The 56,770-nt window shown below is 70.5% G+C and carries 48 protein-coding genes and 2 tRNA genes (2 of these 50 cut by a window edge); 28 read left to right on the plus strand and 22 right to left on the minus strand.

The genetic code is table 11. The features are described 5' to 3' along the window. Both HND91_RS06525 and HND91_RS06530 read left to right on the plus strand, forming a co-directional pair. A protein-coding gene (locus HND91_RS06525; protein WP_181705748.1) for a glycosyltransferase family 2 protein crosses the window boundary here: on the plus strand, positions 1–736 show its 3' portion. It extends 302 nt beyond the left edge of the window; the window shows 736 of its 1,038 coding nt (coding positions 303–1,038); the start codon falls outside the window, past its left edge; it ends in the stop codon at positions 734–736. An 87-nt stretch (positions 737–823) separates the two neighbouring features. Next, a complete protein-coding gene (locus HND91_RS06530) occupies positions 824–1,816 on the plus strand; it encodes a glycosyltransferase family A protein (protein WP_181705749.1) in 993 nt (330 codons plus the stop codon). 96 nt (positions 1,817–1,912) lie between these two features. On the opposite strand, the gene HND91_RS06535 is transcribed toward HND91_RS06530, so the two are convergent. The 4 genes from HND91_RS06535 to HND91_RS06550 all read right to left on the minus strand — a co-directional run bounded on the left by HND91_RS06535 (position 1,913) and on the right by HND91_RS06550 (position 6,346). Continuing rightward, positions 1,913–3,082: a glycosyltransferase family 4 protein gene (locus tag HND91_RS06535; RefSeq protein ID WP_181705750.1), complete on the minus strand. Its 1,170-nt coding sequence runs from the start codon at positions 3,080–3,082 to the stop codon at positions 1,913–1,915. A gap of 8 nt (positions 3,083–3,090) precedes the next feature. After that, positions 3,091–3,861 (minus strand): family 16 glycosylhydrolase, encoded by a 771-nt coding sequence (locus HND91_RS06540; protein ID WP_181705751.1) that lies wholly within the window; start codon positions 3,859–3,861, stop codon positions 3,091–3,093. Between the two features lie 255 nt (positions 3,862–4,116). Beyond that, positions 4,117–5,505, minus strand: a complete 1,389-nt coding sequence (locus HND91_RS06545) for an O-antigen ligase family protein (protein ID WP_181705752.1) — start codon at positions 5,503–5,505, stop codon at positions 4,117–4,119. A 7-nt stretch (positions 5,506–5,512) separates the two neighbouring features. Then, entirely contained in the window at positions 5,513–6,346 is an 834-nt protein-coding gene (locus HND91_RS06550; protein WP_181705753.1) for a family 16 glycosylhydrolase, read from the minus strand. Positions 6,347–6,771: 425 nt separating this feature from the next. Here HND91_RS06550 and HND91_RS06555 point away from each other — a divergent pair, with 425 nt between their 5' ends. From HND91_RS06555 to HND91_RS06575, 5 genes are all read left to right on the plus strand, one after another. Further along, positions 6,772–7,767 (plus strand): glycosyltransferase family 2 protein, encoded by a 996-nt coding sequence (locus HND91_RS06555; RefSeq protein ID WP_181705754.1) that lies wholly within the window; start codon positions 6,772–6,774, stop codon positions 7,765–7,767. Between the two features lie 337 nt (positions 7,768–8,104). Continuing rightward, positions 8,105–10,465, plus strand: a complete 2,361-nt coding sequence (locus HND91_RS06560; RefSeq protein WP_181705755.1) for an AAA family ATPase — start codon at positions 8,105–8,107, stop codon at positions 10,463–10,465. 251 nt (positions 10,466–10,716) lie between these two features. Continuing rightward, complete coding sequence (locus HND91_RS06565; protein ID WP_181705756.1) at positions 10,717–12,129, plus strand: lipopolysaccharide biosynthesis protein; 1,413 nt, start codon at positions 10,717–10,719, stop codon at positions 12,127–12,129. Between the two features lie 39 nt (positions 12,130–12,168). Next, positions 12,169–13,380 (plus strand): glycosyltransferase family 4 protein, encoded by a 1,212-nt coding sequence (locus HND91_RS06570; protein WP_181705757.1) that lies wholly within the window; start codon positions 12,169–12,171, stop codon positions 13,378–13,380. Between the two features lie 14 nt (positions 13,381–13,394). After that, complete coding sequence (locus HND91_RS06575) at positions 13,395–14,525, plus strand: glycosyltransferase (protein ID WP_181705758.1); 1,131 nt, start codon at positions 13,395–13,397, stop codon at positions 14,523–14,525. Positions 14,526–14,608: 83 nt separating this feature from the next. Here HND91_RS06575 and HND91_RS06580 read toward each other — a convergent pair whose 3' ends face one another. Continuing rightward, entirely contained in the window at positions 14,609–15,817 is a 1,209-nt protein-coding gene (locus HND91_RS06580) for a glycosyltransferase family 4 protein (RefSeq protein WP_181705759.1), read from the minus strand. A gap of 297 nt (positions 15,818–16,114) precedes the next feature. Here HND91_RS06580 and HND91_RS06585 point away from each other — a divergent pair, with 297 nt between their 5' ends. Then, positions 16,115–17,401, plus strand: a complete 1,287-nt coding sequence (locus HND91_RS06585) for a VpsF family polysaccharide biosynthesis protein (protein ID WP_181705760.1) — start codon at positions 16,115–16,117, stop codon at positions 17,399–17,401. Positions 17,402–17,462: 61 nt separating this feature from the next. Here HND91_RS06585 and HND91_RS06590 read toward each other — a convergent pair. Then, positions 17,463–17,537: transfer RNA gene (locus tag HND91_RS06590), tRNA-Gln, on the minus strand. Between the two features lie 174 nt (positions 17,538–17,711). Between HND91_RS06590 and HND91_RS06595 the strand changes: the two genes are divergently transcribed. Together HND91_RS06595 and HND91_RS06600 are read left to right on the plus strand one after the other, a co-directional pair. Then, positions 17,712–17,788 (plus strand) — tRNA-Pro (locus tag HND91_RS06595). Positions 17,789–18,077: 289 nt separating this feature from the next. Continuing rightward, on the plus strand, positions 18,078–18,800 hold the full coding sequence (locus HND91_RS06600; protein ID WP_181705761.1) for an AAA family ATPase: 723 nt from the start codon (positions 18,078–18,080) through the stop codon (positions 18,798–18,800). Here HND91_RS06600 and HND91_RS06605 read toward each other — a convergent pair. After that, the gene (locus tag HND91_RS06605) at positions 18,704–20,116 is read right to left on the minus strand and encodes an alanine/glycine:cation symporter family protein (protein ID WP_181705762.1); all 1,413 of its coding nucleotides are present in this window, start codon (positions 20,114–20,116) and stop codon (positions 18,704–18,706) included. The genes HND91_RS06600 and HND91_RS06605 overlap by 97 nt on opposite strands. A 181-nt stretch (positions 20,117–20,297) precedes the next feature. Here HND91_RS06605 and HND91_RS06610 point away from each other — a divergent pair, with 181 nt between their 5' ends. Then, positions 20,298–21,239, plus strand: coding sequence for a Gfo/Idh/MocA family protein (locus tag HND91_RS06610; protein ID WP_181705763.1), 942 nt, complete (start codon positions 20,298–20,300; stop codon positions 21,237–21,239). A gap of 46 nt (positions 21,240–21,285) precedes the next feature. Here HND91_RS06610 and HND91_RS06615 read toward each other — a convergent pair whose 3' ends face one another. From HND91_RS06615 to HND91_RS06625, 3 genes are read right to left on the minus strand one after another with little or no spacing between them, the layout of a single operon-like run. Continuing rightward, complete coding sequence (locus tag HND91_RS06615; RefSeq protein WP_181705764.1) at positions 21,286–21,933, minus strand: DUF3306 domain-containing protein; 648 nt, start codon at positions 21,931–21,933, stop codon at positions 21,286–21,288. Beyond that, on the minus strand, positions 21,930–22,439 hold the full coding sequence (locus tag HND91_RS06620) for a DUF3305 domain-containing protein (RefSeq protein ID WP_181705765.1): 510 nt from the start codon (positions 22,437–22,439) through the stop codon (positions 21,930–21,932). The genes HND91_RS06615 and HND91_RS06620 overlap by 4 nt, the downstream gene beginning before the upstream one ends. A 16-nt stretch (positions 22,440–22,455) precedes the next feature. Then, positions 22,456–22,971, minus strand: a complete 516-nt coding sequence (locus HND91_RS06625; RefSeq protein ID WP_181705766.1) for a hypothetical protein — start codon at positions 22,969–22,971, stop codon at positions 22,456–22,458. A gap of 149 nt (positions 22,972–23,120) precedes the next feature. On the opposite strand from HND91_RS06625, the gene HND91_RS06630 reads away from it, so the two are divergent. From HND91_RS06630 to HND91_RS06650, 5 genes are read left to right on the plus strand one after another with little or no spacing between them, the layout of a single operon-like run. Beyond that, on the plus strand, positions 23,121–23,717 hold the full coding sequence (locus tag HND91_RS06630; protein ID WP_181705767.1) for a TorD/DmsD family molecular chaperone: 597 nt from the start codon (positions 23,121–23,123) through the stop codon (positions 23,715–23,717). Positions 23,718–23,775: 58 nt separating this feature from the next. Then, entirely contained in the window at positions 23,776–23,991 is a 216-nt protein-coding gene (locus HND91_RS06635) for a twin-arginine translocation signal domain-containing protein (protein WP_181705768.1), read from the plus strand. 11 nt (positions 23,992–24,002) lie between these two features. Beyond that, entirely contained in the window at positions 24,003–26,915 is a 2,913-nt protein-coding gene (locus HND91_RS06640) for a formate dehydrogenase subunit alpha (protein WP_181705769.1), read from the plus strand. Positions 26,916–26,932: 17 nt separating this feature from the next. Continuing rightward, positions 26,933–27,562, plus strand: coding sequence for a formate dehydrogenase FDH3 subunit beta (fdh3B, locus tag HND91_RS06645; RefSeq protein ID WP_181705770.1), 630 nt, complete (start codon positions 26,933–26,935; stop codon positions 27,560–27,562). Positions 27,563–27,590: 28 nt separating this feature from the next. Beyond that, positions 27,591–28,697, plus strand: a complete 1,107-nt coding sequence (locus tag HND91_RS06650) for a formate dehydrogenase subunit gamma (RefSeq protein WP_210272616.1) — start codon at positions 27,591–27,593, stop codon at positions 28,695–28,697. Positions 28,698–28,769: 72 nt separating this feature from the next. Here the strand turns inward: HND91_RS06650 and HND91_RS06655 are convergent, their stop codons facing one another. The 4 genes from HND91_RS06655 to HND91_RS06670 form a co-directional block, all read right to left on the minus strand. Continuing rightward, the gene (locus tag HND91_RS06655; protein ID WP_181705771.1) at positions 28,770–28,928 is read right to left on the minus strand and encodes a hypothetical protein; all 159 of its coding nucleotides are present in this window, start codon (positions 28,926–28,928) and stop codon (positions 28,770–28,772) included. Between the two features lie 64 nt (positions 28,929–28,992). After that, entirely contained in the window at positions 28,993–30,003 is a 1,011-nt protein-coding gene (locus HND91_RS06660) for a DUF6352 family protein (protein ID WP_181705772.1), read from the minus strand. 13 nt (positions 30,004–30,016) lie between these two features. Next, positions 30,017–30,586: a DUF6505 family protein gene (locus HND91_RS06665; RefSeq protein ID WP_181705773.1), complete on the minus strand. Its 570-nt coding sequence runs from the start codon at positions 30,584–30,586 to the stop codon at positions 30,017–30,019. Beyond that, a complete protein-coding gene (locus HND91_RS06670) occupies positions 30,577–31,308 on the minus strand; it encodes a biotin/lipoate--protein ligase family protein (RefSeq protein WP_181705774.1) in 732 nt (243 codons plus the stop codon). Before HND91_RS06670 ends, HND91_RS06665 begins: the two co-directional genes overlap by 10 nt. 135 nt (positions 31,309–31,443) lie before the next feature. Between HND91_RS06670 and HND91_RS06675 the strand changes: the two genes are divergently transcribed. Further along, the gene (locus tag HND91_RS06675) at positions 31,444–33,480 is read left to right on the plus strand and encodes a 4Fe-4S binding protein (protein ID WP_181705775.1); all 2,037 of its coding nucleotides are present in this window, start codon (positions 31,444–31,446) and stop codon (positions 33,478–33,480) included. Positions 33,481–33,629: 149 nt separating this feature from the next. Beyond that, positions 33,630–34,496, plus strand: a complete 867-nt coding sequence (locus HND91_RS06680) for a sulfotransferase family protein (protein WP_181705776.1) — start codon at positions 33,630–33,632, stop codon at positions 34,494–34,496. A 3-nt stretch (positions 34,497–34,499) separates the two neighbouring features. Here HND91_RS06680 and HND91_RS06685 read toward each other — a convergent pair whose 3' ends face one another. The 3 genes from HND91_RS06685 to HND91_RS06695 all read right to left on the minus strand — a co-directional run bounded on the left by HND91_RS06685 (position 34,500) and on the right by HND91_RS06695 (position 37,735). After that, positions 34,500–36,044 (minus strand): cryptochrome/photolyase family protein, encoded by a 1,545-nt coding sequence (locus HND91_RS06685; RefSeq protein ID WP_181705777.1) that lies wholly within the window; start codon positions 36,042–36,044, stop codon positions 34,500–34,502. Next, entirely contained in the window at positions 36,041–36,238 is a 198-nt protein-coding gene (locus HND91_RS06690; RefSeq protein ID WP_181705778.1) for a DUF2256 domain-containing protein, read from the minus strand. The genes HND91_RS06685 and HND91_RS06690 overlap by 4 nt, the downstream gene beginning before the upstream one ends. An 84-nt stretch (positions 36,239–36,322) precedes the next feature. Further along, positions 36,323–37,735: a cytochrome P450 gene (locus HND91_RS06695; RefSeq protein WP_181705779.1), complete on the minus strand. Its 1,413-nt coding sequence runs from the start codon at positions 37,733–37,735 to the stop codon at positions 36,323–36,325. 869 nt (positions 37,736–38,604) lie between these two features. On the opposite strand from HND91_RS06695, the gene HND91_RS06700 reads away from it, so the two are divergent. After that, complete coding sequence (locus HND91_RS06700) at positions 38,605–40,407, plus strand: PHA/PHB synthase family protein (RefSeq protein ID WP_181705780.1); 1,803 nt, start codon at positions 38,605–38,607, stop codon at positions 40,405–40,407. Here the strand turns inward: HND91_RS06700 and HND91_RS06705 are convergent. Continuing rightward, positions 40,389–41,486 (minus strand): alpha/beta fold hydrolase, encoded by a 1,098-nt coding sequence (locus HND91_RS06705; RefSeq protein WP_181705781.1) that lies wholly within the window; start codon positions 41,484–41,486, stop codon positions 40,389–40,391. The two genes, HND91_RS06700 and HND91_RS06705, sit on opposite strands and share 19 nt — an antisense overlap. A 200-nt stretch (positions 41,487–41,686) precedes the next feature. Here HND91_RS06705 and HND91_RS06710 point away from each other — a divergent pair, with 200 nt between their 5' ends. Next, positions 41,687–43,285 (plus strand): bifunctional aminoglycoside phosphotransferase/ATP-binding protein, encoded by a 1,599-nt coding sequence (locus HND91_RS06710; protein WP_181705782.1) that lies wholly within the window; start codon positions 41,687–41,689, stop codon positions 43,283–43,285. A 193-nt stretch (positions 43,286–43,478) separates the two neighbouring features. Here the strand turns inward: HND91_RS06710 and HND91_RS06715 are convergent, their stop codons facing one another. Together HND91_RS06715 and HND91_RS06720 are read right to left on the minus strand one after the other, a co-directional pair. Then, positions 43,479–45,788 carry an FdhF/YdeP family oxidoreductase gene (locus HND91_RS06715; protein WP_181705783.1) on the minus strand — a complete coding sequence of 770 codons (2,310 nt, stop codon included), beginning with the start codon at positions 45,786–45,788 and terminating at the stop codon, positions 43,479–43,481. 131 nt (positions 45,789–45,919) lie between these two features. Next, positions 45,920–46,987, minus strand: coding sequence for a zinc-binding metallopeptidase family protein (locus tag HND91_RS06720; protein ID WP_181705784.1), 1,068 nt, complete (start codon positions 46,985–46,987; stop codon positions 45,920–45,922). A 483-nt stretch (positions 46,988–47,470) separates the two neighbouring features. On the opposite strand from HND91_RS06720, the gene HND91_RS06725 reads away from it, so the two are divergent. Together HND91_RS06725 and HND91_RS06730 are read left to right on the plus strand one after the other, a co-directional pair. Continuing rightward, positions 47,471–48,043: a sigma-70 family RNA polymerase sigma factor gene (locus HND91_RS06725; protein WP_181705785.1), complete on the plus strand. Its 573-nt coding sequence runs from the start codon at positions 47,471–47,473 to the stop codon at positions 48,041–48,043. A 197-nt stretch (positions 48,044–48,240) separates the two neighbouring features. Beyond that, positions 48,241–49,200 carry a lysylphosphatidylglycerol synthase transmembrane domain-containing protein gene (locus HND91_RS06730; protein ID WP_181706068.1) on the plus strand — a complete coding sequence of 320 codons (960 nt, stop codon included), beginning with the start codon at positions 48,241–48,243 and terminating at the stop codon, positions 49,198–49,200. Positions 49,201–49,207: 7 nt separating this feature from the next. Here HND91_RS06730 and HND91_RS06735 read toward each other — a convergent pair whose 3' ends face one another. Next, positions 49,208–49,861, minus strand: a complete 654-nt coding sequence (locus HND91_RS06735; protein WP_181705786.1) for a glutathione S-transferase family protein — start codon at positions 49,859–49,861, stop codon at positions 49,208–49,210. 170 nt (positions 49,862–50,031) lie between these two features. On the opposite strand from HND91_RS06735, the gene HND91_RS06740 reads away from it, so the two are divergent. From HND91_RS06740 to HND91_RS06765, 6 genes are all read left to right on the plus strand, one after another. Beyond that, complete coding sequence (locus HND91_RS06740; RefSeq protein ID WP_181705787.1) at positions 50,032–51,246, plus strand: polyhydroxyalkanoate depolymerase; 1,215 nt, start codon at positions 50,032–50,034, stop codon at positions 51,244–51,246. 73 nt (positions 51,247–51,319) lie between these two features. Next, positions 51,320–51,805, plus strand: coding sequence for an acylphosphatase (locus HND91_RS06745; protein WP_181705788.1), 486 nt, complete (start codon positions 51,320–51,322; stop codon positions 51,803–51,805). Continuing rightward, on the plus strand, positions 51,802–52,515 hold the full coding sequence (locus tag HND91_RS06750; protein WP_181705789.1) for a Rieske 2Fe-2S domain-containing protein: 714 nt from the start codon (positions 51,802–51,804) through the stop codon (positions 52,513–52,515). Before HND91_RS06745 ends, HND91_RS06750 begins: the two co-directional genes overlap by 4 nt. Continuing rightward, on the plus strand, positions 52,512–53,372 hold the full coding sequence (locus HND91_RS06755) for an aromatic ring-hydroxylating oxygenase subunit alpha (protein ID WP_181705790.1): 861 nt from the start codon (positions 52,512–52,514) through the stop codon (positions 53,370–53,372). The genes HND91_RS06750 and HND91_RS06755 overlap by 4 nt, the downstream gene beginning before the upstream one ends. After that, positions 53,369–54,016: a glutathione S-transferase family protein gene (locus HND91_RS06760; protein ID WP_181705791.1), complete on the plus strand. Its 648-nt coding sequence runs from the start codon at positions 53,369–53,371 to the stop codon at positions 54,014–54,016. The genes HND91_RS06755 and HND91_RS06760 overlap by 4 nt, the downstream gene beginning before the upstream one ends. Beyond that, positions 54,016–55,200, plus strand: coding sequence for an MFS transporter (locus HND91_RS06765; RefSeq protein WP_181705792.1), 1,185 nt, complete (start codon positions 54,016–54,018; stop codon positions 55,198–55,200). The genes HND91_RS06760 and HND91_RS06765 overlap by 1 nt, the downstream gene beginning before the upstream one ends. A 28-nt stretch (positions 55,201–55,228) precedes the next feature. Here HND91_RS06765 and HND91_RS06770 read toward each other — a convergent pair whose 3' ends face one another. Next, a protein-coding gene (locus HND91_RS06770) for a phosphoenolpyruvate carboxylase (protein ID WP_181705793.1) crosses the window boundary here: on the minus strand, positions 55,229–56,770 show its 3' portion. The gene runs 1,206 nt beyond the window's last position; 1,542 of the gene's 2,748 nt are visible here — the last part of the coding sequence; the start codon falls outside the window, past its right edge; it ends in the stop codon at positions 55,229–55,231.

Genomic DNA, 56,770 nt, shown 5'->3' on the forward strand with positions numbered 1-56,770 from the left:
GCGGATCGGCCGGATGGTCGCCCGCGCGCGGGCCGCAAAGGCCGACGTGGTGGTGGACAACCTCCGCGTGGTTCGCCCGGGTGGCGGCGCGCCGCAGCCCATGTTTCCCTCCGCCGCCTTCGCCCGCATGGAGCGGCTGACCCTGCCGGACTTCATCCGGTCGAACATGCTGTTCCGCAAGGAATTCAACTACGGCTACCTGAAGCCCCTGTTCCGGACCGCCTTCCTGCGCGAGGCGGGCATCCGCTACGACGCGGGGATCCGGATCGGCGAGGACTACCGCTTCATGGCGGAATGCCTCGCGGCCGGCGCCCACTGCGCGGTGGAGCCGACGGACGGCTATCTCTACTTCATCCGCCCGGGGTCGATCTCGCGGGTGCTGACCGCGCCCGACGTGGAGGACATCCGGCGGGCTGACGAGGCCTTCCTGTCCCGCTACGCGCTCGACGCGCCGAGCCGGAAGGCCCAGGCGGCGCGGGACGCCAATCTGCGGGACGCCCATGCCATGCTGGTGCTGATCGAGCACCTGAAGGCGCGGCGGTTCGCGGCGGCGCTCCGCCAGTTCGCGGCGCGGCCGACGGCGGCGCGGCTCTTCTCCAGCCCGATCGGTGGACGCCTGAAGCGGCTGCGGGCCGCGTTCGGCCGAGCCGCCCCGGCGCCCTCCCCGGCCGGCGCGAACGAGGCGCCGGGCAAGGGCGCGGAACCCGCGCCCGCCGAGATGGCGCCGTCGCGCTGACCCGAGGCGACCCCGGAAGGGGCCGCTCGCCATGAAAGCGGGCCTTTGGGCCTTAGTGGTTTTTGCCTTCAACGCCTGGATCGTGCCATGTCGCCCTCATCCGAACCGCTCGTCGTCTTCGTCACCCCGGTCTACAACGGCGCCGACTTCATCGAGGAGACGCTCGCCTGCGTCCAGGCGCAGACCTATCGCAACATCGTCCACGTGGTGATCGACAACGGGTCCACCGACGGAACGCGGGCCATCATCGAGCGCTACGTCGGCCGCGAGATCCCGGTCATCGCGCACTACCATGACGAGACCATCCCGCAGATCGACAACTTCATTCGCGGTGTCGACGCGGTGCCGGAGGGGGCGGACTTCTTCCGCATTCTCTGCGCGGACGACACGGTGCACCCGACCTACACGGAGCGCTGCATCGCGCTCGCCCGACAAGACCCGGAGATCGTCCTGGTGGGCACCGGCGCGACGGTCGAGGGCATGGTCGATGGCCGCCAGGTGAAGGAAATCCATCCCACCCACTGGCCGAAGGACCGCTCGATCTTCACCGGCCCCGAAGCGACGCGGATGGTGCTGCGCGGCGACGGCGTGATCATCGGCCCGCACCTCCTGGTCAGGACATCGGTGCTGAAGACGATGCCCGGCTACTACCGCCGCTTCGCCCACGGCTTCGACACCGACGCGGCCTTCCGGGTGCTGACCCTCGGCAAGTTCGGCTTCCTGCAGGATGAGCTCTGCCTCGTCCGCGTCCAGGAATCGTCCGTGTCGCACCTGGAGATGCACCCGCGCCGGACGCACTTCATCGACTGGATGCTGTTCCTGAAGACGTTCGGCGAGGCGGTGTTCGAGCCGGCCGAATACAAGGCGCTGCTGAAGGCCTACCGGCGCTACTATCTGCGGCGGCTGGTGCTCTGGACCATGGAGTCGCGCAAGGCCACGGTGCTCAAGCTGCACCTGTCGGAGCTCGCGCGCTTCAACGCGGCCCCGCGCGTCCTCGACTGGGTGGACGCCGCCCTCGATCTGCCGCTGCGCCGGCTGTCCCTGCGCCGCAAGGTGCGGTCCGGCCACCCGCTCGGCTGACGGCGCCGGCCCGGCCGTCCGGGCGGCGGGTGAAAGCAGAACGGCCCGCTCCGGGCGGGCCGTCTCCAGTCGCGATCCGGGACTTCGCCTCCGAACTCAGGCGTCGGGCACCACCTCGTCGTAGAGCGCGTCCCAGAAGCGATCGCCGGTCTCGGCCGAAAAGAGGCGCTCGGCCGTGCCCCGGGCGCCGGCGCGAAGGGCCGGATAGGCGGACGGATCGGCGGCCACGCCCTCCAGATAGGCGATCACCTGGTCGGCGAGATCGGCGACGGCGAGCCGGTGGAGAGCCAGGAACTCGGGCGTCCCCCGGTCGGCGGTCTTGATGTGGAGCCATTCGCCCTGGGGCGTCAGCGGAATGCTGAGGCTCTTGCCGTTGACCCCGGTCTCGATGAACTCGCGCAGCGCCCCTTGCGCGGTGGCGATCACCGGCGTGCCGTAGGCCATGGACTCGATCGCCGTGTAGCCGAACGTATCGCTGAACGTGGGCAGCAGGCTGAAGTGCGCCGCGCGGGTAAGCTCCAGCACCTTGTCGTTCGGCAGCACGCCGTGAAACACCACGTTGGGCAGCGACAGGAGCGGCCGGTATTCCTCGAAGAAGGCCGGGTCGGTGGGATCGACCCACGACGACGGCCCCACCTCCAGGCGGGAGACCACGTGCATCTCCACGGCGAGCCCGCGCTCCCTGGCCATCCGGGCGGCGACGAGCGCCACGCAGCCGCCCTTGCGGGCGAAGTGGTTGCCGACGAAGAGAAGCTTCAGCGGTTCGCCCGGCGCGGGCGGATCCAGGGGCGCCACCTCGGGCATGACCATGGTGGGATAGTGCATGGTCAGCTTGGCCCGCAGGGCGGCCAGATGCGGGCTGTCGCGGTGCTGGTCGAGGAAGGTGTTCTCCGCGAATTTCGAGATGGCCACGATGCGCCGGCACCGGGGGCCGGCGAGCACCTCGGTGAGCTTGCGGAAGTAGACCGAATGCTCCAGCCCGAAGGCCCGGGGCAGATGGGACTCGAACCCGATCACGAAGGGCGTGGTGCCGATCGGGATCCGGTTGAACGCATGGATCAGGTCGAACCGGGGTCCGAGGCTCGGCAGGAAGGCCGTCACGCCCTCGATCTTCGGCGAGATGTAGTTGAGCGGGAGGAAGTTCCGGTTGACGATCGCGTGCCGGGAGGCCCGTGGCGAGTTGAACCGCCAGGGGTAGCGGGTGGGGGCGAGGACGTTCAGTCGCGACCGCCTCACCTCGTCCAGTGACTTCGCGGCCGATGACATGGCGCGCCTCACTTCTGCTTCAGCTCGCACACGATGGAATCCGGGAACTGGCAGAAGTCCCCGGCGGCGGTGAAGGCCACCCAGTCGACGCTCATCTCGTAGGGGCCCTCGTAGGCGAAGCGTCCCATCCAGTCGATCAACGTGTCCGTCGCCCAGACGCTGAAATAGATTTTCTGCGGCAGGGACGGCAGCGGAGGCGACTTCTCCTCGCGGACGAGCGTGTGGCCGATGTACCAGGCGATGCGGTCCGGCTCCCACACGAAGGCGTAGCGCTCGTAGCCGGTGTGGGCTCCGGGCGCCGGGTCGATCGACTCGTGCTTGCCGACCCCGTCCACATAGTAGTTGAGCTGGACCGTCTCCGGCAGGCGGCCGAGGAACTCGAAGTCGATCTCGTGGTGCGGCTGCTTCTGCGGCGCGCCGATGTGGCTGAAGAAGTTGCTGTTGATGCCGCTCCCGACCGGGATGCGCATCCGCGCCTCGTAGGTGCCGTAGCCGAACGCCTCGTTGGACTGGATTTCGCCGCAGCTGAACTTGCGGTCGTTCCGCGCCCGGTCGGTCAGGGTGATGTTCAGGAAGCCGCCCTGCAGCTTCACATGGTCCCGCGACCAGACGCAGTTCTGATGGTCGCCGTTGGTCCAGCCGTCGGAAATGAACCAGCGGGTCTGCGACAGCGAATTGAAATGATCCACAAAGGACTCGGCGGACCAGGCAGGGCCCGTCAGAACCGACAACACGGCGGCCGACCCGAGGACGGCGCGTTTCAGTATCGCGTTGATCATCGATGCTCGCTTCTCGTCAATCAAACAAAGACGGCCCGTGAAGATCGGCCTTGAAATCGGCCAGGGCTGAAGGCCCCCAGAAAACGGGAACCGGCACGACGTCGTATTTACACTTAGACTATCACCTAAGTTTGACGCCCGCCAAGCGGACGGCCGCATCTGGGCGGGCTTCAGAGGCGGTTTCAAGCGGTCCCGCCTCAGACACGGGAAGAGAAACGGACGGAGACCGGCCCTGTTCCCGTCCGGCGGCAAAAGTTAACGAGGACGGTCGCGCGCCGGCCGTCGGGGTGAAGCGGCGTCCGGTCGGCGCGGCGCCCGCCCGGCGGCCGGCGCGGGTTCGACCGGAAACGGAATGGTGCCGGGCGGCGGCGATGGCGCCGGCCTCGGCGGCACGGGCCGGGGACGGCGGATCATCATGGGCATGTGGACCGACGCCTTCACGGAGTTCAGCTGGTGGGCCGTCTGCACCGCGATCAGGTACATGATGAAGGTGCCGATGCCGAACTGGCCGTAGAAGTCGATCTCGGCGGTCGTGCGCGTCAGGAAGAAGACGGTGAAGATCATATAGACCAGCACCCGCCGCGCCACGAAGGAGGCGAACAACGCGAGGCTCAGCCGGAACAGGATGCCGACGATCATCAGCGTGTAGGCGATCAAGCCCACGACCCCGAGTTCCACCTGGACCTGGATGAACGCGTTGTGGAAGTGGAAGCCCGACTTCTCGGCGATGCCGAAGGCGGCCCAGATGCGTTCGGCGCCCGGGTTTCCCTCCACCCAGAAGCTCTGGTACCCGCCGCCGAGCACCGGAAACTTCTGCGATTCCTCATAGCCGACGTCCCAGATGTCGGTCCGGCCGGTGAGGGTCGGGTCCTTGCCGACGGCCTGGAACACGTCGGCGGTGGACACGAAGGAGGTGAGAAGGACGAGCCCCAGACCCGCGCCGACCAGCGTCCACGGCACCACGATCGTGCGCATGCCCGGGGACAGGCGGCCGAGCATGAAGATGCAGAGGGTGACGAAGATGGCGGCCCCCATCGTGATGAGCGCCGTCACCGAATGGGCGAGGTAGAGGATGTAGCCGCAGACCGCCCCGGCGCCGAGGATGGCGAGGCGCATCAGCCGGCCGTGCTCGTAGGCGAGGAGCAGGGCCACCATGGAGAGAACACCGAGGGCGGCCACAAGGCCGAGCTGGTTCTTCGACCCGAACAGGCCGGCGAGCGGCGCGTCCGGGTCGGTCATGTCGGCGGTCCCGACCGCATAGGAGTGGAGGGCCGTGATCGTGCAGCCGATCAGCAGCCCCCGCACCAGACTGTAGGGCGACACCACGAAGGCCGCGATCGCCGCGCAGGCGATCGTCGTGATGAGCTGGATGCTGCCGCGGAGCGTGAGATCCGGATAGACCGACCAGAAGGTCGAGATCAGCGCGATCAGCGACAGCCCGTAGATGAAGACGTCCGAGACCTGGAAGCGGAAGAGGCTCGGCCTGAGGAGCAGGGGCAGGAACCACAGACCGTACACGGCCAGGAGCAGCACGGATCCGAACACGGTCGCATAGGAGTAGATGTAGACCGTCGCGGCGACCGCCAGGATGGCGTAGGGCGCGTTGTGATCCGGGTGCGAGATCGAGGCCGTGTAGATCTGCATCGCTCATCTATCCCTGTCGCCGCGGTCCCGCCCAGGATCCCACGCCCATCCTCAGGTGTTCGAGGTCGGACTCGTCGAGCCCGTCCCCCTCCTCCTGGAACGTCACCCAGTCCGCGCTGAAGATCGGCCGCTTCTGCGGAAACTCGAACGGGCCGAGCCAGTCGATCATGGACTCGGCGCCGGACCATGTGGTCATGAACAGGATGCCGGGAAGCTGCGGAACGGCGGCTCCGGCCGGCGTCTCGTGCACGACCTTGCCGTCCACATACCAGACGATATTGTCTTTCGTCCATGTGAAGCCGTAGGTGTGGAACTCCTCCGCGGCGTCGAATCCAAGGTCGATCACCGTCTCGTGACCGCCCTGCCCGCCCACGTAGTAGTTGAGCTGAAGCTTGGTCGTGTCCCGGCCCAGGAAGGCGATCTCGATCCCGTCGTGGTGCGGGGCGCCGTGGGTGGTGCCGATGTAGGTGTAGAGCGCGCTGAGGACGCCGCTTCCACGGGCCGCCTTCAGCCGGGCCTCATAGGTGCCGAACCCGAGCCGGCCGGCCGACTGGACCTCCGCGCAGGTATAGGGCGTGCCGTTCCGCGGGCGCTTGCGGATGGTCAGCTCCAGGGCTCCGACCATGGTGGCGGCCTCGGCCCGCGACCAGGTGCAGGACTGGTGTTCGCCGTTGCGCCAGCCTTCCGACCGCACCCACTTCGCGTCGGACAGGAACTCGAACGACTCGACGAAGGAACCGGACTTCTCCTGCGCGGGCTCGGCGGCGGATTGAGCCGCGGCCGGGCTCGCCGGCAGGGCGAAGGCGACGATCAAGGCGGCGATTGCGGTCGACAGTTTCATGGCAGCACCTCGCGACCAGTCCCGTCGCAGACAGCGGCGGCGATCTGGGGACTTTCTCGGTCGAAGCGGCGGCCGGGCTGCGCGTTCCACTCGAACTTGCGAAGATCGTTAACGAGATCCCGGGGCCTCTTCCTTGTACCGAGGCCCGAACACTCCCATTTCGTTTAGAAATATGCAAATGTATGCTATGTTTTTGGTTTACGGTGACGGCAAACGTCGAACGACGTCTATCCACACCTCGCGCGGGCGTTAAGGTTTATGAGCGATGCCCCGTTGCGATTCAGGAACGATGAGCCGATCCGGTTATTGTCGGTCTTGAGAGGTCCGTCCGCTCCCGACACCGCGGCGTCCTTTTTTTCGACGCGTTGGATGGACATATCTAGATCAGACGTTTTGAGCTTCAGAACGCCACGGGACTGCCACGCATGGAAGAGCCAGAAGGGTCGCGCACGGTTGCCGTCCTCATCGCCGCCTACAACAGCGCGGCGACGGTCGGTCGCGCGGTTCGCTCCGCGCTCGCCCAGCCGGAAGCCCTGAATGTGCTGGTGGTGGACGACGCCTCGTCCGACGACACGGCCGACGCGGCGCGCGCGATGGACGACGGTTCCGGCCGGCTGGTCGTGATCCGGCAGGCCCGGAACGGCGGCCCCTCGGCGGCGCGCAACCGCGCGCTCCGGCACGTGACGGCCGACTGGATCACCGTGCTGGACGCGGACGACTACATGCTGGACGGCCGGCTCGGCCGTCTCCTCGACCACGCGGCGGGCGCCGACCTCATCGCCGACGACATGTACCAGGTCGCCAGCCCGGACGCGCCCGTGGGCGCCACGCTCCTCGACGGCACCCTGCCGCTGCCGACCGACGTGAGCCTTTCCGATTTCATCCTCTCCAACGTGACCCGCAAGCGCGTGGTCCGGAAGGAGCTCGGCTTCATCAAGCCGCTGATCCGCGCGTCGCGGTTCACCGGCGCAGGCCTGCGCTATGACGAATCCCTGAGGCTCGGCGAGGACTTCGACCTGTACTGCCGGCTCATGGCGGCCGGGGCGCGGCTGCGCCTCGTCCCCGCCTGCGGCTACGTGGCGGTGACTCGTCCGGATAGCCTGAGCGCCCGCCATTCGATCCACGACCTCGAACAGTTCCGCCGGGCGAACCGGTCGATCCGCTCGATCCCGGGGCTTCCCCCCGATGTGGTGGCGGCTCTCGACGCCCACTACACGAGCGTCGACTGTCGGTTGCAGTGGCGGAATATGATCGAGGCCGTGAAGTCGCGCGACCTGCGGGCCGCGGCGCGGACGTTCACGTCCGTGCCGGTCGGGCTCCATCTCGCGGGACAGCTTCTCAACGAGGCCGCGTTCCGGTCGTCCGCCCGCTTCCGCCGGCCTCCGGTCCGGACGGGAACGGCGGCGGGCGGCGGGCGTTGACTTGTGTTGTCGGACGAGCGGCCCATCGCGGCCGCGCCGGTCGGCGGACGACCGGCAGTCGAGAAGAATGGGGCAACCGCTTGAAATGAACTGGAATGTCGGCGCGTCTGGCCAAGCTCTGCGGACCGCTTTCACTGGATCAGGTGAAATTAACGCCATCGGCAGAGAGCCCGAATGGCATTGGACCGGGCGTTGAAACCAAACACAGTGACATATTATAATGGATCTGAATAAACGGTTTACCGATTGCCTTCCCCGACGGGCGGGACTGATTTTTTTGATGGAAGGATGAGTTGCTTTGGATATCTCACCCGTCCCCATTTCCAGGAAAATGACCGTGCAGGCTGATCGAGGCCCGGCTTCCGCCTATGGCGGACAATCCTACGGCGGGCAGCCTTACGGCGGCCGTGGCTATGGCGCCGACATGGGGCGCCCCGGCGGTTCCTACGACGACCAGCCCTTCCTGCAGGACCCCTACGGCGGCCGTGCGCCGGGGCATGCCATCGACCTCGACAAGCTGCTCGCAGCCGGACGGCGCCAGCTGGTCGTGATCGGGCTCTGCGTGGCGCTCTGCGTGGCCGCCGGCATCGGCTTCCTGGCCGTCGCCGAGAAGCAGTACACCTCCTCGGCCCAGGTCCTGATCGACGCCAAGCTCCTGGAGGTGGTGAACCAGTCCGCCGGGACCGAGTCGGCCGCGAGCGACGAGGCGGGCCTCCTCAGCCTCATCGAGACGGCGCAGTCGCGCCAGGTGATCGACAAGGTCACCTCGACCCTGGCGACGGACGAGAACTACGCCAAGATTTCCGACATGTCGCCCCTGAAGCCGACCCTCGCGGCGCTCCGCGAGAACCGGCTGACCGAGGACGGCATGGACCCGGCCGAGGTGTCCGGCGGCATCCTCAGCGGCGGCTTCATGGCCCACCGGCTCGGCCGGTCGGCGGCGATCGAGTTCACCTTCACGGCCAACAACCCGGCGGATTCCGCGCTGATCTCCAACACGATCGCCGAGGTGTTCATCGCCTCGCAGCTGGACACCCGCTACGAGGCGCGCCAGCGCGCCGGCGACTGGCTGAAGGGTCGCCTCGAGGAACTGCGCGACGAGGCCCAGACCGCCCAGGCGGCCGTGGAGGAATTCCGCGCGGCCAACAACCTGGCGCAGACCGACGGCAAGCTCCTGAGCGACCAGCAGCTCGCCATGCTCAGCGACCAGTACATCCAGGCCCAGAACGACACGGCCACCGCCCAGGCGCGCTACAACCAGATCAAGGCCATCATCGACAGCAAGAACACGGTCGCCGTGGTGGAGGACGCCCTCGGCAGCGGCGTGATCAGCGACCTGCGCAAGCAGTATCTGGAAGCCGCCAAGCGGGCGACGGACCTGGAGGCGCGGCTCGGGCCCCGTCACCAGCAGGTGCGCCGGCTCGAGGACGAGAAGCGCGAGTTCGAGCGCCTGATCTTCGCCGAACTCGGCCGCATTGCGGAATCCTACGCCAGCGACTACGAGGTCGCGAGCAAGCGCCAGGCCTCCCTGGAGGAGCGCTTCCGCACCATGCTCGGCAACAACGTGGACATCAGCGCGACGCTGGTCGGCCTGCGGGAGCTGGAGCAGAAGGCCGAGGTCTACCAGAGCCTCTACCAGGACTTCCTGAAGCGCTACGAGGAAGCCGCCCGCGACCAGACCTTCCCGGTCTCGGAAATCCGGGTGATGTCCGAGGCGCGCGCGCCGCTCGGGCCGAGCTTCCCGAAACCGTCGCTGGTCATGGCCCTTTCCACCATTCTCGGGCTCGGCATCGGCGTCGGCCTCGGCGCGCTGCGGGAATACCGGGACCGCACCATCCGGTCGGGCGACCACGTGCGCCAGTACCTCGGCCTCGACTTCCTCGGTGAAGTGCCGCTGGTCTCCATGCGCCCGTCCGACACGGTGGAGCCGGACCCGTCCAACCGGGACCTTCTGGAAGGCGAGCCGGTGGTCCAGGTCACCCAGCCGATCCTGAAGTTCGCCGCCACCCACCCGATGTCGGCCTTCGCGGAGGCGCTTCGCGCCGTCCGCCACGTGGCCAACCGCCAGCGCTACGGCCGCACCGGCGCCCGCATCATCGGCTTCGGCTCGCTGGTTCCGGGCGAAGGCAAGACCACCATGGCGCTGAACTTCGCCACCCTGGTGGCGTCCACCGGGCAGCGGGTTCTGCTGATCGACACGGACTTCCGCAACCCGGCGACCTCGCGGGCGGTGGCGCCGCACTGCGACCTCGGGCTCGCGGAAGCCATCCTATCGAACCTCGACTACCGCGAGGTGATCTACAAGGACCCGGCGACCGGCCTCAGCGTGCTGCCGATCAACATCCGCAATCCGCAGGTGCACTCGAGCGAGCTCCTGAGCATGCCGTTCCTGGAGAACAGCCTGGAGCGCCTGGCCGAGGAGTACGACTACATCGTCCTCGACCTGCCGCCGATCGGCCCGATCGTCGACGTGCGCATCGTCATGCCCATGCTCGACATCATGGTGCTGGTGGTGGAGTGGGGCAAGCTGCCGATCGCCGTGATCCAGTCGGCCGTGCAGTCCGAGCCGGAGATCTTCGACCGCTGCGCGGGCGTGATCCTCAACAAGGTGGACAGCAAGAAGAACCGCCTCTACGCCGCCGACAGCACCAGAACCTATCTCTCGGCGCAGTACCAGAAGTACTACAAGACCAACTGAAGCGCGGCCGAACCGGGCTATCCCGGTCCGGTCAGACGAGATCAACGGCCCCCGCTCCTCCGGCGCGGGGGTCGTGTCGTTTCCGGCGAGCCCCGAAGCCCGGTGAGGGCGGCCCGACAGGGTGGCTCGTCGTCGGGTCCGAATGAAAAATTCCGAGCATGAGAAGGATGACCCGTCGCCCGGCCTGTTGCGGTTTCAATACATCATAGTAATGTCATGCCGATCGCTCAGTTATATATCGGCTAATCTATATGCTTTTCCGGCGAACGCTCCTCTACCTGCCGGCGCAAATCCTGGCGCCGACGCTTCAGTTCGTCCTCGTCCTTGCTTGGGCTCATCTTCTTCCAAGCGCGCTGGTCGGCACGATCGCCCTCGCCACGGCGATCCAGGAGATCGCGTTCGCCTTTTTTTATACTTGGTGGTCCCAATATCTTCTCCGCCACCTCGCCGGCTTCCGGCTCGCGGGCGGCATGGCCCGGTTCCTCCAGGCCGAGGCGGCGGCCATCCTCGGCTCCAGCGCCGCGATGCTCGCTTGCGCCACCCCGGTGGCGGCGCTCTACTTCGCCGACCACATCGACCGGACGACCCTGGCGCTGATGGCGGCTTTCCTGCTGACGCGGTCCCTGGCGACCTATCTGGCGGAGCGCGCCCGGGCGGACTCCCAGATCGGGCTCTACACCATCGTCCAAGTCGGCATCCCCGCCGGCGCGCTCGCCCTGACGGTCCCGGCGGTCGACCACTGGGGTCCGACGGCGGGCGCCGCCTTCGGGCCGCTGATCGCCTGCCAGGGAGCGGCGATCATCGCGTGCCTCCTGCGCATGGACATGCTCCGCGCCGGCCTCAGGGTTCACCTCGACATCGGATGGCAGGCGGCGCGGTTCGGCGGACCGGTCATGGCCGGGGCCCTCCTGTCGGCCCTCACGCTCAACGCGCCCCGCTTCATCGTCGATGGGCTCTATGGGCTCGAAGTGGCAGGCGCCTTCGCGGTGCCCTACGGGATGGGGCTCCGGATCGCCTCGGTGGCCGTCATGCTGGTGACCGCCGGCGCCTATCCGCTGGCCGTCTCCATCTACGAGCGTGACGGGGCGGACGCGGCCTATCGTCAGCTCGCGTCCAATTTCCGCATGGTGCTGCTGGTCGTGCTGCCGGTCGGCATCGGGGCCATCAGCGTCAGCCCGGCCCTGATTGAGGTGCTGATCCCGCCCGGGATGCGCGACACCGCCCACCTCGCACTACCGCTGGCGGTGGCGTTCGGCACGCTCCGGTACCTGCGCTCGCATACCGTCGATCAGGTCTTCCTTCTGAACCGGCGCACCCGCGCGGTGACGGCCGTGACGCTCCTGGAGCTGGCGCTCGGGTCCGTCCTCGGTCTCGCAGGCGCCGCCGACCTCGGCGCTCCGGGTGCCGTCCTCGGGCCCGTCGCGGCGTCCGCCGCGGCCCTGATCGTCAGTTGGGTCCTGGCGAGTAGGATAAGGGCCTTCACTTCCTCGGCGAAGGACGCGGCTGCCATCCTGGCGGCCGCCGCTCCCATACCGCTCATCGTCTTGGCGAACCCGGCGACCGGCGGCCTCGGCTCGCTCGTGTTGGCGACGGCCGTGGGCGCGATCACCTACGGGGCGGGCATCCTGGTCCTCTCCCGGATGAACGTGCTGTGTTTTCGCTGACCGTGTTCCGTCCGGGAAGCTCCGGCCTTGGAGGCGCGCTTGAAGGTCCTGATCTTTTCGAGTGAATTCCCGCCCTTCCAGGGTGGGATCGGCACCTATGCCCACGAGATGGCGACGGCGGCGGCCGATCTCGGCCTGGACGTCACGGTCGTCGCCCCGGACTACGGCCGCGCGCCTGACATCCGCGCCGTCGATGGCGAACCGGAAGAGCCCCGCCCCTACCGGCTGATCCGGTTCGAAGGCGGGCAGCACGCGGGCCGCGATCTCGTCGCCAAGATCCGGCTCGTCCGCCGCATCGCCTCCGAGGTGAGCGCGCCGACCATCGTCCACGCGGCCGACTGGCCGTTCTTCATTCCGCTCGCCCTGTCGCCCTTCCGCGGCCGGAGCCGGTGCCTGGTGACGGTCCACGGCACCGAGGTGCGGTTCATGCAGCATCCCAAGCGGGCGATACCGCTCCGGCTTCTCCGGTTCTGGAACGGCTGGGCCGAGTATGTCGCCAATTCCGAGTATACCGCCGATGCGCTTCGCCAGGCCTTCTCGCCGCCGCCGGACAAGGTTCACCCGATCGGTCTCGGTGTCGGCGACGCGTGGCTCGCCCACCCGGTCGACCGGCCGGCTGCCCGGCGGCGGCATCATGTTGCGGCGGACCGGTTCGTGATCGTCACGCTCGGCCGGCTCGTTCCCCGGAAAGGTCACCTCGTCCTCGCCGAGGCTCTCGGCAGGCTTCCCGCCGCGTCGGCGCGCGCCATCGTCTGGCGCATCGTCGGTCCGCCCATCGACCGCGCCTATGTGGACGAACTCCAGAGACGCGTCGCCGGCCTCGAGGCGGATGTCCGCATTCTCGGCCCCCTTCCCCGGCCGGATGTCATGGATCTTGTCGCGGCGGCCGATCTCTTCTGTCTGCCCGCCTACCGGAGCGCCGACGGCGCGGTGGAGGGCTTCGGCCTCGCCTTTCTGGAAGCCGCGGCCCTGGGCGTTCCCGCCCTGGCCACCACCTCGGGCGGCATTCCGGACGCCGTCGTCTCTGGCGTAACGGGCCTGCTGGTGCCGCCGGAAGACCCCGCGGCGCTCGCGGAGGCTCTGCAACGCTTGCAGGCCGACCCGGCGCTCCGGCACGCCCTCGGCAAGAACGCTCGGGAGCATGCGGCGTCGCGCTCCTGGCGCTCCGTCGCGGCGCTGACGTATCTGCCCGGATCCGACGTCGAGGCAGGTCACGATCTCGCACGCGAGCCGGCCGAAACCCACAGCTGACGGAGCGACCAGACATGAGCCCCGTGTTCTTCTTGATCAACTCGTTGGCGGGCGGCGGGGCGGAACGGGTGCTCACCACGCTTCTGCGCCACTCGGGAGATTGGTGCAGAAGGGTCGAGGTCCACCTCGTCCTCATCGACGACGAACCGGATGCCTACCCGGTTCCGGACGGCCTCGTCGTCCATCGGCTGGCGGCGGGTCCGTCGCTCCTTTCGTCCCAACGCGCGTTCGCGCGCCTCGCCCGCAGGCACCGCCCGGCCGCCGTCCTCAGCTTCCTGACCCGGGCGAACCTGGTCAACGTCATGACATCCGAACTGCTGGGCTATCGCTGCGTCATCAGCGAACGGACGTTCACGAGCCGTCATCTGGGACAGGGATTCTCGAACCGGATCGCAAGAGGGCTGGTCCGTCTCCTCTATCCGCGCGCCGACGCGGTCATCGCGGTCGCCGACGGCGTCCGGACGGATCTTGTCGAAACTTTCAGGGTCGATCCGGCCAAGGTCACGACCATTCCGAACCCGGTGGACATGGCGGCGCTTCGGCGGCTGTCCGAGGAACCGCCCGGCGACCTGCCTCCAGGTCCTTATCTGGTCGGCATGGGACGGCTCCAACCGACCAAGAATTTCGCCTGCCTGATCCGGGCATTCGCGGCCTCCCGCTTCCGCGGACGTCTCGTGATCGTCGGAACCGGGCCCGACGACGAGGCCCTGAAAGCGCTGTCAGCGGATCTCGGGTTGCGGGACAGGGTGGTCTTCACGGGCTTCCTGAACAATCCCTTTCCGCTGCTCGCCCGGTCGGCGGGATACGTCCTCTGCTCCAACACGGAGGGGTTTCCCAACGCGCTTGTCGAGGCGATGGCGCTCGGGGTGCCCGTTCTGTCGACGGACTGTCCGTCCGGCCCGTCGGAAATCCTCAACGATCAGCCGCACTCCACCGTGACGGACCTGACGGAGGGCAAGTACGGCCTGCTCGTCCCCGTCGGCGATCCGGACCGCATGGCGCGAGGCCTGGACCTTCTCACCACTCCCGTCAGGGAGGCGGAGTTCCGGGCGAAAGTCGTTGCCGGCGCGTCCCGCTACAGCATGGAGCCGACGGTTGAGCGCTACTGGAGCGTGATCGCGGCCGGCCTGCCCCCGACGCACTGATCAGCGCGGCCTTATCCTTAACCGATCGCGCGCGCCGGGAAGCGCTCGGTCGCGAACGCCCCCGACCATCGGGCGCCATACGGTCAATGCTCCTCGGCAGCGACTCCGACGCCGAGGTTCGGCCGCCGTCCGGCCCTCCTCCGCCGATTGGCCGCGGCGAGGTAGACGTCGTGGGTCGCCCGGGCGACCGCCTCGACGTCGAACGGCGCCAGATGCGCGGTCCAGTCCACACCGCCGCCGCCATCCGGATGGGTGTCGACGAACTTCTGCAGCGCCGTCGACAGGCGTTCCGTGTCACCGACAGGCAGGTAGCAGTTGTCGGGCAGCGACAGCGCCTTGAGGTTGGGTATGTCGCTGACGATCACCGGGAGGCCCATGCCCATCGCCTCGAGAAGCGCGATCGGCAGGCCTTCGTGCGACGACGGGAGGACGAACAGGCCGGCTTGCGCCAGATGGTCCGCCACCGCCCGCTTGTCGATGGCCCCGGTCATCACCACCTCCGGCCGCTTCGACGCTGCCGCCGATACGGAACGGGCGTAGTCGCTCTGGTGGTCGGCGCCGCCGACGAGGACCAGGCGCCACCCCGGCGCGTCGATCCGGCTGAAGGCCTCGATGAGGTCGAGCTGCCGCTTCTCCGGCACGATCCGGCCGACGCTGATGATCAGCCTACGCGACGCGGCCGCGCGCGGCGAGCTTGCGGCCGCCGATTCGCGGCCGAGACGGACGGCCGCGTTGGGAATGTAGCACAGGCCCGTGTCGTAGCGCCGCTCCAGACGCTGCCGAACAACCGGGTTGACGACGATGCACGTATGGGCGAACCGCACCGCGCATTGTTCGCCGAGGCGAAGCACGGCCCTCGCCAGCCAGCCCCATTTCTCGCGCAGATAGTCCTCCCCGTGATGGGTGACCACCACGGTCAGCCCCAGCAGCCTGGCGAGTGGGGCCATGAGCCCCGGGCCGATCCCGTGAATGTGCAGGACATCCGGCCGCCTGACGCCGGCATAGAGGACACCGAGAAGAGTGTGGACGAGAGCCTCGAACGGAGCGGACGTGGGGCTCCAGATCGGGCGGCGACGGACGCCGATGGGAAGAGCGGCTTCCTCGGCTGGAGGTCGCTGGACGTAGGGCTGCCGCTCCACCACCTCCAGGGACAATGTGCTCCCGTTGAGGGCGGCAAGTTCACGAGCAATCGTCTCAACGTGCGCTTCCACGCCGCCCTGAGGTCCGCAGATGCCACGAAACCCGAGCAGCAAAACGCGCACGTCGACCCTCCCGCCCGCGCGCGATCGCAATCAGCAACACACGGCGTCATTTACCCCTACAGCCACACTTTCCACAGTCGTTAAACCGTTGCAAATACATTCATTTCTTTGATTTAATCTCAGAGGTCTATGCTAAATACATAGCAACTTATAGTCACTGGTCAGCGCGCTTCTTATGTTTACGCTTATTTATTTGAAAAATACCCGTCCCGCTGGAATACTGTTACGGCCGTGGTGGATGTCCGGACCGGGCGGCAGGGCGGCTCGAACGCCTCGACGCCGTTCGGCGCCGTCGGGCGGAGCGGACACCGTGAACCGGGATGACGAATGCAGTTGCTGTTGCTCGCCAGCGTCGTCCTCCTTTTCGGTGGCTCGGCCAATGCGCTGACGCTGTTCGGCATCGGCTACTTCTCGCCGACGTCCGGACTGCTGGAGAAAATCCACCCGACGTTCTATCTCGCCGTCGTGGCGGCCGGCGCCGCGCTTCTGAACCGCTCGCCGGCGGATATCACGCCGGGCCCGATGCCCCTCGCGGCGGGGCGACAGCTGGCCGTGGTGGCTGGAGCGCTCGGCCTTTCGCTCGTCGCTGGCTTCGAAGCGGGCGGCGGCGAACTCTCCATTCTCGTCGTCACCTTCGCGCTGCCGGCCGTGCTGGCGATCGCCCTCCGAAGTGCCGCGCCGGACACGACGGAGGCCATGGACCGCTTTCTCCAGCTCTTCTTCGCCGCCAACTCGCTTCTCGCCCTGTTCGAGGCGGCCACCGGCCAAAGGCTGCTGCCGTTCGTGGCCGGCACGCATCTGATCGATTTCGACAACCGGCCCACGGCCCTTCTCGGCCACCCCCTCAACAACGGCCTGATGACCGGCGTCTTCATCCTGGCGATCATGATGCGGGACCGTCGGGCGCGGCCATCGGTCCTACCCGTCCTGATGCTCGTTCTCCATGCGGCGGCCATGCTGTCGTTTGGCGCCCGAGCGGCGGTCGGGGGCCTCCTCGCCTTGCTCGCTCTCCGCCTCCTGGTCGCGACCGGCACGGCGCTCGTGAAAGGCCAGGGCCGCCGGGATTTCCTGCGGTTCGGCGCGTTCGCGATCGCGCTGCTCGTGGCCTCGCCCGTTCTCCTGCACCTCGGCGTCGCCGACGTCCTGATCGAGCGCATCAGCGACGCGGGCGGCAGCAACGAGACGCGCTACGCCGCGTTCCAGATGATCGCGTCCGTCAGCCTGTCCGAGCTGATGCTCGGCACGTCCTTCTTCGTCCGGGAAGACATGATGCTCTTCTTCGATTCGCCCTACGGGATCGAGTTGTCCTGGATCGGGCTGGCGCTGACGTTCGGCGTCCCGGCGGCCTTCGCGCTGATCGTCAGCACGCACGCCCTGCTGCTGTCGGCCGGTCGTTCATCCGCGACCTCGTCCGCCTTCATCGTGCTCTACTTCGCGCTCGTCACGTTCACCAGCGTCTCGATCTCGTCGAAGAGCCTGCTGACCAGCCAGTGCCTGGTCGTGCTCGCGGTCCTGATGGAGAAGCAAGCGGCCCCCGTCGCCCGCCGTCCGGCGCAACGCGGGGACGCGCTCCCGCGCCGCTGGCCGAGGCCGAGTAGCCGTCTGCCCGTATAGGCCGCTGGACCCTGATGATCGCGCGCCCGCCGATCGCAGTGCGGAATTTCAAGGAAGGCGTTGGCTGGGGCGCCAGGATTCGAACCTGGGAATGGCGGAATCAAAATCCGCTGCCTTACCACTTGGCGACGCCCCACCGACGGAGCGCGCCGGCTCCGCGACGAGCGGTATAGCGGGGGAGCGGACGGCTCGCAACTGCCGGTGCGGCCGGACGCGGCGGACCCCGCGGCCGTCCGCGACCGGAGAACATTTCGCCGCCGCGCCCCTTGCGGCCTTCGAAATGCGTCGCTATAAGCTCGCCCACGGCAGACGGAGTGTAGCGCAGCCTGGTAGCGCACCTCGTTCGGGACGAGGGGGTCGCAGGTTCAAATCCTGCCACTCCGACCACCTTACGACTTGGGACGAAAGGGTTTTCCCGAAACCCTCCCAGCCTTCTCCCCAATCGGTTCGGTTTGCTGTGGACGCCTCTCGCGGGTCGTCGCCGCGCGACGCGTGGCGATGGGCGCCTTCGGGCCTTCGCCGCCGCTCCCGCCCGCTGTCGCGCCCGGCGGTCCGCCATCATCGGTCCCGTCGCGCGCGCCCGCTATGGCGTGAGCGCCTCGATTTCGCTTCAGCCCGCTCTCGATCCCTGCTTGTCTTCGTCGACCACCACGGCGACCGCATGAGGGAGGGGCGCATGATCATCAATGTCCGGGGCATCAGCGGGTCGGGCAAGACGGTCGTCGTGCGGCGCCTCCTTGCTGCCTACGGTCCGGCGGCCGAGGTGCTGCGGAGCGCCGACGGGCGGCGGCTTCTCGGGGTCCACCCGCGCCGGGACCCGGGGCCGCCGCTCGCGGTGATCGGCTGCTACGACCGTCCAAGCGGCGGCTGCGACGCCATTCGGCAGACGGACGGCGGGCTCGCCCTGGCGTTCGATCTGGCGCTGCGGGAATCGGCGCGGGGCCACGACGTGATCCTGGAGGGCAACCGCCTCGCCGTGGACGTGGAGCTCACGCGGCGGCTGGCGCTGCGCGCGCCCCTCGTCGTGCTTCTGCTCGACACGCCGGTGGAGGTGTGCGTCCGCTCGCTGATGGCCCGCCGGCGGCTGTCGCGGTCGGCGGCGCCGGCCCTCGAGGCGCGGCTGCGGCTGGAAGCGGACCGGCTCGCGGAGGCGAGCCGGCGGCTGGAGCCCGCCGTCGACGTTCTCGCCACATCCCGCGACGAGGCCGTCGCCCGCGCGCTCGATCTCCTCGGCGGCAACATCCGGCCGCCGGCCCTTGCGGCCCGGACCGGAGATCCGGCGCCCCTCCCCTGCGCGCCGCCTCAGTCCTTGCGCCAGACCCCCGTGCCGATGCGCGCCGGCAGGTGGGCGTTCTCCCGCGAGTTGAACACCGGCTCGCCGGGCAGCGAGCCCTCGTAGTCCTTGAGCGCCGCGAAGGCCCACTTGCCGAGAAGCAGGATGGCGACGAGGTTGACCGTCGCCATCAAGCCCATGGACACGTCGGCCATGGCCCAGACCGTCGGCAGGGTGCCGAGCGAGCCGCCGACCACCGCGAGAAGCGCGATCAGGCGGAAGGCCATGAAGGCCGGTCCGGGCGCCCGCAGGTAGGTGAGGTTGCCGTCGGCGTAGGCGTAGTTGCCGAGAATGGACGAGAAGGCGAACAGGAAGATGACCACGGTCATCAGGACCGTGCCCGCCACGCCGAGACTTTCGGCGACGGCCGCCTGGGTCAGCGACGCGCCGGCGACCTGGGTGGCCGTGGCCGGGTCGTAGAGGCCGGAGACCAGCACGATGAAGGCGGTCGCCGAGCAGATCACGATCGTGTCGACGAAGACGCCGAGCGCCTGGATGAAGCCCTGGGACGCCGGATGGCCGACGGTCGCGGTCGCCGCCGCGTTGGGGGCGCTGCCCATGCCGGCCTCGTTGGAGAACAGGCCCCGCTTGACCCCGTTGAGGACCGCGGCCCCGATGCCGCCGACCGTGCCGGCCACCGCCTCGTCGAGGCCGAAGGCGGACCGCACGATGAGCGAGACCACCTCCGGCACCCGGTCCACGTGCAGCGCCACGATGACGAGCGCAAGGCCGATGTACAGGATGGCCATCACCGGCAGCAGCCATTCCGCCACCCTGGCGATCGTCCGCATGCCGCCGAACACCACGGGCGCGGCGAGCAGGACCAGAACGGCGGCCGTCGCCCAGGTCGGCACGGCGTGGGCCGACTGCAGGGTGTCCGCGATGGTGTTCGCCTGCACGGCGTTGAAGGCGAGACCGAAGGTCACGATCAGCAGCACCGCGAAGATGCTGCCCCAGAGGCGCGAGCCGAGGCCGCGCTCGATGTAGTAGGCGGGGCCGCCCCGGTAGGTGCCGTCGCCCTGGCGCAGCTTGAACATCTGCGCGAGCGTCGCCTCCACGAACGCGGTCGCCATGCCGACCAGCGCCACCACCCACATCCAGAACACCGCGCCCGGTCCGCCGAGCGTGATCGCCACCGCCACGCCGGCGATATTGCCGGTGCCGACCCGGGAGGCGAGACCGATGCAGAAGGCCTGGAAGGCCGAGATGCCACCCTCCGCATGGGACCGGGACCGGCGCAGCGCCGACAGCGAATGGCCGAACATCCTGAACTGGACGAACCGCGTGCGCACGGTGAACCAGACGCCGACCCCGATCAGCAGGTAGATCAGGAGGTGGTTCCAGATCAGCCCGTTGATCTGGTCGAGGGCGGCGTCGAGCATGAAGGATCTCCCGCGAGGTTTCGCGGTGAGGAACAAGGCTCCGGTCCAGCTTGTTCCCGGCGGCAAGTATTCGCGGCCCCTTCGCGGGCGGAAATCCGTCCGTGGCAGGGCCGCTCGGTCTCGCCAAGATGCCGTCGGGCCGATACAAGCGGCCGTTGGGAGCATCGGGGAGGATCAACCCATGTCGAAGCACAAGCTGGCCATCGTGGGGGTCGGCAAGATCGCGATCGATCAGCACATTCCGTCGATCGAGGAGACCGGACTGTTCAGGCTCGCGGCCCTCGTCAGCCAACGGGGCGTGGAGCACGACGGCCTGCCGAGCTTCCGCACGCAGGCGGACATGCTGTCGGCCATGCCGGACGTCACCGCGGTCGCCATCTGCACGCCGCCGGACGTGCGGCACGGGCTCGTCCGCGAAGCGCTGCGGGCCGGCAGGCACGTGCTGATGGAGAAGCCTCCGACCGCCAGCCTCATGGAACTGGAGGACCTTCGCGCCGAGGCCGAGCGCGCCGGCCGCACCCTGTTCGCAACTTGGCACTCCCAGTTCAACGCCGCCGTGGACGCCGCTCGCGAGCGGCTCGCGGGCGCGCGGATCCGGTCGGTCCGCGTGGACTGGAAGGAGGACGTTCGCAAGTGGCACCCGGGCCAGGAGTGGATCTGGCAGGCGGGCGGGTTCGGGGTGTTCGACCCCGGCATCAACGCCGTCTCGATCCTCACCCGCGTGCTGCCCTTCCCGCCCTTCGTGGCGTCGGCCGACCTCACCTTTCCGGCGAACCGCGACACCCCCATCGCGGCGTCTGTCGTGTTCCGGCGGCCGCCGGACGTGCCCGGAGCGCGCTTCACCGCCGACCTGGACTGGCGCCAGACCGGCGGCGAGATCTGGACCATCACGATCGAGGTGGACGGCGGGCCGACGCTGACGCTGAGCCGCGGCGGCACCTGCCTGGCGGTCGACGGCACCACCGTGGTGGACGAGGCCGACCGGGAGTATCGCCGCATCTACCGCCGCTTCCACGCCCTGGTGGAGGCCGGCGAAAGCGACGTGGACGCCGCGCCGCTGCGGGTGGTGGCGGACGCCTTCCTGGTGGGCCGCCGGCTCGTGACGGACGCGTTCGACTGGTGACCGATCGCGTCCGGCGATCGCCGCCGGGCCTGTACGGACGTCGCTGTCAGGCCCGGACCGGATCGTCCGGCGCGGGCGCGTCGGCCATGGCGGCGCCCGGCTCCACCGGCGTGCCGGTCGCCGCGGCCGGGTCGAGCGTCGCCACGGCGGGCTCCGAGGTCTCGCCGACCGGCCCCGGCGCGACCGGCGCCGCTTCGGGCGGCGCGCCGTCCGGCGTCACCGGACCTGTGGTGGCCGGATCGGCGGCGTCCGGCGCCTTCTCCTCCAGGTGCCGGAACAGGGCCTTCACGAACCGCGTCGGGTCGTCGGTCGGCCGGAGGGCCGCGTAGCCCGGCGCGTTGAAGTCCCAGTCATAGTCCGCGAGCGGCCGGTAGTCGGCGATGGCCGGATCGGTGGTCCAGGCTTTTCTCAGCGCCGCCGCCCGCACGGCCTTTGGGACATCGCGCCGGAGGAAGGCCTTGTAGTCGCTGCCGGCGTCCAGTTCCTCCACGGGCGGAAGATCGTCGGTCGGCCCGCACGGCCGGGACGTGTCGTCAGGATCGCGGCCGGTCTCGACAGCCACAGCCTCCGCCGGCTCAACCGGCGGATCCTCGGCGGGCGCCTCGGTCACGGCGGGCGCCGCGGCCGCGGGTCCGGCGGTCGTCCGGCTCGCCTGCTTGCGCAGGGACCAGCGTGCGAGAAAGCCGTCGCTCATTCGTCGTCCTTGCCGGTCCAGCCGTCCACCGGGCGGCGTCGCGGACCGTCCTTCTCGGACCGGTCCCGCTGGCGCTTGTAGACCGTCCGCTCCACGTGATGGGTCGCCACGAAGCGCGCGATCCAGACGCGGATCGGCTCCGCCATCGGCAGGGCCTCCACCAGGTCGCTGCCGCTGTCGCTGTGGGAATGCGCCTCGGCCGGGTCGACGGTGGCGAGCAGCAGCCGCCAGCCGATCGGCCCGTCGTCGGGCCTCAGCACCACGTAGACGCTCGGCGTCGGCGCTTCCAGATTGTCCTTGAGGGCGGCCGTCTCGGCCGGGTGGACCATCAGGTCGGTGGAGCCGGCCAGATAGCGCGTCACGCCGTCGGCCTCGGCGAGAACGTGCCACGCGGGCGCCTCCACCCGGCCCGGCACCACGGCCACGACGCGCCAGACGTGGTCGATCCAGCGGCTCACCGCGGGCCGCCGTTCGACGATCACGTGGACCGGGAAGCGCTCCAGCATCATGCCCTCGGGCGGATCATTCCACGTAGTTCTCCGGGAACAGGTGGTCCGGGTTGCCTCGCGGGTCCGGCTCCATCTCCTTGGCGGGCTCGCTCGCCAGCGGGTTCGGGCGCGGCTGCGGCCGGCCGTCGATCGCCGGCGGGGCGGCGCGGACCCGGGCCAGCAGCGGATAGAGTTCGCCGCCGGTGTTGGCGCTGGTCTCCGCGCGCGGCGCGCGGGTGCCCTGCGGCGCGGGCTGGTTCGGGGCGTCGGCCTGGACGTCACCGCCGGTGATGCCGGCCCCTTCGGCCGCGCCGGGCTCTCCGGGCGGCGAAGCCGGGGCGCCGCCGGGCGCCACCTCCTGCGGCATCGGCGTCACCTGGGCGGGCGGCGGCGGCATGCCCTCCTGCCCCGGCGGCGGCGCGCCTTCCTGGGCCGGAGGCGGCGGCAGGACGCCCTGCTGGGCCGGCGCGACGGACGCGGCGGTGGCGGCCAGCATCAGGACGGCGGTCGCGATGGCGGCACGGGCGAAGGAGGTCGGGCGACGGCGCATGGAGCCCCCGTGAGTGCAAGGCAGAGTTCGGACAACACGTGAGATGCCGTGTTGTTTCCCTTTTCGAAACAAAAACCGCTGTCGCGCGTTGGGCGTCTGAGGACGGTTGCGGCGGCGCGTCGCGGCCGGAGGGAGTTGGGAGGCGAAGCATGAGCGAGGGGGTCGTGGCGCTGACGGAAGCCGACGCCAACCGGGCGCGCGTCTACATGCTGCTCGCCGCCGTGCTCGCACAGCCGCCCAACAAGGATCTTCTTTCCAGGATCGGACGCCTCAACGGCGGCGACGGGGATCTCGGCGCGGCCATCGGGGCCGTCGGCCGGACCGCCGCGGAGGCCGACGCGGACCAGGTGCGCCGACAGTTCGACCGGCTCTTCATCGGCCTCAGCCGGGGCGAGCTCGTTCCCTATGCGTCCTACTACCGGACCGGCTTCCTGCAGGACCGCCCGCTGATCGCGGTCCGGGCCGACCTGAAGCGCCTCGGCCTTGCCCGGGTCCGGTCGGTTCCCGAGCCGGAGGACCACATCGCCGCCCTCCTGGAGACCATGGCGGTGCTGATCGACGGTCGTTTCGGCACCAGGGCCGACGAGCTGGAACAGCTCCGCTTCTTCGACACCCACCTCGCCCCCTGGGCGCCCCGCTTCTTCACGGATCTCTCGGCGGTCAGCGGATCGCCCTTCTACGCCGCCGTCGGCGCGCTCGGCTCGCTCCTCCTGGAGATCGAGGCCGAAGCGTTCGCGCTGCTCTGACGGGATCGCCCTCAAGGGCCGGACGGCCCTCCCCGCCCTCGAAGTCAAGGACCGAGCCATGAGCCAGGACGAGACGCCCCGCCGGGACACCCCGGACGATCTGAAGGACCCCGGCCGCCGGGCGTTCCTGACCGGCGCCGGCCTCGCCGGCGCCGCTGCGGCGGCCGGCGGCGTGGTGCTGGCCGAAGCCCGCGAGGCGCCGGAGGAGCAGGTGAAGACCCGCTATTCGGAGACGCCGCACGTCAAGCGCTTCTACGACTTGAACCGGATCTGAGGGGAGAGGCCATGCTCACCAAGCGCAAGCCCGCCCGCGCCGCGGCCCCTGTGCCCGTTCCGGCTCCCGCCGCCTCCGGCGAAGTCTCCCGGCGCGCCTTCCTGGAAGGCGTCGGTCTCGCGGGCGCCAGCCTCGCCGCCCTCGGCGCGCTGCCCGGCGCGATGGTCACGGAGGCGAAGGCCGATGCCCTCGTGGCCACCGAGGAGAAGCAGCTGAAAAAGGGCATCTGCACCCACTGCTCGGTCGGCTGCACCGTGGTGGGCGAGATCCAGAACGGGGTCTGGGTGCAGCAGGAGCCGGGCTGGGACAGCCCCATCAGCCAGGGCACCCACTGCGCCAAGGGCGCGTCGGTGCGCGAACTCACCAAGGGCGAGCGGCGGGTGAAGTATCCGCTGAAGCTCGTCGACGGCGAGTGGCAGCGCATCTCCTGGGACCAGGCCATCGAGGAGGTCGGCGACCGGCTGCTCCGGATCCGCAGCGAACTCGGGCCGGACAGCGTGTTCTGGCTCGGCTCGGCCAAGTTCTCCAACGAGACCGCCTATCTCCTCCGCAAGTTCGCGGCCTTCTGGGGCACCAACAACGTCGATCACCAGGCCCGCATCTGTCACTCCACCACCGTCGCCGGCGTCGCCAACACCTGGGGCTACGGCGCGATGACGAACAGCTACAACGACATCCAGAACTCCAAGTGCCTGGTCATCATCGGCGGCAACCCAGCCGAGGCGCATCCCGTCGCCATGCAGCACATGTTGCGCGGCAAGGAGCGCAACCGGGCGCCCTTCATCGTCATCGACCCGCGCTTCACCCGCACCGCCGCCCACGCGACGGAATATGTGCGCATCCGCCCCGGCACCGACATTCCGGTGGTCTGGGGCATCCTGTGGCACATCTTTGAGAACGGCTGGGAGGACAAGCAGTACATCGCCCAGCGCGTCTTCGGCATGGACGAGGTCCGCGCCGAGGTGGCCAAGTGGACGCCGGACGTGGTCGAGGAGGTCTCCGGCGCGCCGGCTGAACAGCTTCGCCTCGTGGCGGAGCAGATGGCCAAGAACCGGCCGTCCACGCTCATCTGGTGCATGGGCGCGACCCAGAAGACCGTCGGCACCGCCAACGTGCGGGCCTTCTCCATCCTGCAGCTCGCGCTCGGCAACATCGGCGTCCAGGGCGGCGGGGCCAACATCTACCGCGGCCACTGCAACGTGCAAGGCGCGACCGACATGGGCCTCGACGTCACGTCCCTGCCGTCCTACTACGGCCTCACCGAAGGCGCCTGGAAGCATTGGAGCCGCGTCTGGGACGTGTCCTACGACGCCATGATGGACCGCTTCGGCCTCGCGGACATGCCGCGCGAGGAGAAGAAGAAGCTCATGGAGCTGAAGGGCATTCCGACCACGCGCTGGTTCGACGGCGTGCTGGCGGAGGACGACGAGCTCGATCAGCCGAACCAGATCCGCGGCATGGTGGTGCTCGGCCATGGCGGCAACACGGTCACCCGCATGCCCGACATGCTGAAGGGCATGGAGAAGCTCGACACGCTGGTGGTCATCGACCCGCACCCGACCACCTTCGCGGCGGTGCGCCAGCGCCGGAACGGCACCTACATCCTGCCGAGCTGCACCCAGTTCGAGACCGATGGCAGCCGCGTCTGCTCCAACCGGTCGATCCAGTGGAGCCAGAAGTTCGTCGAGCCGATCTTCGAGTCGAAGGACGACTACACGATCCTCTACAAGCTCGCCGTGAAGCTCGGCTTCGCGGAGGATCTGTTCAAGCACATCAAGGTGGAAGGCGAGCGCCCGCTGCCCGAGGACATCACCCGCGAGATCAACCGCGGCGCCCTCTCCACCGGCTACACCGGCTCGTCGCCGGAGCGGCTGAAGCTCCACATGGTGTACCAGCACACCTTCGACCGCATCACCATGCAGGCCACCTCCGGCCCGCTGAAGGGCGAATACTACGGCCTGCCGTGGCCCTGCTGGGGCTATCCGGAGTGGCGGCACCCGGGCAGCCCGGTGCTCTACGACACGTCGAAGCACGTGATGGAGGGCGGCGGCACGTTCCGGGCCCGCTTCGGCGTGGAGCGCGACGGCCAGACGCTGCTCGCCGAGGGCAGCTTCTCCCGCGGCTCGGAGATCGAGGACGGCTATCCGGAATTCACCATGGCGGTCCTGAAGAAGCTCGGCTGGGACCGGGACCTGACGCCGGGCGAACTCGCCGTCATCCAGCAGATCGGCGGGCCCGACATCGACAAGGTGTCGTGGGACACCGACCTGTCGCTCGGCATCATGCGCGTCGCCATCAAGCACGGCTGCCTGCCCTACGGCAACGCCAAGGCCCGCGCCGTGGCCTGGAACCTGCCGGACCCGGTGCCGATCCACCGCGAGCCGATCTACACCTCCCGGCCCGATCTGGTGTCCAAGTACCCGGCGATCGAGAACCGGCGCGACTTCCGCCTGCCGCACCTCAACCGCGGCGTCCAGGAGGCCGCCGTCCAGGCGGACGTGCGGACCAAGTTCCCGTTCGTCTACACCTCCGGCCGGCTCGTGGAATACGAGGGCGGCGGCGAGGAGACCCGGTCGAACCGGTGGCTGGCGGAACTGCAGCAGACCATGTTCGTGGAGCTCAACAACCGCGACGCGGACGAACTTGGCGTCGCCGACGGCGACTGGGTCTGGGTGAGCGGACCCGAGGAGGGCCGCGCCAAGGTGAAGGCGCTCGTGACCGAGCGCGTCGGCCGCGGCGTGATCTTCATGCCGTTCCACTTCTCCGGCTTCTGGCAGGGCGAGGACCTGCGGTCCGCCTATCCGGCGGGCACCGACCCGCACGTGCTCGGAGAACCGGCGAACGGCATCACGACCTACGGCTACGACCCGGTGACGTTCATGCAGGAAACCAAGGTCACGCTCTGCCGCGTCGAGCGGGCCTGAGGGAGGAACACACGTCCATGGCCAGAATGAAGTTCCTCTGCGACAGCGAGCGCTGCATCGAGTGCAACGCCTGCGTGACCGCGTGCAAGAACGAGCACGAGGTGCCCTGGGGCATGAACCGCCGCCGGGTGATCACCCTGGAGGACGGGCAGCCCGGCGAGCGGTCCGTCTCCATGGCCTGCATGCACTGCACCGAGCCGCCCTGCGCGGCCGTCTGCCCGGTCGACTGCTTCTACCAGACCGACGACGGCATCGTGCTCCACTCCAAGGACCTGTGCATCGGCTGCGGCTACTGCTTCTACGCCTGCCCGTTCGGCGCCCCGCAATACCCGCAGGCGTCCAACTTCGGCGGCCGCGGCAAGATGGACAAGTGCACCTACTGCGCCGGCGGTCCGGAGGAGGACAACAGCGAGGTGGAGTACCAGAAGTACGGCACCAACCGCATCGCCGAGGGCAAGCTGCCGCTCTGCGCGGAGATGTGCTCCACCCGTTCGCTGATGGCCGGCGACGGCGACGTGCTCGCCGAGATCTACAAGGAGCGCGTGGTGCGCCGGGGCTACGGCTCGGGCGCCTGGGGCTGGTCGGTCGCCTACCGGACGGACCAGCGCGACACCTTCGAGCCCGGCCGCGCGATCGGCACCACCTGACGCCCATCTGACGAGGAGGAGACGCGCGATGACGCCAACCACGAGGCGCCCCCGGTGGGCGGGTTTTCCCATCGCGGCCTTCGTCGCCGTCCTGATGAGCGTCGCGGTGGGGCTCGGCGCCCCCGACGCGCGGGCGCAGGTGGGCGACGGGTCGCCGGAAGCCGGCCCGGTGGAGACCGAGCCCGGCGGGCTGACGCTGAAGAGCCGCACGCCGGACCCGAACCTCACCTCGCCCGACCAGGTGGAGCTCTACGTCCCCCATGACGACCAGGTGGTCGGGCGCGTCTCCATCCCCGACCAGAAGCTCGCCACCCTCGTCCAGCCGGAAGGCCGCACCTGGCGCGCCTTCCGCATGGAGGGGCTGTTCTGGACGGCGATCGGCGTCATCGGCGTGACGGTCCTCGGCCTCGCGGCCTTCTTCCTCTACCGCGGCCGCATCCGCATCTCCGCCGGCCGCTCCGGCACCTGGATCCCGCGCTTCAGCTTCTGGGAACGGCTGGCGCACTGGACGGCGGCGCTCAGCTTCATCAGCCTCGCGATCACCGGCCTGATCGTCACGTTCGGCCGCTACGCGCTCATCCCGCTGATCGGCCACGACGCCTTCACGGCCACCTCGGAAGTCGCGAAGTACGTGCACAACTTCTCCGGCACGCCCTTCGTTTTCGCGATCCTCTTCATGCTGGTGGTCTGGATCAAGGACAATATCCCGAGCCGGGCCGACTGGGACTGGCTCCGGCACGCCGGCGGCGTTCTCAAGGGCGCCAGCTACCATCCGGAGACGGAGCGCTTCAACGCCGGCCAGAAGGGCATCTTCTGGGCCGTGGTGCTCGGCGGCCTGGCGATGTCCGTCACCGGCTACCTGATGTTGGCGCCGTTCGCCGTCACGGGCGTCGGCGGCATGCAGATCTTCCACGTGGTGCACGGGCTTCTGGCCGTGCTCCTCACCGCCATCATCATCGCCCACATCTACATCGGCACCCTCGGCATGGAGGGCGCGTTCGACGCCATGGGGCGCGGCGAGGTGGACGAGAACTGGGCGAAGGAGCATCACCGCGGCTGGTACGAGACCAAGCGCCCGCCGCGGGTCTACCAGCCGCCGCGCACCCCACCCGGCGAGGTCAGCCCGGCCGAGTGAGGCCGGCGGCGACACGGAGCGACAGACAAGAGGCGGGCTCCAGCCCGCCTCTCTTCGTCCCGGCCCCGACGATCACCAGCCCCGGTGCGTGGGCGTGCCGTCCTCGCCCACCCGGGCGCCGACGGTGGAATAGGCCTCGTCCGAGGTCAGCCCCAGCTCGCGTTGGGCGAAGATGCCGGTCACGGCGACCAGCCCGACGAAGACGACGACGGCGGCGGCGAAGGCTTTCATGACGGGTCTCCTGGCTCTGGTTGTGCGGTAACGATCGGCGCGGCCTCGCGGTTTCGGCCCTCGCTCAGGACGAGGGCCGGTCCTTCAGCGGCAGCCCGGCTATGAGGTTCTGCGGCTTGACGCGAACCACCCGGTCCGCCCCCGCCGCCAGGATGAGCACCACCGGCTCGCCGGCCACCCGGTCCTCCACGCGCTCCCGGTCGAGAATGTCCATCCGGAACAGCGCGACCACCCGGCCCGCTTCCGCCTCCCCGAGCGGGCGGCCCGACCAGGCGGCGTCGCCGATCAGCGTCGCCTCGGCGTCGAGGCCGACGTACCAGGCGAGCGTTCCCTCGATGCGGGGCACGGGCTCGATGCGCACCGGCAGCGCCAGCATGTGCCCGATCCAGATCTCCATGACGCGGGCGAAGCCGGCGCGGGCCTCGCCGCCGAGGCGGAAGTCGATCACCGTGTCGAAGGCGTCGGACCGGGCCTTGTAGCCGTCCACGGTTTCGGGACCGAGCACGTCGAGCGACCGGGCGCTCGCGTCCTCGAACAGGGCCGTCAGGGGCGAGCCGTGGGCGGCCGGGCGCGGATCGCCCACCCGCTCCTCGTCGGCCAGGAGCAGCCGGCCCTCGTGGATGGTCATCCGCTGGGGCCGGAAGAACAGCTCCGCCGCCCGGATCACGAACGGGTCGTGTTCCCGGTCGAGCGCGTTGCGCAGGATCACGTGGACGAGCTGCTGCAGGAAGATGGGCGGCGTCGCGCCGGCCGCGGCGCCGCGCACCAGATCGAGATAGACTGCCTCCAGGGTCGGATGGGCGAGGAGCCGCGCCCGGAAGGCCAGCAGATGGCGCCAGTTCTCCCGGGCGTCCGGATCGGCGATCGCCTCCACCCAGTCGGGGTCCACCGCGAGGCGCGGCTCCGCCATCAGGCGGGCGTGCAGCGTCCGCTCCGCCGCGCAGGCGTCCTCCGGCGGCACGACCTCGGGCCTCGCCAGATAGAGCTTCAGGAAGTCGTCGGTCACCATCAGGCCGCCGCCGGCGGACCGCTCCAGCAGGTGATGGCCCGACGAGACCCAGAAATCGCCGCTCATGGGTCGCTCCGCCTCATGGGTCGCTCCGCCCGCGCGGTCCGTTCGGCGTCCGCGCGAGCGCCGCGAGGTCCACGTCGTCCTCCGTCTCGTCGTCCGGCACCGCCACGATGGCGTTGAACAGGCCGCGGGAGAAATCCTGCTTCGGTTCGGCCCGGTGCAGCGTGCGGAAGCGCTCGGCGATCGCGCCGTCCTCAACCGTGCGGGCGAGCGCCACGACGGTGCCCTCGGGCAGGTCCGCGAGGTTTTCGGAGAAGGCGATCTCCTCCTCGGCGGCGCGGCGGGCCGTCGGCAGGTCCGGCGCGCCGCACCGGTCCACCAGATGGATGGCCAGCCGCTCCACCGCCGCCGCCCGCTCCGCGTCCGTCACGCCGGACGCGACGGCGAGGGTCGCCCGGCCGAAGGACGTGAGCCCGAGGAAGCCGGTGCGGAACGCCTGCCGGCGCTTGCCGGCGAGCGTGCCCGGGTCGTCGCCCCAGAAGTGGAAGGCTCCGGACACGGCGATCTCGCCCTTGGCGGCGGGCCGTTCGAACACGAAGTCGTCGGAGGTGTCCAGACGTTCCACCTTGAGCAGCTTCAAAGCCATGGAGCCTCCGTCACCGGGTCGAGCCACGCCGGCCGGTGGGGCGCCGGCGGAAAGGCCGAGAGGATCCGCCCGTCAGGCCCGACGAGGTCGCCGTCCGGACCGATCCGCGCGCCGGAGGCCGGGGATGGATCGAGGCGCCCGATCAGTCCGGCCCCGATGCGCTCGAAGCCTTCGGCGAGCCAGAGGTCGGTCCGGGACAGGATGTGGGCGGCGAGGAGATCGCAGAAGGCGGCGGGATCGAGGTCGTCGAGCCCCTCCTCGGCGAGCGCCGTCCCGCGGACCCACTCGCCGGGCTCCCGCCCGGGTCCGGCCGCCAGCCGCACGGTCAGCCCCAGCACCACGGCCGCCGGCACGTCGCGCCCCGTGACCGGCGCGGACGGCGCCAGCCGCACGCCGCCGGCGGTCGCGCCATGGATCAGCACCGTGTCCGGCCAGCGGAGCGTGACCGCCATCGCGGGCGGCGCGGCCGCCACGAGCGCGTCGGCGAGGGCGTCGAGGCCGAGGAGAAGGATGCGGCGGGCGCCCGACCATGGCTCCTCCGGTTCGAACACCACCGCCACGTCCAGGCGGTCCGGTCGGAGAGCATGGACGAAGGCCCCGGCCCCGAGCGTCTCGGCCTGGCCGAGGGCATGGCGGAAGGCGGACTTGCCCTCGTCCGCCGGCACGGGCGTGAAGACGGGTGGCAGAACCAGCCGATCCTCCGGCGACGAGCGGTCGAGCACGTGCGTCCATCCTCGCGGAAGCGACCTGCGCGCGGCAGAACGCTTTTTCGCCCAAGACTTTCCCCCCGCCCTATATATAAACACGTAGCTATGTATCTCGGCCAACGCAAGGCCCGCGGCCCAGCCAGGACGATCATGACCGAAACCCCGACGACGGTTCTTCTCTGCTCCTGCGAAGACACCATGCGCCTTCACCCGTCGGCCGTTCGGGCGGCGGTTCCGGGCGCGGAGGTGAGGACGGTGCGCCACGCCTGCGGCGCCGACCTGGAGGCCTTCCGCGCGACCGGCGGCGACGGCGCCACCGTCGTCGCCTGCACGGCCATGTCGTCCCTGTTCGAGGCGGTCGCAGCCTCCGACGGCCGGCCCGGCGACCTGCGGTTCGTGAACGTGCGCGAGACCGCCGGCTGGTCCGCCGAGGGCGACAGGGCCGGGCCGAAGACAGCCGCCCTCGTGGCGGCGGCGCTTCAGGAGACCGCGGCCGTTCCGACCGTGACGTTCGAGAGCGAGGGCCGCGCCCTCGTGGTCGGCGCCGGCCAGGGTGCGGCCGACGCGGCCCGCGCGCTCCAGGACCGGCTGGAGGTGACCCTCCTGGTGCCGGACGTCGGCGCCATCCTGCCGTCCCGGCGGGACCGGTTCGCGCTCGTCGAAGGCAGGGCCCGCGCCGTGCGCGGCCACCTCGGCGCCTTCCAGGTGACCGTGGACGGCCACGCGCCGGCCGCGCCCTCGTCGCGCCAGGCGATCCGGACCGGCGCGCGCCAGGACGGCGTGGTCGTGCCGGCGGACATCCTGGTGGATCTCACCGGCGGCCCCGCCTTCGTCACCGCCGCCGACCTTCGGCCCGGCTACGTGCGCGCCGATCCGCGCGACCGGGCCGCGGTCGCCGAGGCCCTGCTCGCCGCCACCGACCTGGTCGGCACCTTCGACAAGCCGCGCTTCATCGACTTCTCCGAAAGCCTCTGCGCGCATTCGCGCTCGCGCAAGTCCGGTTGCCGCCGGTGCCTCGACGTCTGCCCCACCGGCGCGATCAGTCCGGCCGCCGACCACGTGGTGATCGACCCGTTCGTGTGCGCCGGCTGCGGCTCCTGCGCGTCCGTCTGCCCCACCGGCGCCGCCTCCTACGCCCTTCCGGCCGCCGATGGCCTGATGCGACGCCTGCGCGCCCTCATGCTCGGCTACCGGGCGGCCGGAGGCGAGTCGCCGGTGGTGCTCTTCCACGACGACGGCCACGGCGCGGACCTCATCGAGGCGCTCGCCCGGTTCGGCGACGGGCTGCCCGCCCGCGTGCTGCCGGTCGCCGTCAATGAGATCACCCGGGTGGGCCCGGAGCAGATCGCCGCCCTATTCGCCTACGGCGCCTCCGCGGTGCGCTTCCTCGGGCGCGCCCGCCCGCGGCACGATCTCGGCGCGCTCGCCGGCGCCATGACGCTGATGGAGCCCGTTCTCTCCGCGCTCGGTTACGGCGACGGCCTCGTCGGCCTCATCGAGACCGACGACCCGGACGCGCTCTTTGCGGCGCTCGCGACCGTGGGCGGGACGGCCGGAGCCCTTCGGCCCGCGACTTTCCTGCCGACCGGCCCGAAGCGGGCCGTGTTCGACCTTGCCCTCGCCCAGCTCCACGCGGTGGCGCCGACGCCGGTGGACGCCGTGGCGCTTCCCGCCGGCGCCCCGTTCGGCCGGGTGGTCGTCGACACGGACGGCTGCACCCTCTGCCTCGCCTGCACGTCCGCCTGCCCGACCGCGGCGCTCGGCGACAATCCGGACCGGCCGATGCTCACCTTCGACGAGAGCCTCTGCGTCCAGTGCGGGCTGTGCGCCTCCACCTGCCCGGAGCGGGTGATCACCCTGGAGCCGAGGCTCGCCTTCGTGCGGCCGGGCGCCCAGCGTCAGGTGATCAAGGAGGAGGAGCCGTTCTGCTGCATCAGCTGCGGCAAGCCGTTCGGCACCCGCTCCACCATCGAGCGCGTGGCCGCCAAGCTCGCCGGGGCGCATTGGATGTTCTCCGGCGACGGCGGCCGGGCGGACCTGGTGCGCATGTGCGACACCTGCCGGGTGACGGCCGTCACCCGCCGCGCGCTCGATCCCTACGCCGGTCCGGACCGGCCGAAGCCGCGCACGTCCGACGACCATGTCCGAGCGCGGGCTTCCATGGGGCAGTCCGAGGACAGCGCGTGACCGCGTTCGCCGCCGGCCGGACGGGCCGGCGGCGTTAACAGGTCATTATCCTTGAATGTAAAAACTCGGGGCGTCCGGCTGCTCGAATCACCGGCAGCGCCCCGGTCGGCCTTCATTCGGCGACCTGACGATGATGTCTTGAGGCCCCGATGATCGAAGCCGCCCTCGCCACCCGTCCGGCCACCCTGGTGACGGCGCCGCCCTTCTTCATCACGGGGTCGGGCCGCTGCGGCACGACGCTCGTGCGCCGCCTGATCCTGGAGCGGACCGACACGGTGATCCCGCCGGAGAACTACGTCCTCTCCATCACCCGGACCTGTTTCGGCACCGCCGGCGGCGACTGGTCGCTCGCCTCCTCCCACATCCTGTCGCTGTTGACCCGGGACCAGCGCCACTGGGCGACCTATCGCCTCGACGCCGCGGCCGTCCGGCGCGCCTTCGCCGAGGCGCGCCCGGAGGAGCGCCGACCGGAGATGGTCTGGCACCTGTTCGCGCGCGAGTATGCCGCCGCGGTCGGCCGGAGCACCTATGTGCGCTGGGGTGACAAGACCCCGCTCAACGCGGACCACCTGCCGGCGATCGGACAGCTCTATCCGGACGCCCAGTTCATCTTCCTGGTCCGCGATCCGCTCGACGTCGCCCTGTCCTACGGCCGCATGGACGGGCGGGAGGGCCGGTTCCTGGAGGGCATGGAGCGGTGGATGCGCACCAATTCCGCCATCCTGGACTTCGTCCGCTCGGCTCCCGGCCGGTGCGCCCTGTTCCGCTACGAGGATCTGGTGGCCGATCCGGCCGGCGTCGTCGGCGAGGCGGTCCGCTTCCTCGGGCTGCCCCTCGGCGCGCCCGCGCCCGCTGCCGACATGCTCGCCGACGTGGACGCCTTCCGGCACCTCAACAACGTCCTGAACCCGGTCACGACGGACTCCGTCGGCAAGGGCCGGTCGGAGCTCGCGTCGGACGTCCGGTCGGCCATCCTGGAGACGACGGCGCCTTTGCGGGCCGTGTTCGGCTACTGACCGTCACGTCGCCACCCGGTCGCCGACCTCCAGGCCGTCCAGGAAGGTCTCCGCGTCCCGCCGGATCTCCGCCCGCCGCTCGGCGGAAAAGCGTGCGAGCGTGCGATAGGGCATGGCCATGCGGGGGTTGCGGGACAGTATTCGCTCGTTCTCGATCAGGAAGTTCCAGTAGAGATAGTTGAACGGGCAGGCCCCCTCCCCGGTCTTCACGTCCGGCCGGTAGGCGCAGCCGGCGCAATAGTCCGACATGCGGTCGATATAGGCTCCGGAGGCCGCGTATGGCTTGGAGGCGAGAAGGCCGCCGTCGGCGAACAACACCATGCCGTGCACGTTCGGCAGTTCCACCCATTCGTAGGCGTCCACGTAGACGGCGAGATACCAGGCCTCGATCTCGGCCGGCTCGATGCCGGCGAGAAGAGCGAAATTCCCTGTCACCATAAGGCGTTGGATGTGGTGGCCGTAGCCGGTGCGGCGGATGTCGCCGATCACCTGGCTAAGGCAGTTCATCTCCGTCTCGCCGCTCCAGTAGAACCAGGGCAGCGGCCGGTGGGCGGAGAGGATGTTGCTGTCCGCATAGTCGGGCATACGCAACCAGTAGATGCCGCGCACGTATTCGCGCCAGCCGAGGATCTGGCGGATGAAGCCTTCCACGGCATTCAGCGGCGCCCGGCCCTCCCGCCAGGCGGCCTCGGCGGCGGCGCACACCTCGCGGGGGGTGAGGAGGCCGACGTTGAGGTAGGGGGAGAGGAGCGAGTGGAACAGGAAGGGCTCGCCCTCCGCCATGGCGTCCTGGTAGGCGCCGAACCGGGCGAGGCAGTGCCGGACGAAATGATCGAGCGCTTTCAAGGCGTTGTCGCGGGTCACCGCCCACCCGAAGGGCTCCAGGTCGCCGAAATGGTGGGGGAAGCGGCGGCGGACGAGGTCGAGCACCTCGGCGGTGACCGGATCCGGCGGGAAGCGCTCCCGGGCGGGTATCCCGAGGCCGGCGGGCAGGCTCTTGCGGTTGTCGTGGTCATAGTTCCACTGGCCGCCGGCGGGCTCGTCGCCGTCCATCAGAAGCCCGGTTTCCCGCCGCATCTCGCGGTAGAAGAACTCCATCCGGTAGGTTCCGCGATGGCCGGCCCAGCGGCGGAACCGGGCCCGGGACGCGAAGAACCGGTCGTCGTCGCGGATCTCCACCGGCACGCCGACGAGATCCTCCCACCCGCGCATCGCCTCCAGCACCCGCCACTCGCCCGGCTCGGTGACGACGATTCGTGTCGGACGATGTCGAGAAACAGCCCGGGCGATCTCCGCGGAAAACGACCCGGCGTTGTCGGGCGTGTCGAGGCGGACGTAGTCGACCCGGATCCCCTCCTCCCGCAGCCGATTCGCGAAGTGCCTCATGGCGCTGAGCACGAAGGCGATCTTCTGCTTGTGGTGGCCGACATAGGTGGTCTCGTCGGCGACTTCGGCCATCAGCACCACGTCGGTCGCGGGGTCGAGGTCGGAGAGGCTGGAGATCTCCCGGGTCAGCTGGTCGCCGAGGATGAAGCGGAGCGTCGTCATGGCCGGCGCGCCCCCTCGCCCGCCGCCCCGGCGGACGCCGCGCGGGCGGACCGCTTGAGGTCCCCCCGGCACCGGTCCGAGCAGGTGCGAACCTCGTCCCAGACCCGCTCCCACTTCTTGCGCCAGGCGAACGGGCGCCCGCAGGCGGCGCAGGTCTTGACGGGGAGATCGGCCTTGCGGCGCATCTTGGGCATGGCGGGCAACGGCGTCCGGGCTACGTGTGCTCACCGCATACGCCCGCGGACCCATCATGGATCTGGCAACGATCCAACCTGCCGTCAGCCGCGCGGGGCCACCCGCATCGGCATGCCGTCGCGCGGGCGGAGCGTGATCCGCTGGACCGGCGTCGGCGGCCCGTCGCCGGCGTAGGTGAAGCGGAGCGCGCCGACCAGGGTGGAGAGCACCAGCACCGCCTCCACCATGGCGAACTGGGCGCCGATGCAGACGCGCGGCCCGGCGCCGAACGGCAGGAAGGCGAACCGGTCGACGGCCTCCCGCGCGGAGCCGAGGAAGCGTTCCGGCAGGAAGCGACCGGGGTCGTCCCAGAGCAGCCGGTGGCGATGGAGCACGTAGGGGGCGATCACCACCGTGGCGCCCTTCGGGATCGGCACCCCGGCGACCGCATCGTCCTCGATGGCGGCCCGGGACAGGGAGGCGACCGGCGGGTAGAGTCGCATCGCCTCTTCCACCACCGCGCGGGTCATGGCGAGATCGTCGCCGGACAGCGCCGCGTCCACCCGCCGGCCTGCGGTGGCGTCGGCCTCCGCCTCCACGGCCGCGCGCACGTCCGGCGCCTGGCTTAGAAGGTAGAGCGACCAGGTCAGCACGTTCGCGGTGGTCTCGTGGCCGGCGCCGATGAAGGTGACGATGTTGGCGCCCACCTCCCGCTCCGTGAGGCCGACCCCGGTCTCCGGGTCGGAGGCCTTCAGGAGCGCGGTCAGGAGATCCGCCTCGTCCGGCGTGTCGCCCCGGGCGATCTCCTCCCGGCGGGCCTTGATGATGCGGATCACCTCGCCCTCGAAGAAGTCGATGGCGGGCCGCGCCAGGATCCGGCCGATCCGCGGCACGAAGGCGGGCGCGCGCAGGACGTCGAGCGGGTCGATCCGGCCTTGCGTCTCGAAATAGGCGGTGAGCGCCTTGGAGAAGGCCGAAGCGCCGCCCGCGATGGTGTCGGAGAAGAGCGTCTCGGCGAGAATGTCGTAGGTCACGCGCGTCATGTCTTGGGTGACGTCTACCACCCGGCCGGCACGGCGGCGGGCCATCCGCTCGGCGGTCGCGACCGCCGGCGCCTCCATGCGCCGGGCGAGCGCCGCCACGGCGCGGGGCGTGAAGAGGGGCGCGACGGTGCGGCGGGTGCGCTTCCACACGTCGCCCTCGGCGGTGAGCAGCCCGTCCCCGAGACCGGGCGCGAGCACGGACCGCTGGAGGTCGTCCTTGCGGTAGTTGGCGGCGTTCTCCACCATGACGTGTCGGATGGCCGCCGGGTCGGAGATCACGACCGCGTGGCCGAGCAGGCTCTTGCCGGAGACGATCGGCCGCTCGAAATGGATCCGCCGCCAGATGGTGAGCGGGTTGGAGCGCAGCCGCAGGAGGAGTTCGGCATAGCCGAGCTCCCGCGTCCCCGGCTCCGGCGCGGGCGGCACCGGCCGGGGCGTGCGAACCGCGTCCGCGACGGCGATCGTATCGGCCATGCTGTGCCCTCTCGTGCGGGAGTCGAGATGGTGTTCACTTATGGTGCGGGCGGGGGATTGCCAGGGCGGGACGACGCGACCCGAACCGCGGGCGCATGGCCGGCTCGGGGCGGGGGTGGGCTGCTCGGGGCGCGGGGGTGGGTTGCCGAGGGCGGGGGGTGGGTTGCCGAGGGCGGGGGGTGGGTTGCCGAGGGCGAGGGGTGAGGTCTCCTGTGGCGCAGTTTGCGGACTTCTCGCGGCTTGAAGTCATCACCGTCATCCCGGCGAAGGCCGGGATCCAACCGTCGGCGGGAGTATATGCGCGGTCGCGGGTGATGGCACCGGCGGTTGGGCCCCGGCCTTCGCCGGGGTGACGCCCTGGACAAAGGGTGGCGGCACCGCCGGTCGCCGGGTGATGCCCTTGGCGGAGGGTGGCGGCACCGCCGATCGCCGGGTGATGCCCTTGGCGGAATGTGGGAGCACCGGTGTTCACCGGGTGATGCCCTTGGCGGAGGGGGATGCGGAAGCGCACGAGTGTTGTGCGGGACACCGCAGGGACACGCGCTCCACCCCGTCATGGTCCGCGAAAGCGGAGCAACCATGCTTTTTGCGGTGGAGGGCGGAAGGCGGAGCAACCATGCTTTTTGCGGTGGAGGGGGAAAGCGTGGGTGGGCCGCCTTCGCGGGCCATGACGGGTGCGGAGTCTGACTCACATCAAGGAGTGCGGGCTGGGGCGGGCATAGGGTTGCCCGGATGAGGACGCGCCGCGCGCGGGAAGGCGCCGTCCTCGCGAAATCTATCTCGCGACGTTCCGACGGACGCACCGCGCGCGCGGGAGGGCGACGGCTCTCCGTTCCTGAGGTCCGCCCGCGCAGCCGAGGAGACGACCCATGCTGGACCGGAGGTCGACCGCCGCCAACGCCGCGTCGTCGCCGCTTCCGCCGGCCCCGGCCGGCGGGGGGCCGCTCGGCTATGCCGGGTTTGACGCCATCGACCGGACGCTGGCGGCCGGGGTGGCGCAGCTTACCGGCGGGCTCTCGCCCATGGCGCTGACCCTCGCCACCGTGGACTGGGCGGGCCATCTGGCGGGCTCGCCGGGCAAGCGCGCCGAACTGGTGCTGAAGGCCTGGACGAAGACGATGCGGTTCGCCGCCCATGCGGTCCAGTCGAGCATCGACCCTCGGACGCCGCCGTGCATCGAACCGCTGCCGGGCGACGAGCGCTTTTCCGGCGAGGCCTGGCGGAGCCACCCGTTTCAGCTGCTCGCCCAGGGCTTCCTGCTGACCCAGCAGTGGTGGCACAACGCCACCCGCGAGGTGCCGGGCGTGTCGCCCCACCATGAGGAGGTGGTGTCCTTCGCGGCGCGGCAGATCCTCGACATGATGTCGCCGTCCAACCTGCCGTTCGCCAACCCGGAGGTGATGGCCGAGACCATGGCCACCGGCGGCCTGAACCTTCTGGAGGGGTTCGAAAACTGGCTCGAGGACGCGTCCCGCGTCGCCCGCCGGGAGCCTCCGGTCGGGGCCGAGGCCTTCAAGGTGGGCCGCGACGTGGCGGTGACGCCCGGCAAGGTGGTGCTCCGCAACGCGCTGATGGAGCTGATCCAGTACGCGCCGGCGACGGACGCGGTGGCGGCGGAGCCGGTGCTGATCGTGCCGGCCTGGATCATGAAATACTACGTGCTCGACCTTTCGCCCGCGAACTCGCTGATCCGGAACCTGGTGGCGGCGGGCCACACGGTTTTCTGCATCTCGTGGAAGAACGTCACGGCCGAGCATCGCGATCAGGGCATGGAGGCCTACCGCCGGCTCGGCATCGCGGCGGCGCTCGACGCCATCGGGGTGATCGCGCCGGGGCGGAGGGTGCACGCGGCGGGCTATTGTCTGGGCGGGACGCTGCTGGCCATCGCGGCCGCCGCCATGGCCCGCGCGGGCGACGACCGGCTGGCGAGCGTGACCCTGCTCGCCGCCCAGACCGACTTCACCGAACCGGGCGAGCTGGCGCTCTTCATCGACCCGAGCGAGGTGCACTTCCTCGACAGCGTGATGTGGCACAAAGGCTATCTGGACGCCGGGCAGATGGCCGGCGCCTTCCAGCTCCTCAGGTCGCGCGACCTGATCTGGTCTCGCCTGGTGCACGACTACCTGATGGGCGAGCGCACGCCTATGACCGACCTGATGGCCTGGAACGCGGACGCGACCCGCCTGCCCTACCGCATGCACGCGGAATACCTGTCGCAGCTGTTCCTCGACAACGACCTCGCCAGCGGCCGCTACGAGGCGGACGGCTATCCGGTCAACATCCAGAACATCCGGGCGCCGATCTTCGCGGTGGGCACCGAGCGGGACCATGTGGCGCCCTGGCGCTCGGTCTACAAGATCCACAACCTCGCCGACACGGAGGTGACCTTCGTGCTGACGAGCGGCGGCCACAACGCCGGGATCGTGAGCGAGCCGGGCCACCCGAACCGGCGCTACCGCCTGCGCCATCACCCGGCCGACGCGCCGCTGGTGAGCCCCGACGAATGGGTGGGCGGCACGCGGCCGGTGGAGGGCTCCTGGTGGGAGGCCTGGACGGCGTGGCTCGACGGGCACTCGACGCCCGGCCGGGTCGCGCCGCCCGCCATGGGCGCGCCCGAGGAGGGCCTGCCCGTGCTCGGCGACGCGCCGGGCGTCTACGTGCTGGAGCGGTGACGGGACGGGAGCCCCGCCCCGGCGATCCAGCCGGCGATCTCCGGCCAGGTGTCCTCCAGCGTGCGCAGCCCCATGAAGAGGCCGAGGTGCGGCCCGTCCGCCAGGAGTGTGCGGACGGACTTCGCCGGGGAGCCGAGGCCGCCGGCGGCGGCGAACACCTGCCGCGGCGAGACGAGTTCGTCGCTGGTGGCGGCGAGGAGGAGGACCGGGCAGCGGACCTGGCCGAGGCCGACGGACCGGCCAAGGGCCGGGAAGCTGTCGGCGACGAGCCGGTTCTCCTTGAACATCCAGGTCACGGTCTGGAGGAAGAAGGGGCCGGGCAGGTCCACGGTGCGCCTCACCCAGGCGTCGAAGCGCTGGCGGAGCGCCGCCGCCTCGGCCGAAGCGTCGGCCGGGTCGAGCCCCAGGGCGCCGTCGGCGGGGGTGGCGCCGGCCGCGTGCACGAAGGCCTGGGTCAGGGCGTCGCCCAGCACCCGCCCGCCGCCCGCCTCCACCATGGTCTCGAACAGGGCGGACGGGGTGGCGCGGGCGCTGACGGTGAGGAGGGACGACCCGGCGGCCGTGTCGAGCGGCGCCCCGGCGGCGACCACGCTCTCCACCTTGTCGGGGAAGCGGGCCGCGAACAGGAGCGCCATCCAGCCGCCCTGGCAGAGGCCGATCAGGCGGACCCGGCCGCCGATGTCGTCGACCGCGACGTTGAGGTCGGCGAGCAGGCTGTCCACGGTGAGGAAGCGCATGGCCGGCGTGGCGCTCCGCCACTCGGCGAGGAACAAGTTCGTCAGCCCGGCGGACCGGAGCGTCTGCATGAGGCTGTGGCCGGGGGCGAAGTCGGCGAGCGTGGCGTGGTGGAGCGCATAAGGCGCGACCACGAGGGTGGGCGGTCCGGCCGGCTCGGCGGAATAATCGCGCAGGCGCAGGGACGGCAGCGCGAGCCGGACGGCGTGGGGCGTCGCCCAGGCGGAGGCAGGCTCCTCGGCCCCATGGCCCTGGCCGGCCAAGTCGGCCATCATGTCGGCGGCGACGCGCCCGGCCTCGGCGGCGAGGCGCGCGGGCCAGAAGAACAGGTCGGCGGCGGCCATTCGCGGCACTCCCGGCGTTTCGGATCTCCTCCACGGCAGACTTAGGCGAGGCCGGTCCGCGGCGCGATGATCCATATCAGATGATGCATGCTTTTGCGGCGTCGGCGCGGCTCATCTGATTCAGCGCAAGGATGGGGGCCGACCGATTGCTAGAATGGCCGCCGACCGGGCGATCGCCCGTGGCACGAGGAGCCGATCCGATGACGACCGGGACACTGGCACGCGTTTCCGATCCCGCCACCGGAAATGGCGCCGCGCGCGCCCATGTGGTGGCCGACCAGGGCGAGGTGATCGCCTTCCTGACCGACCCCGCCACCTTCGGGCTGGATGGGCCGGTGACCCGGATCGACACCCACGGGGCCGTCGTGGTGCTGGCGGGCCGGGACGCCTACAAGCTGAAGCGGGCGGTGCTGTTTCCGTTCATGGACTTCTCCACCCTGGAGAAGCGCCGCGAGGCCTGCTTCAGGGAAGTGGCGATCAGCGGGCCCGGGGCGCCCGGCGTCTATCTCGGGGCGGTGCCGGTGACGCGGCTGGCGAGCGGCGGGCTCGCTCTCGGCGGCGACGGCGAGCCGGTGGACTGGCTGGTGCACATGCGCCGGTTCGACGAGCGCATGACGCTCGACAAGGTGGCCGAGCGCGGCGAGCTGACGGCCGGCGTGCTGACGGCGCTGGTGGCGGCGATCGTGGACGCGCACCGGCGGGCGCCGCTCCGGGACGGGGTGGCGGCGACGGAGGCGCTCGCCGGCTATCTCCGGCACAACCGGGTGGCCTTCGCCGAATGTGCGGACCTGTTTCCGCCGGACCGGGCGGGCGCGCTGACCGACCGGATGGAGGCGATGCTAGAGGCGGTGCGGCCGCTCCTCCACAGGCGCGGCGCCGCCGGCTTCGCGCGGCGCTGCCACGGCGACCTGCATCTGCGCAACGTGGTGCTGATCGACGGGCGGCCGACGCTGTTCGACGCCATCGAGTTCGACGACGGCATCGCCACCTGCGACGTGCTCTACGACCTCGCCTTCCTGCTGATGGACCTGATCGACCGGGGGCGGACGGCGGACGCCAACCTGGTGATGAACCGCTATCTCGCGGCGACCGGGTCGGACCATCTGGACGGGCTCGAGGCGCTGCCGCTCTTCCTCGCCATCCGGGCGACGATCCGCGCCAAGGTGACGGCGGCGGCGCTGCCGAGCCTGCCGCCGGCGGCCCGGGAGGCGGCGGCGCGGGAGGCGCGGGCCTACTTCGAGGTGGCGGAGGCGATGCTGCGGCCGGCGCCGCGGGTGCTGGTGGCCGTCGGGGGGCTGTCCGGGGCGGGCAAGTCCACCGTCTCGGCGGCGCTCGCCCCGCTGGTCGGACGGGCGCCGGGGGCGGTGCACCTGCGCAGCGACGTGATCCGCAAGCAGCTGGCGGGCGTCGGCGAGACGGAGCCGCTGCCGGCGGAAAGCTACACCCAGGCGGCGTCGGACGCGGTCTACGCGGCGCTGCGCGACCAGGCGGCGCGGGCGCTCGGCGCCGGCATGCCGGTGGTGGTGGACGCGGTGCACGCCCGCCGGCCGGAGCGGGCGGCGATCGCCGCGGTGGCGCAGGCGGCCGGCGCGGCCTTCCGGGGCGTCTGGCTGGACGCGCCGGTGGAGACGCGCGTGGCGCGCGTGGGCGGACGGGTCGGCGACGCCTCGGACGCGACCGCCGACGTGGCGCGGCGGCAGACGGCCTACGAGACCGGGCCGATGGACTGGCTCCAGGTCGACGCCCGCCAGCCGCCGCCGGCGATCGCGGAGGCGATCGCGGCGGGGCTGGAGGGGTGACGGGGCGCCGCCGTCCTCGCCCGAGCGGCGGATGGCGGGGCTGGAGGAGTGACGGGGCGGCGGCCGTCCTCGCCCGAACGGCGGGACCCGTGAGGTGACGGGGCGGCCGTCCTCTCCTGCGTCACGGGTGAGGAGGCTGGAGGGGTGGCGGGGCGCCGCGCCACTCGCGTGGCGGAGAGCGGGCCGCCGGCCGTCAGGCGGCCTTCTCGGCTTCCATCCGGGTGATGCGGACCGGCACGGATTTCGCGGCCGGCACCTTGCTCTCCTCGGCGTGGTGCCAGAGCGGGATCAGCGGGTTGCACTCCGGGTAGTAGGCGGCGGCGCAGCCCATGGGCACGTCGTAGCGCACCACCCGGAAGCCGGAGACCGAGCGCTCCACCCCGTCGTCCACCGCGGTGGCGAGCGTGACCATGTCGCCGTCGGCGAGGCCGAGGCGGGCCATCTCGAAGCCGCCGATCAGGATCACCATGCGGGTGCCGCTGATGCCGCGGAAGCGGTCGTGGTAGCCGTAGATGGTAGTGTTGAACTGGTCGTTGGACCGCACCGTGATCAGCTGGATCACGTCGGGCGCGTCGGCCGGGGCGTCCGGGTTCTCGTCGAGGCTCTTCGGCGTGATGAAGGTGGCCTTGCCGGTTTCCGTCTTCCACACCCGGTCGCGGGCGGCGAGCGGCCGGTGGAAGCCGCCGGGCTGGGGCGCGCGCGTGTTGAAGTCGCGGAAGATGTCCGGATAGGTCGCCTCGATTGCGTCGCGGATCTTGGAGTAGTCCGCGACCCATTCGTCCCACGGGATGGTGGTCCGTCCACCAACGGTGGCCTTGGCGAGGCCGGCCACGATGGCGGGCTCGGACCGCAGGGTGTCGGCGATCGGCTCGGCGAGGCCGTGGGAGGCGTGGATGTGCGCGGTGGAGCTTTCCACCGACACCCATTGCCGGCCGGTCCGCTGCATGTCGATCTCGATCCGGCCGCGGCAGGGCAGCAGGTAGGCGACGCGGCCGTTGAACAGGTGGTTGCGGTTGAGCTTGGTGGCGACCTGGACGGTCAGCTCCATGCGCTCCCACGCGGCTTCCATGAGCCCCGTCTCCGGGACGGCGCGGAGGAAATTGCCGCCGAGGCCGAGGAAGGCCTTCACCGAACCGTCGATGATGCCCTCGCAGGCCTCCACCGTGTTGCGGCCCTTCTCGCGCGGCGGCTCGAACCCGTGCTGCTCGGCGATGCGGTCGAGCGGCACGAGGTCCGGCTTCTCGGAGACGCCGACGGTGCGTTGGCCCTGGACGTTGGAATGGCCGCGCACCGGGCAGATGCCGGCGCCGGGCCGGCCGATGTTGCCCTTGAGGAGCAGGAGGTTGCAGGCCATCTGGACGTTCTCGACGCCCGTGCGGTGCTGGGTCAGGCCCATGCCGTAGACGAGGATGGTCGCCTTCGACCGGCCATAGACCGCCGCCGCCCGCTCGATCGCGGACCGCGAAAGGCCCGACACCGCCTCGATCCGCTCCCACGATACCGATCGGGCCTTGGCGGCGAGGTCGTCGAAGCCGACGGTGTGCTCCGCCATGAAGGCGTGGTCGAGCACCGGCATCAGCTTGTCGGCCTTGGCCGCCTCGTCGGCGGCGAGAAGCGCCTTGATCATGCCGAGGATGGCCGCGATGTCGCCGCCCGCCTTCAGCTGGTGGTACTGGGACGAGATCCGCGTGTCGTGGCCGGTGACCATCTCGGCCGGCGACTGCGGGTTGGTGAAGCGCTCGAGCCCCCGCTCCTTCAGCGGGTTGAAGGTGATGATCGGCACCTTCCGGCGGGCGGCCTCCTGCAGCTGGTGCAGCATGCGCGGGCTGTTCACGCCCACGTTCTGGCCGAAGAACAGGATGCAGTCGGTCTTGCCGAAGTCGTCGAGCGTCACCGTGCCGACCGGAATGCCGATGGTCTGCGGCAGGGCGACCGACGTGCTCTCGTGGCACATGTTGGAACTGTCCGGCAGGTTGTTGCTGCCGAAGGCGCGGGCGAACAGGGACCACATGTAGGAGGTCTCCAGCGACGCACGGCCCGACACGTAGAAGACGGCCGCCTTCGGGTCGACGGTCGCGAGCGTCCGGCCGATGTCCGCGAAGGCGTCGTCCCAGGAGACCGGCACGTAGCGGTCGCTCGCCCGGTCGTAGCGCATGGGCTCGGTGAGCCGTCCGGCGTCCTCCAGATCGTGGTCGGCCCAGGTGCGTAGCTCCGAGACGGTGTGCGTCTCGAAGAAGGCGGGCGTCACCGTGCGGGTGGTCAGCTCCCAGGCGGTCGCCTTGGCGCCGTTCTCGCAGAATTCGGCCGGCAGCGGATCGGCGGGCTTCGCCCAGGCGCAGGACACGCAGGCGTAGCCGTCCGGCTTATTCTGCTTCAGGAGCGCGGCTCCGGCGCGGGCGATGTCGCCCTCCTCCACCAGGATGTTGGTGACGGATTTCAGCGATCCCCATCCGCCGGCCGGCCCTTCGTAGGGCGTGAAGTCGGTGTCGTCGGTCTGGCTCATGGCTGGCGTCCTTCTCGTCGGAACGGGGAGGCCGACCGTCCTGAAGCGGCGCGGCCCCGCTGCGGTCCGGAGCGGCCGTGGGCCGGCGCTCCGGGGCGGTTCGGGCCGGGATCCTCCCGGCCCGCCGTCCATCAGCCGGTCCGCTGATGCACGATGGCGTGGATGAAGCCGAGCTTCTCCACGACCGGGGCCGAGAGCACGAACGGGTAGAGGTCCGGCTGGCCCATGGACCGGTTGACGCCGTTGATGGCCACCGTGAGCGGCACCCAGGCGTCGATCAGGTCCTCCACTGAGGTAGCCGCGTAGGGCTGGAAGTCCACCTCTCCCTCCAGGTCGGCGCTGTTGCGGATGCGCGGGCGGATCTTGATGCCGAAGGCGCGCGCCGTCTCCAGGGCGTCGACGATGTGGAGATAGTGCGCCCAGGTCTCGGCGAAGTCCTCCCACGGGTGGGCGGTCGCGTAGGTGCTGATGAAGCTCGTCTGCCAGTCCGCCGGCGGGCCGTTGGTGTAGTGGGCCTGGAGCGCCTCGCCATAGTCGCGCGTCTCGTCGCCGAAGAGCGCGCGGCAACGGTCCAGGTTGCCCCGGTCGCGCACCAGGCGGTCCCAGTAGTAGTGGCCCACCTCGTGGCGGAAGTGCCCGAGGAGGGTGCGGTAGGGCTCCTTCATGGAGGTCCGCCGCGCCTCGCGCTCGGCGTCGTCCGCCTCGACGATGTTGATGGTGATGAGGCCGGAGTCGTGCCCGGTCAGCACCCGCTCCACGTCGCCGTCGGGCTTCACCGTATCGGCCAGGAAGTCGAAGGCGAGCCCCGCCTCAGGGTCCTCCTCGCGGGTCGGCATGGGCAGGTTCCAGCGCGTGAGCGAATAGAAGAGGTGGTGCTTGGCGGCCTCCATCTTGCGCCAGTTGACGAGGTTCTCCGGGATGGAGAGATCCGGGACCGTGCGGTTGTGCTGGCACGCCAGGCAGAGCGACGGGCCCTCCCCGGCCGGCACGAGCCAGTTGCAGGCGTCATGCTCGGCGTTGTCGCAGAAGAGATAGGGCCGGGTCGGGTCGCCAAGGGCCCGGAAGGCCCCGCCGTCAGGCTCGACGGCCGTGATCAGGAACCGGTCGGCAAGATAGCCGAGCCGATAGCCGCAGTTGACGCAGGCCGTGTTGTCGAAATGGACCGGGTTCCGGCAGTTCTGGCATTCGAACAGCTTCATCGACGGGATCGTCCGTGGTTGGCGCGGCGGGCGGGCTATCGGGACGGGTCCGCGGCGCCCCCTTCATGCCCCGGCCGACCTGGCGCCGCCACCGACTTTCGCCGGGTGCCGGTCGAGGGCCGCGGCCCGGCGCCGGTTTCGGTCGGTGAACGGACGGAGGCTTGAAAGGTTGCGCAGCCGGTTTCCTGTTTTTCGCGAGCACCGGACCGGCCTCACCGGACGCTTGCGCGTCGCAGCGGGGAACCTCGACCTCGGCCGTGTGTTTCACTGATATGGCCACGCTTGCCATGCGTGTGCGCGTCGCCTCGAGCGGAGCCGGCCCGCGGGAGACCGATCGGAAAGCGCGAATCCTGCCTCCGGACGAACACAGTAGTGTGCATGATTGCACATCCGGAGATCAAGGAAAATTCACGCTAACGGGAACGGACCTGAAGCTGAGGCGTTGACTGGTCATCATTCATTCAGATTGCGGATGTCAGTCTCATGTCGAACAACGACGGGCTCAAGTCCGATATCCTGAAGCTCGTGCCGCCTTTGCGGGCTTTCGCCAGATCTTTGACTCAGAATTCTTCCGATGCCGACGATCTGGTTCAGGAGACCTTGCTGAAGGCATACGGCAATCTGGACAAGTTCACGCCGGGCACGGCCTTGCGCCAGTGGCTCTTCACCATCATGCGCAACACCTTCTACAGCGGCTTCCGCAAGTGGGGCCGCGAGGTGACCATCTCGCCGGACGGCGTGGTGGACACCGGCTCGGCCCCGGCCGAGCAGGAATGGTCGGTCTACGGCAGCGAGATCGCGGTGGCGCTGGCGTCGCTGCAGCCGGACCAGCGGCAGGCCATCCTCCTCGTCGGCGCCATGGGCGTCTCCTACGAGGAAGCGGCGGAGATCTGCGGCGTCGCGGTCGGCACGGTGAAGTCGCGCGTCAACCGGGCCCGTGCCCGGCTCGCCGAACTCCTCCACCTGGAGGCGTCCGCGGCCCTTCCGGCCAATTCGCGCCAGGACGCCCGCACCCCCACCATGAAGCAGTACGGGGCTCTCGCCGCGAGCCTCTGACACCAAGGGCCCGGCCGTCAGGAGACAGGCCAGGGTCCGCGCGTCTTCGCCCTTCTCAGACCTTCGTCGGGGGTGAGGGGCATCCGCCTCGTGGCCGGTCGACAGGATCGGACAAGACACGAGACGCTGACACAAAACCGGCATAAAGAGGGAGGAGGACCCCGGTTCGCGGACCACCGGGCGGCGGAGGACGGGTGTTGAAGGCGAAAGACTATGTGTGGCCTCTGATCGGGATCGCGGCAGCCGTGTTTTCCGGCTGGTTGCTCTACAAGGAGGTCCGCACCCTTTCGCTCGACGACCTGATCGACAGCATCCTGGCCATCCGGCCCCACCAGTGGGCCCTGTCCGCCCTCGGGGCGGTGATCGCCTACGCGGCGCTCGCCTGCTACGACCAGATCGCGCTCCGGCACCTGGGACGCCGCCTGCCGTGGCGTTTCGTGGCGCTCACGTCCTTCACCACCTATGCGCTCTCCCACAACATCGGCGCCTCGGTGCTTTCGGGCGCCGTGGTGCGCTACCGGGCCTACACCTCGCGCGGGCTGACCGGCGGCGAGGTGGGCCTCCTGGTCGCGCTCTGCTCCATGACGTTCGCGATCGGGGCGGCGGTGCTGATCGCCATCCTGCTCCTCACCGAGCCGGAGGTGATCACGCGCTTCTTCGAGGACGCGCCGCTCGGGCTCGCCCGCGGCGCCGGCTTCCTGATCGTGGTGCTGATCGCCCTCTACGTGTGGGGCAGCGTCAAGCGCCTGAGGCCGGTGCACCGCTGGGGCGTGACCATCCAGTACCCGCGGCCGGAGATCGTGGGCTGGCAGCTGATCGTGGCGCCGATCGAGATCATCGGGGCGGCGATGATCATCTACTTCGTGCTGCCGGAGGCCGGGAACCCGGGCTATTTCGTCGTGCTCGGCATCTTCGTGGCGTCCTTCTGCGTCGCCCTCCTCAGCCATGCGCCGGGCGGCCTCGGCGTTCTGGAACTCCTGTTCCTGACCGGCCTGAAGGAGATGAACGAGGCGGACGTGCTGGCGGCGCTGCTGGTCTTCCGCCTCATGTACCTGCTGATCCCGTTCGCCATCTCGATCGTGGTGGTGCTGGCGTTCGAGCGCATGCAGTTCACCGCCGTGCGCGGGCGCATGAGCCCGGCCGAACGGGGCGAGTGACGCCCGTTCAGAACTCCACGTCCAGTTCGTCGATCTCGTCCTCCTCCGCCATGGCGGCGGCGGTCCAGTCCTTCATGTGCGACCAGGCGAGGACGGTGTCGCGGTAGGCGGCGCACGGATCGTCGAGGGCGACGTCGTAGGTGTGGAAGCGGGTGGCGACCGGGGCGAACATGGCGTCGGCCAGGGTGGGCGAGGCGCCGAACAGCCACGGGCCGCCGTGGCGGGCGAGGCAGTCGCGCCAGATGGCGGTGACGCGCTCGATGTCCGGCCGGGCGCCGGCCCAGATCCGGAAGCCCGGGTAGCGGGCCTTCAGGTTCATGGGCAGCGCCGAGCGCAGGTTCTGGAACCCGGAGTGCATCTCGCCCGACACCGCCCGGCAATGGGCGCGCGCCGCCTGATCGGCCGGCAGCAGGCCCGCCTCGGGGGCGATCTCGGCCAGGTATTCCGCGATGGCGAGCGTGTCCCACACCTTCACCCGGCCGTGGGTGAGGCAGGGCACCAGGAAGGACGGCGACAGGAGCAGCAGCTCCGCCCGGGTGCCCGGGTCGTCGTGGGCCTGCATCTCCTCGCGGACGGCGAGGCCCGCCATGCGACACAACAGCCAGCCCCGGAGCGACCAGGACGAATAGGTCTTGCTGGAAATGGTGAGAACGGCCGCCATCCTGTCGCCTCCGCCGCCGAACGGGCGCTCGCCCCCCGAGACCCTCCGCCGTTCGCGCATTGTCGAAATTATCTCGCAGCGCGGGACGGATTGCACTAGCCTTCCAGCGTGATCATGACCGATGCCGCGCGATACGGGCGGGCGGCCATGGCGGGGGGACGGTCGACGGCATGCTCTATCGGCGCTACCAGGCTCACGCCGACCTCGGCGACATGGTGAAGGCGACGGCGCGGCTCACCTCGGCGCTGCTCGCGCCCTTCGCGGCCATGAACCCGCGGCCGCCGCTCGGCCACGTGATGGCCGCGCAGGCGATGCTCGCCCGCCTGGGCATCACCCACGACCGGCCGTCCTACCGGATCGACACGGTGAGGGTCGGCAACCGGGAGGTTCCGGTGACCGAGGAGGTGGCGGCGCGGACTCCCTTCGGCACCCTGCTGCGCTTCGCCAAGGACGTGGACGTGCCGCAGCCGAAGGTGCTGGTGGTGGCGCCGCTCTCCGGCCATTTCGCGACGCTCCTGCGCAACACGGTGCACACCCTTCTCGCCGACCACGACGTCTACATCACCGACTGGCACAACGCCCGCGACGTGCCGCTCGCCGAGGGGAGTTTCGGGTTCGACGATTATGTGGAGCACGTGATCCGCTTCCTGGAGACGATCGGCCCCGGCGCCCACGTGCTCGCCGTCTGCCAGCCGTGCGTGCAGGTGCTGGCGGCGACCGCCGTGATGGCTGCAACAGACAATCCGGCCCAGCCGCGCTCCATGACGCTGATGGCGGGTCCGGTGGACACGCGCGTGAACCCGACGGCGGTCAACCGGCTCGCGCTGTCGAAGCCGATGGACTGGTTCGAGGAGACGCTGATCGCCACGGTGCCGGCGCGGCACGCGGGCGCCGGACGGCGCGTCTATCCGGGCTTCGTGCAGCTCTCCGCCTTCATGGCCATGAACCCGGAGCGCCACGCCAAAGCGCACAACGACCTCTACGGGCACATCCTGAAGGGCGAGACCGAGAAGGCCGAGACCATCAAGACCTTCTACGACGAGTATTTCGCCGTCCTGGATCTCACGGCGGAATTCTACCTGGAGACGATCCGGATCGTGTTCCAGGACAGCCTGCTGCCGAAGGGCGAGCTCACCTACCGCGGCGAGCGGGTGGACCCGTCGCGCATCCGGCGGACGGCGCTCCTCACCGTGGAGGGCGAGCGCGACGACATCTGCGCCCTCGGCCAGACGGCCGCCGCCCACGACCTCTGCACGGGCATCCGGCCCTATCGCAAACGCCACCACATGCAGGCGGGCGTCGGCCACTACGGCGTGTTCAGCGGGCGGCGCTGGGAGGGGCAGATCTACCCGATCGTGCGCAACATGATCCTCGCCAGCGAGTGACCGATCCGCGGGCAGCCGCTGCCGCAAGGACGTGCTTGACCGGTGCGGCCCGGTCGGCTCCCATGACGGCCGGATGATGGAGCATGCGGGCATGGCGGGCGAGACGGCGGGGCGTGTCCGCCAGAGTTCGGAGAGCGGGACGGTGGACTGCGCTCGCCGGGGCGAGAGCGGGGCGGACCACGCTCGCCGGGGCGCGAGCGGGGCGGACTGTGTCCGCCGGGACGAACCCATGTCGGCGGACTGCGTGCGCCTGAGGTTTTCCGGGCGGGGGCTCGGACCGAATTTCCTGGAGTTCGTGGCGGACCGCGCCGGCCGTTTCAGCCTGGATGGCTGGGCGGCCGCGGGGAGCGACGACAGCGCGACGGTGGTGGTGGCCGGCCCTCCCGCGCTGATCGACATGCTGGAGGTGGCCTGTCTGCTCGGCCCGGTGGACTGCGTGGTCGACGACGTGGCGACCGGACCGGCCGACCGGGCCGACGCCGGCCGCGGCTTCCGCGTGCTCGCGCCCGATGGCGCGGCGCGGCCGGCGACCGACCGGACACGGGAGCGGGCCGCGTGAGCGCAGGGAGCGAACCGGCCGGGCCGGCGACCTGGACCGCCGTGGCGCTGTCGGCGGACGTTCCGCCCGGAACGCCGGTGCCGGTGATCCTCGACGGCCGCGAACTGGTGGTCTGGCGGGGAGCGAGCGGCGAGGCGCGCGTGTGGGAGGACCGGTGCCCGCACCGGGGCATGCGCCTCTCGTTCGGCTTCGTGCGCGGCGACGCCCTGGCGTGCCTCTACCACGGCTGGCGCTTTGGCCTCGACGCCGGCTGCACCACGATTCCCGCCCATCCGGACCTCACCCCGCCGAAGACGCTGTGCGCGAAGGCGTTCGCCGTCGCCGAGGCGGGCGGGCTTGTGTTCACCAGCGGGTCGGCCGAGACGCCGGCCGGCGGGCCGCCGGAGATGGGCGACGCGACGCCGGTCCGCAGCCTGGACGTGGCCGCGCCGGCCGACCGGGTGCGGGCCGCCCTCGCGGCCGCCGGCGCGCGGTTCGACGGGCCGGTCGCGCGGATCGAAGCGCCGGGCGGGCTGGCGCTCGTCGTGGCGCTGCACGGGGCGGAGGCGGGGCGGACCATGGTCCACGTGCTCGCCGACGGCCCGGCCGACCGGGCGGCGCTCCTGGCCGCCGCCGACTGGGCGATGGGGCTACGGCACTCCGTGGAGGCCGCCGAGGCTTCGACCACACCCAATCTCGCCATGACGGCCCGAGACGCGGAGACCCAATGAGCCGGACAACCGACCCCGTGGCGCTCGACGACTGGTACGTGGTGGGCCTGCCGGGCGACGTGCAGGCCGGCCGGCCGGTGACGCGGCGTCTGCTCGGCGCCGACCTGACGCTAGAGCGGACCGCCGACGACGTGCGCGTCACCGAGGCGGCGTCCGGCCGCGCGCTGCCGGTGCAGACCGCCTACGGCCACCTCTGGACCACGCTCGGCGCGCCGAAGCGGCCGCTGTTCGCCATTGAGGAGTTCGCCGAGGCCGACCGCCGGCTGGCCCCGTGCGGGGCCGTGCGGGTGCGGGCGTCGGGGCTGAGGCTGGTGGAGAACTTCCTCGACATGGCCCACTTCCCGTTCGTCCACACGGACATCCTGGGCGCGGAGGACAAGCCGGCGGTGGAGCCCTACGACTGCGAGATCCGCCGCGACGTGGACGAGGTCTGGGCCACCAACTGCCGCTTCTGGCAGCCCCAGGCCGCCGCCCATGCGGACGGCGGCCAGATGAGCGACTACATCTACCGCGTGGCGAGCCCGTTCAACGTGCTCCTCTACAAGACCTGCCCGAGCGACGCCGGCCGGCAGGACGTGATCGGCCTCTTCATCCAGCCGGAGGAGGAGGACGTGTCCGTCGCCCACGCCTTCGTGCACGTGGTGGACGCGGTCAGCTCGCACACGGCCATCGTGCACTTCCAGCAGACCGTGTTCCTGCAGGACCGCTTCATCCTGGAGAACCAGCGCCCGCGCCTCCTGCCGCTGTCGCCCCGGGCCGAGACGCCGACCCGCGCAGACATGTCGTCGATCGCCTACCGGCGCTGGCTGAAGGAGAAGGGTCTGCGTTTCGGCATCGACCGGCGGGACGCCGCATGAGACCGGACGGCAGCGCCCTCCCGGTGCTTCACGACTGGGAACTCTCCGCCGGCTGCTACGCGGTGCGGCTGATGGCGAGCCTCCTCGGCGTCGCCTACCACAAGGCGCTGGTGGACGTGCACCCCGGCGGCGAGACGGAGGGCGCGGCCTTCCGGGCGCTGAACCCGCGCGGCACGGTGCCGGTGTGGGTGGAGGGTCCGCTCGTGATCGGCGACACGGTCGCCATTCTCGGCCACCTCGCCGCCACCCGCGATCCCTCGGGCGCCTGGCTGCCGCGCGAGGGCGCCGCCTTCGCGCGCACGCTCGACTGGCTCGCCTTCGCGGCGCGCCGGCTGCCGGCGGCGGACACGGCCCGCCTCCACGCGATGGCAGGGCTCGCCACCGGCATGACCGACGCGGCGGGCGCGGCGCGGGAGGCGTTCCGGGCGCTCGACGACCACCTGGCCCGGCAGGCGGTGGACGGCCACGGCTTCCTCGCCGGCCCGACGCCCACGGTGGCCGACATCGCGTGCTTCCCGTCCGTGGCGCTCGGCGTCGATTTCGGCGAGGCGCTGGAGCGCTCGCCGAAACTCCGCGCCTGGACACGGCGGATCCGGGCGCTGCCCGGCTTCGTCACCACGCCGGGCGTGCCGGAATTCCTCTGATGGCGCAGCCGACGGTTCTCCTGCCCCTGATCGCCATCATCCTGGCGACCATTCTCGGCGCGGCCGTCCAGGGCGGCGCGCTGGGCCCGCTGATGGTGGTGGCGCTCGACGAGCGCGGGGTGCAGGCGACCATGGCGGGCGTGGTGGTCGCCGCGCCCTTTGTCACCATCGCGCTGGTGGCGACTTTGGTGGCCCGGCTGCCGGCGCGCTACGGGCCGGGGATGACCCTGGCGGTCGCCTCGCTGGCCGGGGCTGCCGGCTTCCTGCTCTACTTGGTATCGCCGTCCCCGATCGCCTGGCTTCTCGTCAGCGCCCTCATGGGGGTGAGCATGGCGGTGCGCTGGGTGATCGGCGAGGCGTGGCTGCTGGCCGCGACGCCAGCGCACCTCAGGGGCCGCGTCATCGGCCTGCAGGAGACGCTGATCGGTTTCGCCACGAGCTCCGGTCCGCTGATCCTGATCCTGACCGGCACGTCCGGCGCCACGCCCTTCGTGGTCTGCGCGGCCATCCTGGTGGCGGTCAGCCCGGTGGCCCTGGTCGCCGGCGTGCTCGACCGCCGCAGCGGCAGCGGGCGGGTGGACACGATCGACGGGCGGGTGCCGGTGGTCGACCCCACGGGATCGACGCTGCGGACCGCCGTTCTCCTGTCGGCGGTGGGCGGCGGGGTGGACCATGGCGCCTTCGCGTTCATCCCGGCCGCCTTCACCGAGGCGGAGCTTCTCGGCGTCGCGCCGCTTCTCGCGGCGAGCTTCTACAGCCTCGGCGGCACCCTCTTCCAGATCCCCCTCGGCATGCTGATCGACCGGCGTGGCGGCGTGCACGGGCTCGCGTCGGTGGGCGCCATGGGTGTCATCATCACGGGGCTGGCGGTCGCCGTCGATCCGGGTCCGGCGCTGACGCTGGCTCTGCTGTTCGCCTCGGGCGTCCTCAGCGGCACCTTCTACACGGTCGCCACCATCTCGGTGGCGGCGAACCCGCCGCCCGGCGGCCTCGCACGCGGCATCGCGGCCATCGCCGTCGGGGCGACTGTGGGCTCGGCGATCGGACCGGTGCTGATCGGCGCGCTGATGGACCTCCTCGGCGGACGCCTGGGGATCGGGTTCGCGGTCGCAGGGTCCGGCGTCGCCGTCCTCGCCGGGCAGGCGGCGCTCGACCGGATCCGCCCGGCGCGCGCCGTGTCCTGACGGCGCGCGCGGGCGTCGGGCTCGGGCGTCAGCCGGTCCAGCCCAGGCCGCCCGCGATGCAGTTCATGCTGAGAAGGAGCGGCGCGAGGATCTTCTGCTTTTCCTCGGGCGTGCGCTCCTCGCGGCGGAACTCGGCGAGGAGATCCACCTGCCAGCGGTTGGTGCGGCCGATGAGCGGGCGGACGTGCTCGGTGCGGCGGTGGAGGGCCGGGAAGCGGCGGGCGATGTGGTCGGATTCGGTGATGAGGCGCACCGCCCCGAGGGTGCGGGCGTATTCGGCCTGCACCATGCCGAGGATGCGCTCGCGCACCTCCCGGTCGGGCACCAGGGCGGCGTAGTCGGCGGCGATGTCCATGTCGGCGAGGAGGAGCGTCTTCTCCACCTCGTCGAGCATCAGGCGGAAGAAACGGTTCTCGGCGAACATCTTGCGCAGGAGCACGAGGCCCTCGTCGCCGCGGATCTTCAGGTAGCTCTCCACCGCCGTGCCGATGCCGTACCAGCCGGTGATGAGGTGCCGGTTCTGGCTCCAGGCGAACACCCACGGGATGGCGCGCAGATCGCCGAGCGCCTTGGCGCCGAACCGGCGCGCCGGGCGGGAGCCGAGCTTCAGGAGCGCCAGCTCCTCCACCGGGGCGGCGGCGTTGAAATAGTCGATGAGGCCCGGCTGCTCGATCAGCTTGCGATAGCTGGCGAGCGACAGGCCGGCGAGCGCCTCGGTGGTCTCGTCCTGCTCGGCGTTCGGCCGAAGCTGCGGCTCGCGGGTGGACTTCAGCGTGTGGGCGATCACCGAGGCGGCCAGCAGTTCCAGCTGGTAGAAGGTGGTGCCGCGGTTGGCGAACTTGGACGACACCACCTCGCCCTGCTCGGTGATGCGCAGTCGGCCGTTCACGGTGCCGGCCGGCTGGGCCGCGATGGCGCGGCCGGTGGGCGCGCCGCCCCGGCTGACGGAGCCGCCGCGGCCGTGGAAGAAGGAGATCTTCACGCCCTTCTTGCGGCCGATCTCCACGAGGCGCTTCTGGGCCTTCACGAGCTCCCAGGACGAGCACAGGAAGCCGCCGTCCTTGTTGCTGTCCGAGTAGCCGAGCATGATCTCCTGGATGTGGTCGCGGGCGCGAAGGGCCCGGCGCACCACCGGCTGCTCGAACAGCTCGGCCACGATGCCCTCGGCCCGCTGCAGGTCCTCGATGGTCTCGAACAGCGGCACAACCGTGAAGGGCGACGGATCCGGCCCGTCCTCGTCCGGGATGAGGCCCTGGTACTTGGCCAGCAGGTAGAAGGCGAGCACGTCGGCGGTGGACGTGGTCATGGAGAGGATGACGGCTCCGATCGCCTTCGGGTCCGGCCCCTGGCGGGTGTCGCGGATCACGTCGAGCACGGCCAGCATCTCCGCCTCGTCCGCCGGCAGGTCGGCGAAGGCCGGCAGGCGCTCGGTCGGCTTGGCGAGCTCGCTGGTGATCCTGGCGAGCCACGCGGGCGTGTTCGGCTCCGGCACCGGCTCGGACGGGTGGAGACGCTGCCACACGGCCTGGACCGTGCGGTTCACCACGGTGGAGTTCTGGCGCACGTCGAG

Origin of the sequence: Chthonobacter rhizosphaerae (assembly GCF_013839525.1) — a bacterium.
Lineage (GTDB): Bacteria > Pseudomonadota > Alphaproteobacteria > Rhizobiales > Pleomorphomonadaceae > Chthonobacter > Chthonobacter rhizosphaerae.

Bases quoted from the DNA above. Each gene is read 5' to 3' on its own strand.
- fdh3B (WP_181705770.1), top strand. From the start codon at position 26,933: ATGGCCAGAATGAAGTTCCTCTGCGACAGCGAGCGCTGCATCGAGTGC.
- HND91_RS06535 (WP_181705750.1), bottom strand. From the start codon at position 3,082: ATGTCATCGGCCGCGAAGTCACTGGACGAGGTGAGGCGGTCGCGACTG.
- HND91_RS06635 (WP_181705768.1), top strand. From the start codon at position 23,776: ATGAGCCAGGACGAGACGCCCCGCCGGGACACCCCGGACGATCTGAAG.
- HND91_RS06690 (WP_181705778.1), bottom strand. From the start codon at position 36,238: ATGCCCAAGATGCGCCGCAAGGCCGATCTCCCCGTCAAGACCTGCGCC.
- HND91_RS06765 (WP_181705792.1), top strand. From the start codon at position 54,016: ATGGCGCAGCCGACGGTTCTCCTGCCCCTGATCGCCATCATCCTGGCG.
- HND91_RS06680 (WP_181705776.1), top strand. From the start codon at position 33,630: ATGATCGAAGCCGCCCTCGCCACCCGTCCGGCCACCCTGGTGACGGCG.
- HND91_RS06575 (WP_181705758.1), top strand. From the start codon at position 13,395: ATGAGCCCCGTGTTCTTCTTGATCAACTCGTTGGCGGGCGGCGGGGCG.
- HND91_RS06640 (WP_181705769.1), top strand. From the start codon at position 24,003: ATGCTCACCAAGCGCAAGCCCGCCCGCGCCGCGGCCCCTGTGCCCGTT.
- HND91_RS06695 (WP_181705779.1), bottom strand. From the start codon at position 37,735: ATGGCCGATACGATCGCCGTCGCGGACGCGGTTCGCACGCCCCGGCCG.
- HND91_RS06660 (WP_181705772.1), bottom strand. From the start codon at position 30,003: ATGAGCGGCGATTTCTGGGTCTCGTCGGGCCATCACCTGCTGGAGCGG.
- HND91_RS06545 (WP_181705752.1), bottom strand. From the start codon at position 5,505: ATGCAGATCTACACGGCCTCGATCTCGCACCCGGATCACAACGCGCCC.
- HND91_RS06620 (WP_181705765.1), bottom strand. From the start codon at position 22,439: ATGCTGGAGCGCTTCCCGGTCCACGTGATCGTCGAACGGCGGCCCGCG.
- HND91_RS06685 (WP_181705777.1), bottom strand. From the start codon at position 36,044: ATGACGACGCTCCGCTTCATCCTCGGCGACCAGCTGACCCGGGAGATC.
- HND91_RS06720 (WP_181705784.1), bottom strand. From the start codon at position 46,987: ATGAAGCTGTTCGAATGCCAGAACTGCCGGAACCCGGTCCATTTCGAC.
- HND91_RS06625 (WP_181705766.1), bottom strand. From the start codon at position 22,971: ATGCGCCGTCGCCCGACCTCCTTCGCCCGTGCCGCCATCGCGACCGCC.
- HND91_RS06675 (WP_181705775.1), top strand. From the start codon at position 31,444: ATGACCGAAACCCCGACGACGGTTCTTCTCTGCTCCTGCGAAGACACC.
- HND91_RS06615 (WP_181705764.1), bottom strand. From the start codon at position 21,933: ATGAGCGACGGCTTTCTCGCACGCTGGTCCCTGCGCAAGCAGGCGAGC.
- HND91_RS06610 (WP_181705763.1), top strand. From the start codon at position 20,298: ATGTCGAAGCACAAGCTGGCCATCGTGGGGGTCGGCAAGATCGCGATC.
- HND91_RS06755 (WP_181705790.1), top strand. From the start codon at position 52,512: ATGAGCCGGACAACCGACCCCGTGGCGCTCGACGACTGGTACGTGGTG.
- HND91_RS06550 (WP_181705753.1), bottom strand. From the start codon at position 6,346: ATGAAACTGTCGACCGCAATCGCCGCCTTGATCGTCGCCTTCGCCCTG.
- HND91_RS06565 (WP_181705756.1), top strand. From the start codon at position 10,717: ATGCTTTTCCGGCGAACGCTCCTCTACCTGCCGGCGCAAATCCTGGCG.
- HND91_RS06705 (WP_181705781.1), bottom strand. From the start codon at position 41,486: ATGGCCGCCGCCGACCTGTTCTTCTGGCCCGCGCGCCTCGCCGCCGAG.
- HND91_RS06700 (WP_181705780.1), top strand. From the start codon at position 38,605: ATGCTGGACCGGAGGTCGACCGCCGCCAACGCCGCGTCGTCGCCGCTT.
- HND91_RS06740 (WP_181705787.1), top strand. From the start codon at position 50,032: ATGCTCTATCGGCGCTACCAGGCTCACGCCGACCTCGGCGACATGGTG.
- HND91_RS06715 (WP_181705783.1), bottom strand. From the start codon at position 45,788: ATGAGCCAGACCGACGACACCGACTTCACGCCCTACGAAGGGCCGGCC.
- HND91_RS06735 (WP_181705786.1), bottom strand. From the start codon at position 49,861: ATGGCGGCCGTTCTCACCATTTCCAGCAAGACCTATTCGTCCTGGTCG.
- HND91_RS06530 (WP_181705749.1), top strand. From the start codon at position 824: ATGTCGCCCTCATCCGAACCGCTCGTCGTCTTCGTCACCCCGGTCTAC.
- HND91_RS06710 (WP_181705782.1), top strand. From the start codon at position 41,687: ATGACGACCGGGACACTGGCACGCGTTTCCGATCCCGCCACCGGAAAT.
- HND91_RS06760 (WP_181705791.1), top strand. From the start codon at position 53,369: ATGAGACCGGACGGCAGCGCCCTCCCGGTGCTTCACGACTGGGAACTC.
- HND91_RS06650 (WP_210272616.1), top strand. From the start codon at position 27,591: ATGACGCCAACCACGAGGCGCCCCCGGTGGGCGGGTTTTCCCATCGCG.
- HND91_RS06665 (WP_181705773.1), bottom strand. From the start codon at position 30,586: ATGGCTTTGAAGCTGCTCAAGGTGGAACGTCTGGACACCTCCGACGAC.
- HND91_RS06540 (WP_181705751.1), bottom strand. From the start codon at position 3,861: ATGATCAACGCGATACTGAAACGCGCCGTCCTCGGGTCGGCCGCCGTG.
- HND91_RS06745 (WP_181705788.1), top strand. From the start codon at position 51,320: ATGATGGAGCATGCGGGCATGGCGGGCGAGACGGCGGGGCGTGTCCGC.
- HND91_RS06585 (WP_181705760.1), top strand. From the start codon at position 16,115: ATGCAGTTGCTGTTGCTCGCCAGCGTCGTCCTCCTTTTCGGTGGCTCG.
- HND91_RS06725 (WP_181705785.1), top strand. From the start codon at position 47,471: ATGTCGAACAACGACGGGCTCAAGTCCGATATCCTGAAGCTCGTGCCG.
- HND91_RS06630 (WP_181705767.1), top strand. From the start codon at position 23,121: ATGAGCGAGGGGGTCGTGGCGCTGACGGAAGCCGACGCCAACCGGGCG.
- HND91_RS06555 (WP_181705754.1), top strand. From the start codon at position 6,772: ATGGAAGAGCCAGAAGGGTCGCGCACGGTTGCCGTCCTCATCGCCGCC.
- HND91_RS06655 (WP_181705771.1), bottom strand. From the start codon at position 28,928: ATGAAAGCCTTCGCCGCCGCCGTCGTCGTCTTCGTCGGGCTGGTCGCC.
- HND91_RS06605 (WP_181705762.1), bottom strand. From the start codon at position 20,116: ATGCTCGACGCCGCCCTCGACCAGATCAACGGGCTGATCTGGAACCAC.
- HND91_RS06600 (WP_181705761.1), top strand. From the start codon at position 18,078: ATGATCATCAATGTCCGGGGCATCAGCGGGTCGGGCAAGACGGTCGTC.